Source organism: Pseudomonas neuropathica (assembly GCF_015461835.1).
GTDB classification, from domain to species: domain Bacteria; phylum Pseudomonadota; class Gammaproteobacteria; order Pseudomonadales; family Pseudomonadaceae; genus Aquipseudomonas; species Aquipseudomonas neuropathica.
In genome coordinates this window covers 227,567-285,237 of record NZ_JACOPX010000007.1, presented here as the reverse complement: position 1 = coordinate 285,237, position 57,671 = coordinate 227,567, and the positions used below count along the sequence as shown (strand labels likewise).

The window sequence follows — 57,671 nt, the reverse complement described above, 5'->3', positions numbered from 1 at the left end:
CCGAAAATCTACTACGACCGCAGCCAGGCCCGTGGTCGTCCGTTCTACTACTTTGCCTTCGGCGCGGCGTGCTGCGAAGTGATCGTCGACACCCTGACCGGCGAGTACAAGATGCTGCGCACCGACATTCTTCACGACGTCGGCGCCTCGCTGAACCCGTCCATCGACATCGGTCAGGTAGAAGGTGGCTTCATCCAGGGCATGGGCTGGCTGACCATGGAAGAGCTGGTCTGGAACAACAAAGGCAAGCTGATGACCAACGGCCCGGCCAGCTACAAGATCCCGGCCGTGGCGGACATGCCGCTGGACCTGCGGGTGAAGCTGGTGGAAAACCGCAAGAACCCGGAAGACACGGTGTTCCATTCCAAAGCGGTCGGTGAGCCGCCGTTCATGCTCGGGATTGCCTCGTGGTGTGCGATCAAGGATGCGGTGGCGAGCCTGGGTGATTACCAGCATCAACCGCAGATCGACGCGCCGGCGACACCGGAGCGGGTGTTGTGGGGCTGTGAGCAGATGCGCCAGCTCAAGACCGTGAAAGCGGTCGAAGCTGAGACCGAGCTGGCTCCGCTTTAGAACCGAGGCGCGGCCATTCGCGAGCAAGCTCGCTCCCACAAGGATTTGTGCTGACTGTTGGACTTGTACAAATCCAAATGTGGGAGCGAGCTTGCTCGCGAAGAAGCCCGAACAGACAACGATGTTGTAGGGGTGAATTATGTACAACTGGATCGACGCCCTCGCCGACCTGCAGAACCAGGGCGAGCCCTGTGTGCTGGTGACGATCATCGAAGAACTCGGCTCGACGCCACGCAACGCCGGCTCGAAAATGGTCATCAGCGCTAATCAGAGTTTCGACACCATCGGTGGCGGGCATCTGGAATACAAAGCCATGCAGATCGCCCGCGAGATGCTCGCCAGCGGCAAGCAGGACACTCATCTGGAGCGCTTCAGCCTCGGCGCCAGCCTGGGCCAGTGCTGCGGCGGCGCCACCGTGTTGCTGTTCGAACCGATGGGCCAGGTGCAGGCGCAAATCGCCGTGTTCGGGGCCGGCCATGTCGGCCGCGCCTTGGTGCCGCTGCTCGCCAGCCTGCCCTGCCGGGTGCGCTGGATCGATTCGCGCGAGGCCGAATTCCCCGAACACATCCCCCACGGCGTGCGTAAAATCGTTTCCGAAGAGCCTGTGGATGAAATCGATGACCTGCCCGCCGGCAGTTACTGCATCGTCATGACCCATAACCATCAGCTCGACCTTGAACTCACTGCCGCGATTCTCAAGCGCAACGACTTCGCCTACTTCGGCCTGATCGGTTCGAAGACCAAACGCGCGAAGTTCGAACACCGTTTGCGTGATCGCGGTTTCGACAGCGGCGTCGTGCAACGCATGCGCTGCCCGATGGGCATCGGCGAAGTCAAAGGCAAACTGCCTGTGGAAATCGCCATCTCCATCGCCGGCGAAATCATCGCCACCTACAACGCCAACTTCGGCCAGCAGACTGCCAACGCCGAACCGATTGCCAAACTGCTGCCAGTGTCGCGGCGCAGTCAGGCCACCAAACTCAAAGCCTCAAACTGATTAGAGAACCCTCATGCCTCTGACTCGCAAAGCCTACCGCGCCGCCATCCTGCACAGCATCGCCGACCCCGCCGAAGTCGGGATCGAAGCCTCCTACGAATATTTCGAGGACGGCCTGCTGGTGGTCGATGGCGGCAAGATCAGCGCCCTTGGCCACGCCAGTGATTTGCTGCCGACCCTGCCAGCGGACATCGAAATCGAGCATTACCAAGACGCGTTGATCACCCCGGGCTTCATCGATACCCACATTCACTTTCCGCAAACCGGCATGGTCGGTGCCTACGGCGAGCAATTGCTCGACTGGCTGAACACCTACACCTTCCCGTGCGAAAGCCAGTTCGGCGACAAGGCCCACGCCGACGAAGTCGCTGACATTTTCGTCAAGGAGCTGCTGCGCAACGGCACCACCACCGCACTGGTGTTTGGCAGCGTGCACCCGCAATCGGTGAACTCGTTATTCGAAGCGGCCGAAAAGCTCGACCTGCGCATGATCGCCGGCAAGGTGATGATGGACCGCAACGCCCCGGACTACCTGACCGACACCGCCGAATCGAGCTACGTCGAAAGCAAGGCGCTGATCGAGCGCTGGCACGGCAAGGGCCGCCTGCACTACGCGGTCACCCCACGATTCGCCCCGACCAGCACCCCGGAACAACTGACCCTCGCCGGGCAACTGCTGACCGAATACCCGGATCTGTACATGCAGACCCACATCAGCGAAAACCTCAAGGAAATCGAGTGGGTCAAGGAGCTGTTCCCGGAGCGCAAGGGCTACCTCGACGTTTACGATCACTACAAACTGCTCGGCGAGCGCTCGGTGTTCGCCCACGGCGTGCACCTGTGCGACGACGAATGCGCACGACTGGCGGAAACCGGCTCGGCGATCTCGTTCTGCCCGACCTCGAACTTCTTCTTGGGTAGCGGCCTGTTCAACCTGCCGATGGCCGAGAAGCACAAGCTCAATGTCGGTCTGGGCACTGACGTCGGCGGCGGCACCAGTTTCTCGCTGCTGCAGACGCTGAACGAGGCGTACAAAGTGATGCAACTGCAAGGTGCGCGACTGAGTCCGTTCAAGTCGCTGTACCTGGCGACCTTGGGTGGCGCGCGGGCGCTGCGTCTGGAAGACAAGATCGGCAACCTGCAACCGGGTTCCGACGCCGACTTCCTGGTGCTGGATTATAACGCCACGCCGCTGCTGAGCTACCGCTTGAAGCAGGCCAACAACATTGCCGAGTCGTTGTTTGTGTTGATGACGCTGGGGGATGACCGCACGGTGCAGCAGACGTATGCGGCGGGGGCATTGGTGCATCAGCGCTAAGCTTTCCCAAGGCATAAAAAATCCCCCGGTGGTGTTACCCCGGGGGATTTTTTGTTGCCTGTCAGATCGTCTTCGCGAGCAAGCTCGCTCCCACATGGGAATGCATTTCAAATGTGGGAGCGAGCTTGCTCGCGAAGGGGTCGACTCGGTATCAGCTTAGAGCTTGGCCGCTGGACGCCCCGGCTTCTTGGTCTGCAACAAATGCGAGAACACTGCATGCAGATCATCCGACGCGCCTTCCTCGTCGAGGTTGAGCTTGCTGTCGATGTGATCCATGTGATGCATCATCAGATTCACCGCCAACTCACCGTCGCGCTTCTCGATCGCGTCGATCAACTGGGTGTGTTCGTCGTACGAGCAGTGCGAGCGGTTGCCGCTTTCATACTGGGCAATGATCAGCGACGTCTGCGAAACCAGGCTGCGCTGGAAGCTGATCAACGGAGCGTTCATCGCCGCTTCCGCCAGTTTCAGGTGGAATTCGCCCGACAGACGAATACCGGCGCCGCGATCGCCACGGGAGAAGCTGTCGCGCTCATCGTTGACCATCTGCCGCAGCTCGGCGATCTGCTCGGCGGTGGCGTGTTGCACGGCCAGTTCGGTGATTGCGCGTTCGACCAGACGGCGGGCGAGAAACACCTGACGGGCTTCTTCAACGCTCGGGCTGGCAACCACGGCGCCACGGTTCGGCCGCAACAGCACGACGCCTTCATGGGCCAGACGCGAGAGCGCGCGGCGAATGATGGTGCGGCTGACCCCAAAGATTTCCCCCAGCGCTTCTTCGCTCAACTTGGTGCCGGGCGCCAGACGCTGTTCGAGGATGGCCTCGAAGATATGCGCGTAGACAATATCGTCCTGGGTTCCGCTGCGGCCGGCTTTGCCTGCTCGCGGTTGTTTCTTGAGGGGTTGCAACTGTTCGTTCATGGGCACTCGAGTCGGGAGAACTGCGGCGAATAGACCGTGACTGTAATACGGCACAGTAGGTCGCTGGCAAGTATCGCGTAAAAAACAGCGCGATTGTACACAATGGAAGGTGGCAACACGACTGTACGGCTGTTTGTGACTTCCGCTGTATTGCAACGATCCGTTACGTTTGAGTTTAGGCTTGTTCGCAGAATCCGCCGCCAGAACACCGCCCCCCCTGTAGGAGCTGCCGAAGGCTGCGATCTTTTGACTTTGATTTTAAGAAGCAAGATCAACAGATCGCAGCCTTCGGCAGCTCCTACAAGGGTTTGCGTCATGGCGGACATCTTCATTGGTATAAGGAACACCGCCGTCATGAACGACGCCACGCACACTCAACTGCGCCCACTGGCCGACACATCACCGTCGGCGATCGTCGCGGGATTCATCGCGATGATGACCGGCTACACCAGCTCGCTGGTGCTGATGTTCCAGGCCGGGCAAGCGGCGGGCCTGACCAGCGGGCAGATTTCTTCGTGGATCTGGGCGATCTCGATCGGTATGGCGGTCTGTTCGATTGGTTTGTCGCTGCGTTATCGCACGCCCATCACCATCGCCTGGTCGACCCCCGGCGCAGCGTTGTTGATCACCAGCCTCGGCGGCGTGAGCTATGGCGAGGCCATCGGCGCCTACATCACCTGCGCCGTGCTGGTGACGATCTGCGGCCTGACCGGCAGCTTCGAACGCCTGGTGAAAAAGATCCCCGCGTCACTGGCGGCGGCATTGTTGGCAGGGATTCTGTTCAAGATCGGCAGTGAAATCTTCGTCGCCGCGCAGCACCGCACCGGGCTGGTGCTGGGGATGTTCTTCACTTATCTGCTGATCAAACGCCTGTCGCCGCGTTATGCCGTGCTCGCCGCGCTGCTGATCGGCACCGCGCTGTCAGGCTTTATGGGTCTGCTCGACTTCAGCGGTTTTCATCTGGAAGTGGCGACACCGGTGTGGACCACCCCGCACTTCTCGCTGGCGGCGACCATCAGCATCGGCATTCCCCTGTTCGTGGTCGCGATGACCTCGCAGAACATGCCCGGCATCGCCGTGTTGCGCGCCGACGGTTACAACGTCCCGGCTTCGCCGCTGATCACCACAACCGGCATCGCTTCACTATTGCTGGCGCCGTTCGGCTCCCACGGTATCAACCTCGCAGCGATCAGCGCGGCAATCTGCACCGGGCCGCACGCCCATGAAGATCGCAACAAGCGCTACACCGCTGCGGTGTGGTGCGGGATTTTCTACGGGATTGCCGGGGTGTTCGGCGCCACGTTGGCGGCGTTGTTTGCAGCACTGCCGAAGGAACTGGTGCTGTCGATTGCCGCGCTGGCGCTGTTCGGTTCGATCATCAATGGTTTGAGCATTGCCATGGCCGAGGTGAAGGAACGGGAGGCGGCGCTGATTACCTTTATGGTCACGGCGTCGGGGCTGACGCTGTTTTCCATCGGTTCGGCGTTTTGGGGGATTGTGGCGGGGGTTTTGACGTTGGTGATTTTGAATTGGCGTAAAGCTTAAGGTCAAAAGCCCCTCATCGGAACGCCGCCCGCCTATCCCTCTCCCGGAGGGAGAGGGGACTGACCGAGGTGCTTGGAAGACATACGCCGACGTGGGATACCGAGTCGAACTCAGGCTTTGAAAAGCCCACAAGTCGGCTCCCTCTCCAGGGGGAGAGGGCTGGGCGGGCGGCGTTCCGATGAGGGGTAGATTCACCGCCAAACCAAAGCGAACGCCCTCACGCAGACGAAAAAAAACGGCGACCCGAGGGTCGCCGTTTTTTCAGTATCACTTAGCCGCGTTGATCGGCTTTTCCGGATACCAAACGTCCAGCAGCGGGCTGATTTCAGCCTTGGTCAGCTCGGAACGGTTTTTCAGCCAGGCTTCAACGGCAGCGCGCTGCTCTTCGTTGACCGAGCCACGCTTCTGCAGGCATACCAGACCGAAGTCGTCGCCGCCCACATAACCCAGACCATTGGCTTCCATGGCTTCTTTGATGAAGGCTTCGAGGAAAGCGTCAATGGCTTCTTCGGACAAGTCTTCTTTGAAGTCCAGGTTCAGTTCGAAACCCAGCTCTTGAAATTCATCAACGCACAGTTTTTTGCGCAGACGCTGGGAACGGTTAGTCGCCATTGGAACAATCCTCTTAAGTATTAACGGCCGGCACTTTACCAGTTTAAGCCGCCGATTGCCCGACTCTCTGGCCCCTGAAGCCGACCGCCTGTAAAAAAATAACGTATTGGCCGGCCCGGACAAGGCACAAGCTGTAACACCTTGGGGCATAATGCCGACACTTTCATGACCGCTGAGGGCTTTTTCATCCATGTCCTCGTTATTTTCCCCTCGACTGTAGGGTTTTATTTCATATGATCAAATCGTTGCGTCCTCTGTTTCTAGCCGGCCTTCTTTTGCCCCTGGCCCTGCCTGTTTCCGCTGCCACCATCAATACTTCCCTCACCCCGAATGTCGAAAAAGCCCTCAAGGCGAGCAAATTGCAGCCCAGCGCCCTGTCGCTGGTGATGGTGCCGCTGGACGGCCCGGGCACGCCGACCGTGTTCAACGCCGACGTGTCGGTCAACCCGGCCTCGACCATGAAACTGGTGACCACTTACGCGGCGCTGGAAATGCTCGGCCCCAACCATCAGTGGAAGACCGAGTTCTACACCGATGGCGACCTGAACGGCGGTATCCTCAACGGCAACCTCTACCTCAAGGGCGGCGGCGATCCAAAGCTGAACATGGAAAAGCTCTGGCTGCTGATGCGCGACCTGCGCGCCAACGGTGTGACGCAAATCACCGGTGATCTGATCCTCGACCGCAACTTCTTCGTGCAGCCAGTGCTGCCGGAATTCAACGATGACGGTAATGACGAGAACAAACCGTTCCTGGTCAAACCCGACTCGCTGCTGGTCAACCTCAAGGCTCTGCGTTTTGTTGCCCGTAACGATAACGGCCGGGTGCTGATCTCGGTTGAGCCGCCGATTGCCAGCGTGCGTATCGAAAACACTGTCAAAGCGCTGCCTTCCAAACAATGCACCGGCGGCGTGCGCTACAACCCAGTGCCGCAGGCCGATGGCAGCGTGACCGTGACCGTGGCCGGCCAGTTGGGCGAAGGTTGCAGTTCGCAGACTTATCTGTCGCTGCTCGACCACGCGACCTACACCGCCGGCGCCGTGCGCGCCATCTGGAAAGAACTGGGTGGCAGCATTCAGGGCAAGGATCGTCTGGCCTCGACCCCGAGCAACGCCAAACTGCTCGCGCGTGCCTACTCGCCGGATCTGGCGGAAATCATCCGCGACATTAACAAATACAGTAACAACACCATGGCTCAGCAGTTGTTCCTGAGCCTGGGGCAGAAATTCCGCAATGACGCCGACGGCGACGACGCCAAGGCAGCACAGCGTGTGGTGCGTCAGTGGATGGCGAAAAAGGGCATCACCGCGCCGCATCTGGTGATGGAGAACGGCTCTGGATTGTCGCGCGCCGAACGGGTCAGCGCCCGCGAGATGGCGAGCATGCTGCAAGCCGCCTGGCACAGCCCGTACGCCGCCGAGTACATCAGCTCGCTGCCGATCGCCGGCACCGACGGCACCATGCGTAAACGCCTGAAAACCACGGCGATGCGCGGTGAGGCTCACGTCAAGACCGGCACCCTGAACACCGTGCGCGCGATCGCCGGCTTCAGCCGTGATGTGAATGGCAACACCTGGGCAGTGGTGGCGATCCTCAATGACAAGGCACCGTTTGGGGCATCGTCAGTGCTGGATCAGGTGCTGCTGGATCTGTACAAACAGCCGAAACTGGCGCAGACCGCTTCGGTCCTCTGATCACCGCGCCCCCCTGTAGGAGTGAGCCTGCTCGCGATAGCGTCAGTTCAGGCACATCAAAGTGACTGACACATCGCGATCGCGAGCAGGCTCACTCCTACAAGGGTTTAGCATCGCGGCTTAGCTCATCTGTTCGACACGATCACGCCCGCGCTGCTTCGCCATATACACGCCCGAATCCGCCCGCAACAGCAGCGCATCCGCGCCCTCCCCTGGTCGCCAACTGGCGATACCGAAACTCGCGGTCACCACGCCGACCACATCCACCGGCGCACTGCGCAAACCCTGCCACAACTCAATCGCCAGCGTGTGCGCATGCTCACCGTCGATGTCAGGGCACAGCACCATGAATTCCTCGCCGCCCAAGCGACAGAACACATCGGTGCGCCGCAATCGATGGCCAATGCGCTCGCACACCGCTTGCAGCACCCGGTCGCCCACGGCATGGCCGTACTGGTCGTTGATACGTTTGAAGTGGTCAATATCAAGCATGATCACCGACAGCTCGCCGCCGCCGCGCTCGACCCGGGCCATTTCCGTGGTCAGGCGTTCCTGGAAGTAGCGGCGGTTATGGATGCCGGTCAGCGAATCGGTCACCGACAGCGCGCGCAACTCTTCCTCGACGCGTTTGAGGTCAGAAATATCCGAGATATAGCCGTGCCAGAGTACGCCGCCGCCCGGTAGCTCTTCCGGCGTCGCCTCGCCGCGCACCCAGCGCAGGCCGCGCTCGGGCAGTTGCACGCGGTATTCCTCGCGCCATGGGCTGAGGCTGTCGGCCGAGGCGCGAATGGAAGAGCGCACACGAGTAACGTCCTGTGGATGAATGCGCGTGAAGATCGCTTCGGCGTTGAACAACAGCACGTCCGGCTCCAGTTCGTAGATCTCGCGGATGCCGTCGCTGGCGTAAATCACGCTGAAGCGCCCATCGAATTCCATCCTGAATTGATAAATACCGCCGGGCACGTGCGCGCTGAGTTTCTTCAGCAACACATCCCGCGCCGCCAGCACCTCGTGCACGCGCTTGCGCTCGGTGATGTCGATGCAGATCGCCAGATGCCCGACCCACAACCCTTGTTCATCGAGCACCGGCGTGGCGAGCATGTTCACCGGCAAATGACTGCCATCGCTGCGCACCAGCGTCCACTCGCGGGCCTCATGGCCGCCGACCTCACCGCCCTCGACCAGCATCGCGTGGCAAGTCGGGATGCTTTTCCCGTAGCGCGCACTCAACTCGGCAGCGCGGGCCATCAGCTCACGGGGCAGGTGCAGGTTTTCCAGGGTCATGTGCCCGACGACTTCGGCACTGCTGTAACCGAGCATTTGTTCGGCGCCGGGGTTGAAGGTGTTGATCACCCCGCGCAAGTCGGTGGCGATGATCGCCACCTGCGTCGCCGCATTCAGCACGCCGCGCAACTGACCGTGGGTGCCGCGCAATTCCTGTTCGCTGGCGTGCAACTCCTGCGTGCGAAGTTCGACCATGCGCAGGGCGCGCTGACGTTGACTGACCAACACGTAGAGCAAGGCGCTGAGCAGCAGACTGAGCAAGCCACCCAAGATGATCACACTGCCGACCGACGAATGGTTGGCCTGCGCGAAGGCGTCGCTTGGCAGGATATCGACCTGATAGTCGTGATCGGCCATGCGCAGTAATCGCGTGGCCGACAGGTCGCTCGGCGCTGGCTCATTGGTCGACTCGAACAACACTTCGTGCTGATCATTGGTCGACATGTCGAGAATGCGCACCGACAGATAATCATGGAAGGCATCCGGCAGACCGTCGGCCAGCAACTGGCGCATGCTGATAACCGCCATCACGTAGCCAAACGACTGCCGCTCGCGATTACGACTCACTGGCGCCACCAGCAGCACACCGCGCGCATAGGACGGCTCGATGCTGACCAGGTGCATCGGTTGCGACACCGCCAGCCCGCCGCGTTTGTCGGCACGTTGCAGGGTGTCCCGGCGCAAGGGTTGCGCCAGCAAGTCATACCCCAACGGTGAGCCGAGTCGACTCTGCGTCTGGCTGTAGAGCACCGGCACGTATTCCTCGCGCTCGCCCGCCAGTTGCAGTTCGCCCTGCGCATTCAGCTCACGAATCGTGAAATGGGTCAGGCCTTCGTCACGCACCCGCTGCTCAAACGCAGCGCGCTCGACCCCACTGACCTTGAGGGCAAACGAATAGGCCTGGGTACGCATCAATAAGGGGTGGGTGTAACCGTCGAATTCGGCGCGGGACACCGATTCGGAGTTGGCGAAGAAGCGGCGCAGGCCGTCGAGGCGTTGTTCCTGATCCTGAAAGCGTTCTTCGATGCGGGTGTAACGTTCGTTGGCCAGCAGTTGAAAACGCTGACGGGTCTGTTGCTGGAATTGATTGAGGGTGGCCCAGGCGAGCAGCCCCGTGAGAATCCCGCCGGCGAGCAATACCAGCAGCGCGACCAGCCAGGCCGAGACGTCTTCGCTGATAAAACCCAGAATCTTTGGGCGCACGGGGTGCAACGACATAAAGACAACTCACACTACGCCAGCATTTACGGGAAAACCCCATTGACCGTGTGTGAGTTATAGCTATTAGCCACTAATTTAGCTAGCGCGGGCAGATCCACGGAGCCTTTAAAAATCAAGGCTCTGTGGATCCAATTGCGCAAAGCGTCAACGAGCCGTGATTTTCCAGGCGCGGTGGATCTTGGTGTTGCGGGCGAAATCCGGATCAATGGTCTGCGCGCTGATTTCCTCGACCGCGTAACGCTCGGCGAGGTTTTCTTCCAACTGGAACTTGCGGAAGTTGTTGGAGAAATACAGCACACCGCCGGTTGCCAGACGCGCCATGGCCAGGTCGATCAACTGCACCTGATCACGTTGCACGTCGAAGATGCCTTCCATGCGCTTGGAGTTGGAGAAGGTCGGCGGATCGATGAAGATCAGGTCGTACTCGTCACGGCTGCTTTCCAGCCACGCCATCACATCGCCCTGCTCCAGACGGTTCTTGTCCGAGTAGCCGTTCAACGACAGGTTGCGGCGCGCCCAGTCGAGGTAGGTTTTCGACAGGTCGACGCTGGTGGTGCTGCGCGCCCCGCCCTTGGCCGCGTGTACGCTGGCGGTCGCGGTGTAGCAGAACAGATTGAGGAAGCGCTTGCCGGCGGCCTCTTTCTGAATGCGCATGCGCATCGGGCGGTGGTCGAGGAACAGACCCGTGTCGAGGTAGTCGGTGAGGTTGACCAGCAACTTAACGCCGCCCTCGCTGACTTCATTGAACTTGCCCTGTGCAGCCTGACGCTCGTACTGCTTGGTGCCGCTCTGGCGCTCGCGGCGTTTGACCACCACGCGGCTCTTGTCGACGTTCAGCGCCTGCGGAATGGCCGCCAACGCGTCGAACATACGCGCCGAGGCTTTTTCCGGGTCAATGGATTTTGGCGCGGCGTATTCCTGGACGTGTACCCAATCGTGGTACAGGTCGATGGCCATCGCATATTCAGGCATGTCGGCATCGTAGACGCGGTAGCAATCGATGCCTTCGCGCTTGACCCACTTGCCCATGGCCTTGAGGTTCTTTTGCAGACGGTTGGCAAACATCTGCCCGCCTTCGCTCAAGCGCGGTTGCTCGATCACCGGCGCCGGGGCTGGCGTTGGTTTGATCGGGTTGCCGTTCTTGTTGAACTTGCGTTCTTGCGGCTCGTCCGGGGTCTGATCGTAAGCCGCTTGCTCGCGCTCGGCCTGACGCTGTTCCGGGGTACGCCGCTCGCCGGTGACGAACTGATCCGGCAGCACTTTGATCAACAGCAGTTTGCACGGCAGCGCGCCGTTCCAGAACGAATACTGTTTGTGACTGCGGATGCCCATGCGCTTGCCCAGATCCGGGGCGCCGGTGAACACCGCCGCTTCCCAGTTCAGGCAAGCCTGACGCAGGCGCTCGCCGAGGTTCTGGTAGAGATACAGCAGACTGGCTTCGTCGCCGAGACGCTCGCCGTACGGCGGGTTGCAGATGACCAGACCTTTCTGGTTCTGATCCGGACGCGGCTCGAAGGTCGCGACTTCGCCCTGGTAGATCTTGATCCACTCGCTCAGGCCAGCACGCTCAACGTTGTTGCGGCCCGGCTGAATCAGCCGTGGGTCAGCTTCATAACCACGAATCCACAGCGGTGGCTTGGCCAGACCGGCAGCGGCACGCTCGACGGCTTCTTCGTGGAGTTTTTTCCACAGCGCCGGCACGTGACCAAGCCATGCGGTGAAGCCCCACTGCTCACGGCGCAGGTTCGGCGCCATGTCGGCGGCGATCATCCCCGCTTCGACGAGGAACGTACCGACACCGCACATCGGGTCAGCCAGCGCGCCGCCTTCAGCGGCAATGCGCGGCCAACCGGAACGAATCAGGATCGCCGCCGCGAGGTTTTCCTTCAGCGGTGCAGCGCCCTGCTGCAGACGGTAACCGCGCTGATGCAGGCTGTGGCCGGACAGATCAAGGGAGAGAATCGCTTCGCCGCGATCCAGACGCAGGTGAATGCGCAGGTCCGGGTTGAGCTTGTCGATCGACGGACGGTCGCCCTGCGGGGTGCGCAGTTTGTCGACGATGGCGTCTTTGACTTTCAAGGCACCGAAGTGGGTGTTGTCGATGCCCGAGCCATGGCCACTGAATTCAACAGCCAGGGTGCCATCGCTGAGCATGTGATCCTGCCACTCGATGTCGAGCACGCCGTGGTACAGGTCTTCCGCGTCTTTCATCGGGAAGCGCTTGAGCACCAGCAGCACGCGGTTGGCCAGACGCGACCAGAGGCACAGGCGATAAGCGGTTTCCATGGTCGCCATGCCACGCACGGCGGAGGTGTGCTCGCGCGCTTCTTCAAGGCCAAGCCCGACGGCTTCCTCGATGAGCAGGCCTTCAAGACCTTTAGGGCAAGTGAGGAAGAGTTCGAAACGGTCGGACATGGTATTTCCAGAGCCTTTGGCTAGTGAATCGGCAACGCATTGCCGATCCGGTTTTCAATCAGGCGCTTTTCTAAAAGAACGCCCGCGTGGCACGAAGGTGTGCCGTTCCATCCCCGCTGCTCGGGTTAAAAGAGCTTAGATGCCGGGACAGATAAAAAAGTTGATGAAACAAAAAGTCTTAAAGCGACCCTTCGTCGCTTTATACCCCAGCGCAAACGTGGGTCATTCTCACTAAAGAATTAACCCCATCATGCAGCGCGGGGCCGATCATACCGGGGTTTGCTGAAAAACCGTGCATGAAACCCGTCGTTACTTATGGCTGTAGCACCAATTTCGTTACGTCCTTATGACAAAACGATCATTCCCTCGGTGTGACTCATTGGTTAGAACTGAACACAGGTTGACGTCGCAACGGCGTCAACACCTTGGCTCGCCACGCCGGCAGCGAGCCGCACCATGGCAGGTTTCTTCTGCCAGACCTCGGTTGAGGTCAGCGCGACACAAAACAGTCAACAAGTGAGGGAAACACCCTATGAGAAGACTTAAGCGTGATCCGTTGGAAAGAGCATTTTTGCGCGGATATCAATATGGCGTTGGTGGCAAATCCCGTGAGCTTTGCCCATTTACTCTACCGTCGGTACGTCAAGCCTGGATCAACGGCTGGCGAGAAGGACGCGGCGACAACTGGGACGGTATGACCGGCACTGCGGGAATCCACAGACTCAACGAACTTCACGCCGTCGGCTGACACAGGGCATTAATTCCGACACGACAATCTGATTTTGTAACGACTTACCATGCACGTCCTTCCCGGACGGCGGGCTGCGGCCCAGGGGCTCCTTCGAGGAGCCCTTTTTTATGCCCGAAAACTCGACTGTCACCCACCTTTCGATTGGCGGGCAACTACCCCTGTAGGAGCTGCCGAAGGCTGCGATCTTTTGATCCTGATCTTGATTTTAAAAAACAGAATCAAAAGATCGCAGCCTGCGGCAGCTCCTACAGTGAACGGGTTATTTTCTCAGGGCGGCGATCGCGTCTACCGACTCACGGATCAGCGCGGGGCCTTTATAGATAAAGCCAGAGTAGATCTGCACCAGGCTCGCACCGGCCAGAATCTTCTCAGCCGCATGCTTGCCTTCGGTAATGCCACCAGCAGCAATGATCGGCAAACGCCCCGCCAACTCACCCGCCAGCACCTTCACGGTATTGGTGCTCTTCTCCCGCACTGGCGCACCAGACAAACCGCCCGCCTCGTCGCCATGCTCCATGCCTTCGACGCCAACACGGCTCAGGGTGGTGTTGGTCGCGATTACCGCGTCCATGCCGGTTTCGATCAGTGCCTGGGCAACCTGCGCGGTTTCTTCATCGGTCATGTCGGGCGCGATCTTGATCGCCAGCGGCACATGCTTGCCGTGACGCAACGCCAGTTCGGCGCGACGTGTGGCCAGATCCGCCAGCAACTGCTTGAGCGAATCGCCGAACTGCAGGCTGCGCAGGCCCGGGGTGTTCGGCGAGCTGACGTTGACCGTCACATAGCTCGCATGGGCGTAAACCTTGTCCAGGCAGATCAGGTAATCGTCGACCGCGCGCTCAACCGGCGTATCGAAGTTCTTGCCGATGTTGATGCCCAGTACGCCTTTGTATTTCGCCGCTGCCACCCGTGCCAGCAGGTTATCGACACCGAGGTTGTTGAAACCCATGCGGTTGATGATCGCCTCGGCTTCCGGCAGACGGAAGATCCGTGGTTTCGGGTTGCCCGGCTGCGGGCGTGGGGTCACGGTGCCGATTTCAACAAAACCGAAACCCAGTTGCGCGAAGCCATCAATGGCCGCGCCGTTCTTGTCCAGACCGGCCGCCAGACCCACCGGGTTCGGAAACTCGAGGCCCATGACCGTCACCGGCTTCTTCGCCGGCGCCTTGCACAGCAAGCCGTTGAGGCCCAAACGCCCACCCGCGCCGATCAGATCCAGCGACAGATCGTGGGAGGTTTCCGGGGAAAGTTTGAACAACAGCTGACGGGCCAGGGTGTACATGGGCGGCGATGACTCGGGCGGCGAAAAGAGGCGGCGATTATAGCCGGGCATCGGCCTGCGGCGCGAGGCGCACGCGCAAATCGCTGTCTCTGGCATATGCCTTGCACCCTCCTGACTATCAGCACGCCAGTCAATGACGGCAGGCGGGCACGGACAATGGCGTCGTCTTCGGGGTTTGCCTGTGCAGAGTCCGGGGCGGCGCTTTTTTTTCGAGGTACGTTGGATGAATGAACCTTCGGTAGGGCCACTGGCCTGGGTCAACGGCAGCGATGCCCCGGAAAAAAGTGCGATCAACCTCGGCTTCATGGCCCTGAGCGATTGCGCGTCGGTGGTGGTCGCAGCTACACAGGGCTTCGCCCAGCCTTATGGATTGACGCTGAACCTCAAGCGCCAGAGCTCATGGGCGAATCTGCGCGACAATCTGGTCAGCGGCGAACTCGACGCCGCGCACAGTTTGTACGGACTGATTTACGCGGTGCATCTGGGCATCGGCGGCGTCGCCCCGACCGATATGGCCGTGCTGATGGGCCTGAATCAGAACGGTCAGAGCCTCAACCTCTCGCACGGCCTGCAAAACCTCGGCGTGACCAGTCCTGAAGCACTGGACCGGCATGTGCACCAAAGCCGCGCAAAACTCACCTTCGCGCAGACCTTCCCCACCGGCACTCATGCCATGTGGCTGTATTACTGGCTGGCGAGCCAGGGCATTCATCCATTGCAGGACGTCGACAGCGTGGTGGTGCCACCGCCGCAAATGGTCGCGCACCTGCAAGCCGGGCGTATCGACGGTTTTTGCGTCGGCGAACCGTGGGCCGCCAGTGCAGTGCAGCAGAATCTCGGTTTTACCCTGGCCACCAGCCAGACCATCTGGCCCGATCATCCGGAAAAAGTCCTTGGTTGCACCCGTGAATTTGTCGAGCAGTATCCGAACACCGCACGGGCGTTGGTGATGGCAGTTCTCGAGGCCAGCCGTTTCATCGAAGCCAGCCCGGAAAACCGCCGCAGCACCGCGCAGTTGCTTAGCGCGCCGGAATATCTCGATGCGCCAGTGGCGTGCATCGAACCGCGTTTTCTCGGTGATTACGCCGATGGCCTCGGCAATCGCTGGCAGGATCCGCATGCGCTGCGTTTTCATGGCAACGGTGAAGTGAATTTGCCGTACTTGTCCGATGGCATGTGGTTCATGACCCAGTTCCGCCGCTGGGGTTTGCTGCGCGAAGATCCGGACTACCTCGGCGTCGCCCGCCAGGTTCAGCGGCTGGACGTCTACCGCGACGCCGCCACCGCTGTCGGCATCGCCGCATGGGGCACCGACATGCGCAGCAGCCAGTTGCTCGACGGCAAAATCTGGGATGGTAGCGACCCGGCCGCTTACGCGCGCAGTTTCAAGTTGCACGCGCTGAACGACGACGCCCCCCTTCTCGCCCGCCGCTGACAGGAGACCGCGAACATGTTGCGCATTCTGTTGATCAACGACACAGCGAAAAAAGTCGGCCGCCTGAAAGCTGCGTTGACCGAGGCCGGTTTCGAGGTGATCGACGAGTCCGGCCTGACCATCGACCTGCCCGCACGCGTCGAAACGGTGCGCCCGGACGTGATCCTGATCGATACCGAGTCACCGAGCCGCGATGTCATGGAGCAAGTGGTGCTGGTCAGTCGCGACCAGCCAAGGCCGATCGTGATGTTTACCGACGAGCATGATCCTGGTGTGATGCGCCAGGCGATCAAGTCCGGGGTCAGTGCCTACATTGTCGAAGGCATCCACGCCCAGCGTTTGCAGCCGATTCTCGATGTGGCGATGGCGCGCTTCGAAAGTGATCAGGCCTTGCGCGCGCAGTTGCAGGCGCGTGATCAGCAACTGGCTGAGCGTAAGCGAATCGAGCTGGCCAAGGGGTTGTTAATGAAGATGAAGGACTGCAATGAGGAAGAGGCTTACACGCTGATGCGGCGCCAGGCCATGAGCCGGCAGCAGAAACTGATTCAGGTGGCGGAGCAGATTATTGCGATGAGTGAGTTATTGGGCTGAGGTGTTCTCACCGCTGAAAAGCCCCTCACCCTAGCCCTCTCCCAGAGGGAGAGGGGACTGATTGGGGGATGCTCGGGAAGTACGCCGACCTGTGGTTTTCTGCTGTGAATCCATAATCGACTCGGCTTCTCAGGTCGATGTTTGGCGCCAGACACCTCGGTCAGTCCCCTCGCGAAGTACGCCGACCTGTGGTTTTCTGCTGTGAATCCATAATCGACTCGGCTTCTCAGGTCGATGTTTGGCGCAAGACACCTCGGTCAGTCCCCTCGCGAAGTACGCCGACCTGTGGTTTTCTGCTGTGAATCCATAATCGACTCGGCTTCTCAGGTCGATGTTTGGCGCAAGACACCTCGGTCAGTCCCCTCTCCCTCCGGGAGAGGGCTAGGGTGAGGGGCTTTTGATTTTCCGGCTGTTGGCACAAATCTCGCTACGTAAAACGCACAGGTAACCAACGGCGGTTGCCCCACCTACGACAAAGACGTCGCTCACCCGTTCGCCCAACCGGCGCATCAGGGAGCGGCGTTTTTGCGTTTTGGCCCCACAGACCGGGGCCGGTGGTGCGGCCGTGGCGGCGCCCCACCTGCTGTTGCATGACTCCTTTCGAGACTCTTTTCAGCTGAGGTGCGCGATGAAATCAAGCTTCTGGAAATCCGGCCACACCCCGACATTGTTCGCAGCCTTCCTGTATTTCGACCTGAGCTTCATGGTCTGGTACCTGCTCGGCCCATTGGCGGTGCAAATTGCCGCCGACCTGCAGCTAACCACGCAGCAACGCGGCCTCGTGGTCGCCACGCCGATCCTCGCCGGTGCAGTGCTGCGTTTTGTGATGGGAATGCTCGCCGATCGGCTGTCGCCGAAAACCGCCGGCCTGATTGGCCAGGTCATCGTCATCTGCGCACTGTTCGGCGCCTGGAAAATCGGCATCCACAGTTATGAACAGGCGCTGATACTCGGCCTGTTTCTCGGCATGGCCGGCGCGTCGTTTGCTGTTGCACTGCCGTTGGCGTCGCAGTGGTACCCGCCGCAGCATCAAGGCAAAGCCATGGGCATTGCCGGTGCGGGCAACTCCGGCACCGTGTTTGCCGCGCTGCTCGCGCCGGTACTCGCCGCTGCGTTCGGCTGGAGCAATGTCTTCGGTTTCGCTCTGATCCCGCTGATTCTGACCCTGGTGCTGTTCGCCTGGCTGGCAAAAAACGCCCCTGAGCGGCCGAAAGCCAAAGCCATGGCTGACTACTTCAAAGCCCTGGGCGACCGTGACAGTTGGTGGTTCATGTTTTTTTACAGCGTGACCTTCGGCGGCTTTATCGGCCTGGCCAGCGCCCTGCCCGGCTACTTCAACGATCAGTACGGTTTGAGCCCGGTGACCGCCGGTTACTACACTGCAGCTTGCGTGTTCGGCGGCAGCTTGATGCGGCCGCTGGGTGGTGCACTGGCTGATCGCTTTGGTGGTATTCGCACGTTGCTGGCGATGTACACCGTCGCCGCCGTGTGCATTGCTGCCGTGGGGTTCAACCTGCCAAGTTCCTACGCTGCTCTGGCGCTTTTCGTCTGCACCATGCTCGGTTTAGGGGCAGGCAACGGCGCAGTTTTCCAACTGGTACCGCAGCGTTTTCGTCTGGAGATCGGCGTGATGACCGGGCTGATTGGCATGGCCGGCGGCATCGGCGGTTTTGCCTTGGCCGCCGGTATGGGCGCGATCAAGCAGAGCACCGGCAGCTATCAATTGGCGTTGTGGTTGTTCGCCAGCCTTGGCGTGCTGGCGTGGTTTGGCCTGCACGGCGTCAAGCGTCGCTGGAGAACCACCTGGGGTTCGGCGGCAGTGACGGCGGCGCGGGTCTGAAGCATCGATGGCCCTGAAACTGAGTTTTGCCGAAGCCAGCGCCACCGGCCCGCGCGCGGAGAATCAGGACGCTTTGCGTCTGGTCACGCCCGCGCCGGCGCTGGCGGCGAGCAAGGGTTATCTGTTCGCTATCGCCGATGGCGTCAGCCAGTGTGCCGATGGCGGACTGGCCGCGCGCTCGACCTTGCAGGCGCTGGCGCTCGACTACTACGCCACGCCGGAAACCTGGAGCGTGGCCCAGGCACTGGATCGCCTGCTGCTCGCGCAAAACCGCTGGTTGCAGGCCAACGGTGGTGGGCAACCGTTGCTCACCACAGTCAGTGCTCTGATCCTGCGCGGCCGGCGCTTTACCCTCGCCCACGTCGGCGATTGCCGGGTGTATCGCTGGCACGCAGACAGCTTGCAGCGAATCAGCGAAGACCACGTCTGGGATCAGCCGGGCATGCAGCATGTGCTCAAGCGTGCGCTGGGCCTGGATCAGCATCTGGTGCTGGATTTTCTCGACGGTGAACTGCGCGAGGGTGAGTGTTTCGTACTGCTCAGCGACGGGGTCTGGTCGACACTCGGAGATACCGCGATTGCGGCGACTCTGCGTGATCAGCCGGATCTGCACATTGCCGCGCAGACGCTGGTCAACGCCGCGCATCTGGCGGGAAGCCAGGACAATGCCAGTGCGTTGCTGGTGCGCGTCGATGCGGTCGGTGAGGCGAGTATTGGCGATGCGCTGATTCATCTGCAGCAATGGCCCCTGCCGCCAACGCTGAAACCCGGCCAGGCATTCGAGGGCTGGCAGGTGCATGGCATTGTCAGTCAGAGCCAGCAATCGCTGCTGTATCGGGTTCTCGATGGCCAAGGTCAGACGTGGTTGCTGAAAACCCTGCCTTCGCGTAACGCCGATGACCCTCGCGCCGGGCAGGCGCTGCTGTCCGAGGAGTGGTTCCTGAAACGCGTGGCCGGCCGCCACTTTCCCGAAGTCCATGCCTGCCAGCAGCGTCAGCATTTGTACTACGTGATGCGCGAATATTCGGGGACGACACTGGCGCAGCTGTTCCAGCAATCCGGTCCATTGCCGCTGGCGCAGTGGCAGGACACCGCCGAGCGCCTGTTGCGCGCGGTCGGGCTGCTGCATCGGCGACAGATTCTGCACCGGGACATCAAACCGGAAAATCTGCACCTGGGCGACGACGGCGAATTGCGCCTGCTGGACTTTGGCCTGGCGTATTGCCCGGGATTGTCCGAAGACGCGCCATCGACGCTGCCCGGGACACCCAGTTACATCGCCCCGGAAGCGTTTCGCGGTGATCCGCCGAGTGCGCAGCAGGATTTGTATGCACTGGGCGTGACCCTGTATTTCCTGCTCACCGGGCATTTTCCTTATGGCGAGATCGAAGCGTTTCAGCGTCCGCGCTTTGGTCTGCCGGTGAGCGCCAGTCGCTATCGGCCGGATCTGCCGGAATGGCTGGCACAGAGTCTGGAGCGTGGCGTGGCGGCTGATCCGCAGCAACGGTTTGAAACGGCTGAAGAGTGGTTGTTGGTGTTAGAACAGGGCGAGAGGCAGAGTTTGAGTGTGCGGCCCAGACCTTTATTGGAGCGTGAGCCTTTGAAGGTGTGGCGGACGATGGCGTTGCTGGCTCTGTTGGGGAATCTGGTGTTGCTGGTTTTGTTGTTTCATCACTGACACCGCGTCGCGGCCATCGCGAGCAGGCTCACTCCTACAATTCGAAACGCGTTCCCCTGTAGGAGTGAGCCTGCTCGCGATGACGTCAGCCCAATCACCACAAATCCATCTACCTGAGCGCCCCACGAACGAGCAACCCGCCTCGATTCAGTGCAAAAAATCACCCTCAGAACCTGCCAAACCCCAATAAACCCGCCACCGCCCCCACTTGGCACAACCACTGCATTACCTCTCCCAACACACACATAAAGCCCAACCTTCAACGACGAAGGCTGCGCTTCCCGAGAGCACGGGACCAGGACAAAGGCGTCCTCGCTAGGCAACTAGCGGGACGCCTTTTTTTGTTTGCGCAAAATTTCTCGAGCAAGGCCTGACTGCCCACAAGAGGCCAGCCGCAGCTCCCCGGAGAACCTGATGAAAAAACTCAAACTGGTGATGATCGGCAATGGCATGGCCGGGGTCCGCACCCTCGAAGAACTGCTCAAGCTGAGCAACGAGCTGTACGACATCACGGTCTTCGGCGCCGAACCGCACACCAACTACAACCGCATCCTGCTATCGCCGGTGCTGGCCGGTGAGCAGACCTTCGAAGAAATCGTCCTCAACGATCTCGACTGGTACCTGGAAAACCACATCAAGCTGTTGCTCAACCGCAAAGTGGTGGAGATCGACCGGGTCAAACGTCGGGTGATCGCCGAGGACGGCACCGAAGCCGAATACGATCGCCTGCTGATCGCCACCGGCTCGACGCCGTTTATCCTGCCGATCCCCGGCAACACCCTGCAGGGCGTGATCGGCTATCGCGACATCGCCGACACCCAAGCCATGATCGACACCGCCAAAACCCACAAGCACGCGGTGGTCATCGGTGGCGGTCTGCTCGGTCTCGAAGCCGCCAATGGCCTGATGCTGCGCGGCATGCACGTCACCGTGGTGCACATCGGTGAGTGGTTGCTGGAACGACAACTGGACAAGACCAGTGGCCAACTGCTGCAAAGCGCCCTCGAATCCCGTGGCCTGCACTTCCGTCTGTGCGAACAGACTCAGGCGCTGCACGATGCGGGCAATGGCCGGGTCGGCTCGGTGCAGTTCAAGAACGGCGAGATTATCCCGGCTGATCTGGTGGTCATGGCTGCCGGTATTCGTCCCAACACCGAACTCGCGGAAAAGGCCGGCATCCCGTGCAATCGCGGGATTCTGGTCAACGACACCCTGCAAACCTACGACCCGCGTATTTATGCCATCGGTGAATGCGCCAGCCATCGCGGCATTGCCTACGGTCTGGTCGCGCCGTTGTTCGAACAGGCCAAGGTCTGCGCCAACCACCTCGCACAACTGGGTTTCGCCCGTTATCAGGGTTCGGTGACCTCGACAAAATTGAAAGTCACCGGCATCGACCTGTTTTCCGCCGGCGATTTCATGGGCGGCGAAGGTACGGAAACCATCACCCTCTCCGACCCGATTGGCGGCGTGTACAAAAAACTGGTGATCAAGGATGACGTGCTGGTCGGCGCCTGTCTGTACGGCGATACGGCAGATGGCGGTTGGTATTTCCGGCAGATTCGTGAGAATCACGCCATCGGCGAGATCCGTGATCACCTCATGTTCGGAGAAAACGCACTCGGAGACGTAGGACATCAGGGCCAGGACAAAGCCATGGTCATGGCCGACAGCGCCGAAGTCTGCGGTTGCAACGGCGTATGCAAAGGCACCATCGTCAAAGCCATTCAGGAACACGGCCTGTTCAGCGTCGATGAGGTGAAGAAACACACCAAGGCTGCCAGCTCCTGCGGTTCGTGCGCCGGGTTGGTCGAGCAGATCCTCATCAACACCGTCGGCGGCGCGGCCGACGTCAAACCGAAAAGCGAAAAAGCCATCTGCGGATGCAGCGATCTCAACCACGGGCAGATTCGCCAAGCGATTCGCGAACAGCATCTGCTGACCATCGCCGGGACCATGAGTTACCTCAACTGGCGCACGCCTAACGGTTGCGCGACCTGCCGGCCAGCCCTCAACTATTACCTGATTTCCACCTGGCCCGGCGAAGCCAAGGACGATCCGCAATCACGCCTGATCAACGAACGCGCCCACGCCAACATCCAGAAGGACGGCACCTATTCGGTGGTGCCACGGATGTGGGGCGGTGTGACCAATCCTTCGGAACTGCGGCGGATTGCCGACGTGGCCGACAAGTACAACGTGCCGATGGTCAAGGTCACCGGCGGTCAGCGCATCGATTTGCTCGGCATCAAGAAGCAGGACTTGCCCGGCGTCTGGAAAGACCTCGACATGCCCTCCGGCCATGCTTACGGCAAATCCATCCGTACTGTGAAAACCTGCGTCGGTAGCGAGTTCTGCCGCTTTGGCACGCAGAACTCGACGCAACTGGGCATCGAGCTGGAGCATGATCTGTTCAACATGTGGTCGCCGCACAAAGTGAAACTCGCCGTCTCCGGTTGCCCACGCAACTGCTCGGAAGCGGGGATCAAAGACGTAGGAATTATCGGTGTCGACTCCGGTTGGGAGATGTACATCGGCGGTAACGGCGGGATCAAAACCGAGGTCGCTGAGTTTTTCGTCAAGCTGAAAACCGCCGAGGAAGTCCGCGAATACAACGGCGCGTTCCTGCAGCTCTACCGCGAAGAAGCCTTCTACCTCGAACGCACCGTGCACTACCTGCAACGGGTCGGCATGGAGCACATCAAGAAAGCCGTACTCGAAGACCCCGAGCGTCGCAAGGCCCTGAACGAGCGCCTGCAATTCTCTCTGTCGTTCGAGCAAGACCCTTGGAAAGAGCGTCTGGCGCAGCCGCAACTGAAGAAAGAATTCGATGTGATCCCTGTGAAAAATCTGGAGGTGCCGGCATGAACTGGCTCGATATCTGCGCTCTCGACGAGATCAATGCCCTCGGTTCGCGAATCATTGCCGGGCCAAGAGGTGACATCGCGATTTTTCGTACAAGCGACGATGAGGTTTTCGCCCTCGACGATCGCTGCCCGCACAAGGGCGGGCCATTGTCGCAAGGTTTGATCTACGGCAAACGTGTGGCCTGCCCGTTGCACAATTGGCAAATCGACCTCGAATCTGGCGAAGCGCAGGCGCCGGACATCGGTTGTGCCCACCATCACCCGGCGCGGGTCGAAAACGGCCGTGTGCAACTGGCCCTGCGGGACGCCATCTGATGAGCCGCCAGACGACCGCCTCGACCTGCTGTTATTGCGGGGTCGGCTGCGGCGTGCTGATCGAGCATGACGGCGAGCGCATCCTCGGCGTCAGCGGCGATCCGGCGCACCCGGCCAACTTCGGCAAACTGTGCAGCAAAGGCTCGACCCTGCACCTGACCGGCGACCTTGCCGCTCGCGCGCTGTACCCGGAACTGCGTCTGGGCAAAGGCCTGGCGCGCAGCCGAACGGATTGGGATACGGCACTGGAACACGCTGCCAACGTGTTCGCCGAGACCATTGCCGAGCACGGCCCGGACAGTGTGGCGTTCTATATTTCCGGGCAGTTGCTGACCGAGGACTATTACGCCTTCAACAAACTGGCGCGGGCGTTGGTCGCGACCAACAACATCGACAGCAATTCGCGCCTGTGCATGTCTTCAGCAGTGGTCGGCTACAAGCGCAGCCTCGGCGCCGATGCCCCTCCGTGCAGTTATGAAGACCTGGAGTTCAGCGATTGCGTGATGATCGTCGGCAGTAACATGGCCTACGCCCATCCGGTACTTTTCCGTCGGCTGGAGGAGGCAAAATCCCGCCGCCCACAGATGAAAGTCATCGTCATTGACCCACGGCGTACCGACACCTGCGACCTCGCGGATCTGCACTTGGCGATTCTACCGGGCACCGATGTCGCGTTGTTCCATGGGATTCTTCATCTGTTGTTGTGGGAAGACTGGATCGACCGCGACTTCGTCAAAGCGCACACCGATGGCCTCGCCGAACTGAAGAATCTGGTGCGCGATTACACCCCGCAAATGGTGTCGCAACTATGCGGAGTCAGTGTCGAGCAACTGCAGCAGTGCGCTGAATGGGTCGGCACCTCGCCGAGTTTTCTGTCGCTGTGGTGCATGGGGCTGAACCAGTCCACCGCTGGCAGCGCGAAGAACAGCGCGCTGATCAATCTGCACTTGGCCACCGGACAAATCGGCCGTCCGGGTGCAGGACCTTTCTCCCTTACCGGTCAGCCAAATGCCATGGGCGGGCGCGAAACGGGCAGTTTGTCGAATCTGTTGCCGGGCCATCGAGACTCGGCCAACCCTGAACACCGTGCCGAAGTGGCGGCTTATTGGGGCGTTGATCGGTTGCCGGAAAATACTGGTCTCAGTGCCATCGAACTGTTCGAGCAAATGCGCAACGGCAAGATCAAGGCGTTGTGGATTGCCTGCACCAACCCTGCGCAATCGATGCCGGACCAACATGCTGTGCGAGCAGCGCTTGAGACCTGCCCGTTTGTGGTTCTGCAAGAAGCCTTTCGCACCACCGAAACCGCAGCATTCGCCGATCTTCTGCTGCCTGCCGCCAGTTGGGGCGAGAAGGAAGGCTCGGTGACCAACTCCGAGCGACGCATTTCCCACGTACGCAAAGCCATCCTCCCACCGGGGGAAGCGCGGCCGGACTGGGCGATCACAGTGGATTTCGCACAGCGTCTGGAGACACGTCTGCGCCCCGCTGAACCGAGCCTGTTTGCGTTTACTCAGCCCGCGCAGTTGTTCGATGAATTCAAAGGACTGACGCGTGGGCGGGATCTGGATATGTCCGGGATCAGTCACGCGCTGATCGACGAGATCGGACCGCAGCAATGGCCCTTCCCTGTCGGAGCGCGGCAAGGAACGCCACGACTGTACGAGGACGGGATTTTTCCGACCGCCAACGGCCGCGCGCAATTCATAGCCGACCCGTATCGCGGCGCTAAAGAGCAGCGCGATGCTCGCTTTCCACTGACGTTGATCACTGGCCGCTTGCGCGATCAATGGCACGGTATGAGCCGCACTGGCACGGCAGCGCAATTGTTCGGGCATGTCAGCGAAGCGGTGTTGAGCCTGCACCCGGACGAAATGCGCCGGCATCGTTTGCAGCCGGGCGATCTGGTCAACCTTAAAAGTCGTCGCGGCGCAGTAATCGTCGCGGTTGGCAGCGATGACAGCGTACGCCCGGGGCAAGCGTTTCTGCCGATGCACTGGGGCGACCGTTTTCTCAAGGGCGGTGTGAACAGCCTGACCCTGCCGGCCTTTGATCCACTGTCGAAACAACCGGAGCTGAAACACAGCGGCGTGCGCCTGGAACCGGTCAATCTGCCGTGGCAGCTTTTCGCACTGATCGAGGGTGATGTTCAGCGGCATTTCGAGGCCCTACGACCGCTCTGTGAGGCATTTTCCTACGTGAGTCTCAGCCTTGTCGGACGTGAACGATCTGCATTGCTGATACGCGCGGCTAGCAGCGAAGCTCCGAACGCGCAATTGCTCGGTGAAATCGACCAATGCCTGTCACTGATCGACGGCCCGGTATTGGCCTATGACGATCCTCGCCGCGCCATTGGCAAACGCGTGCGCATTGAAAACGGCCGGATCACTGCGATCCGGTTAGCCGGTGAAACCCTCGCGCAGCATTGGCTGGAAGGGTTGTGGCTGGAAGGCCGTGCGGATGAGCAACTGCGGCGCTGGCTATTGGCGCCAATGAGTGCGCCGCCGGGCAGTGTCGGGGCGCAAATCGCTGTGGATAAAACCCTGTGCAACTGCAAGAACGTCAGCCTCAACACGGTCTGCGCCGGCATTCGCCAAGGCCTGGATCTGCAGGGTTTGAAAAACCAACTGGGCTGCGGCACGCAATGCGGCTCGTGCGTCCCGGAAATAAAACGCTTACTGGCTGCCGATGTGCAGCCAGCCGCCGTCATCTGATGAGGAAAACACCATGAACGCAAAAGTCTGGCTGGTCGGCGCAGGGCCGGGTGATCCGGAACTGCTGACCCTCAAAGCAGTGCGCGCCCTGCGCGAGGCCGATGTGGTGCTGATCGATGATCTGGTCAACGACGCGGTGCTGGAACACTGCCCTGACGCCCGCATTATTGCGGTGGGTAAACGCGGTGGATGCCGTTCGACGCCGCAGGCATTTATCCATCGGTTGATGCTGCGCTATGCCCGCCATGGCAAGTGTGTGGTGCGGCTCAAGGGCGGCGATCCGTGCATCTTCGGCCGTGGCGGTGAAGAGGCGCAGTGGCTGCGGGAGCGCGGCGTCGAAGTGGAGTTGGTCAATGGCATCACCGCCGGGCTGGCCGGGGCGACGCAGTGCGATATTCCGCTGACGTTACGCGGTGTGGCGCGCGGGGTGACGCTGGTGACTGCACACACCCAGGACGACAGCCAGTTGAACTGGCAGGCGCTGGCACAGGGTGGTACTACGCTGGTGGTCTATATGGGAGTGGCCAAGCTGGGGGAGATTCGCGATCAACTGCTGGCAGGCGGGATGGCGGCGGATACGCCGGTGGCGATGATCGAGAATGCATCGTTGCCAGAGCAGCGCGAATGCCGGAGTGATCTGGCGAGCATGAGTGATGATGCCTTCAGATTTGGGCTGAAAAGCCCGGCGATTCTGGTGATTGGTGCGGTGGCTGCCATTGTTGAAGAGCAAAAGATCGCAGCCTTCGGCAACTCCTACATGACCTATGCAGATCCAATGCAGGAGCTGCCGCAGGCTGCGATCTTTTAAAGCTGCAAAGCCAAATCGCAGGCAAAGAAAAGCCCGGCCTAAGCCGGGCTTTTCTTAGAGCGGCAGCTAATTACTTAGCTTGAGCTTCAACCTGCGCTTCTACGCGACGGTTTACAGCGCGGCCAGCTTCAGTTTTGTTGTCAGCAACTGGGCGGGATTCGCCGTAGCCAACAGACTGAACGCGGGACGATTCAACACCGTACTGGTTGGTCAGAACTTGCTTAACGGCGTTTGCACGACGCTCGGACAGTTTCTGGTTGTAAGCGTCAGGACCGACGGAGTCAGTGTGACCTTCAACAGTAGTGGTGGTGGATGGGTACTGCTTCATGAAGTCAGCCAGGTTTTTGATGTCGCCGTAGCTGTTTGGCTTCACAACCGACTTGTCGAAGTCGAACTTGACGTCCAGCTCAACACGAACAACTTCAGCAACTGCTGGGCAGCCGTCAGCGTCAACAGTTACGTTGGCTGGGGTGTCCGGGCACTTGTCAACGTTGTCGCAAACGCCATCGTTGTCGCTGTCGGAGCAGACTTCAGCTGGTGCTGGAACTGGAGCAGCAGCAGGCTTGGAGCCGCCACCGAAGTTCACACCGATACCGACGCTAGGAGCCCACTCGGTGTCGCCCTGGTCGATGTTGTACTGAGCTTCAACGCCAGCACGGGCGTAGAAGTTGTCGGTGAAGTACAGCTTGGCACCAGCGCCAACGTTGGCGAAGGTGGAGCGGTCACGACCGCCGGAACCGTTCTGACCGATGCTCTGATCGGAGAAACCAGCCGATACGTATGGACGCAGCATGTCGCCTGGGTTGTTGAAGTGGTACAGAGCGTCCAGAGCGGTGTTAGCGCCCTTGATGTTACGACCGTCGTCGGAACGCACGTTGTGCACTTCGTCGTAGCCCAGACGCAGTTCAACGTCGTCGGTCAGGAAGTAACCGATCGAGCCGCCGAACAGGTTGCCGTTGTTCTTGAAGTTACGAGCGCTGTCGAATTGTTCTTTCTTTGCGAAGCCTTCGATTTCAACTGCGCCTTGGCCTTGTGCCAGAGCGCCGAACGAAGTGGCGGCAATCAGAGAACCAATGGCCAAGCCCAAGGTGTTTTTCAGTTTCATCCGTTAAATCCCCATCTGGTGATTGTGAAGCAGTCCCGCAAACCGGGGGACAACTCGGCGGCAAGTCTATCAGAACTTGCCTACACGTAAGAGATATTTGCGCTGAACTAAGTTTCAGCAATGCCTGCAAATTTCTCACGCAATTTATCTAGAGCACGTTTGTAACGCATTTTTGTCGCACTCAAACCCATGTGCATGATGTCTGCGATCTCCTGAAATTCCAGCTCTGCGACAAATCGAAGCACCAGAATTTCACGGTCAATCGGGTTCACATACACCAGCCAGCGATCAAGCCCGCCCTTCTCCTCGGGTTTCGGCGCCTTTTCTTCGGACGCTTCCTCGAGGGGGTCAAGACTCAATGCGTCCATCAAGCGACGCTTTCGCCGTTCCTTCCGATACTGCGTAATACATTCGTTGTACGTGATGCTGTAGAGCCACGTTTTGAACTTCGATTTCCCCTCGAAGTTCTTCAGGCCATACAGCACCTTCAACATGACTTCCTGACAGACATCGTCTGCGTCGCGATCGTTCCCAAGATATCTCGCACAAACGTTAAATAATGTTCGCTGGTAACGCCGCATCAGTTCTTCATAGGCGCGCGTTACGTGAAAAAGCTCGGTATGCGAGCGCGCGACCAACTCCTCATCAGAGAGCTCGCGGGGGTCGTAGCGCGTGGATAGCGTTTGGGCTTTATTCAAAACAAGTCGTGCCGACAGTCAGGTCAATGTCCGCCGCAACCAGCATCAGCTGGCATTTTGCGGCGGCATACATTAGCAGGGTTTGCCGGATTAGCGGCTACTCACATGCTGTTCCAGCAGGATCCGATTGGAAAGAGAGACTAGCTCACCCTCATCGGTCAGCAATGTGGTTTTAACCGTGCCGATCTCCTCGATCTGGCCTTCGACCTCGCCAACACGCACTTGTTGCCCAACCTGATACAACTCACGCACATAGATTCCCGCGAGAATCTGACCGGCAATTTCCCGGCTTCCCAAACCCATGGCCAGCGCTACGGCCAGACCAACGGTAATCAAAACGATGACGATCACATGGTTCAGCAGGTCAGTCTTGACCTCAAGCTGACTGATCGCGACCGAGATGCTGATGATGATCACCAGCCCTTGCGCAATTCGCCCCAGCCCCGAAGCGTAGTCCAGGCCCACGCCTTCTGCCGCCCCGCGAACCAGCCCGTTGGCCAGTTGGGCGAGCAAAACACCTACCAGCAACACCAGCGCCGCGCCGAATACTTTCGGCAAATAGAGCGCCAACATATCCAGCGTAGCCGAAACTCGCTCAAGGCCAAGGGATTCTGCTGCAGAAACCAGAAAAATCAGCAGAACGAACCAATAAACGATCTTGCCGATCAGGGTCGAGATCGGAACTTGCAACCCTGCGCGCGACATCAATTTGGTCAGCCCGGTGCCGCCCATCAGGCGATCAAGACCGAGCTTGGCGAGCAGTTTGGACAGCAGGGTATCGAGCAGCTTGGCCACGACGAAACCCAACAGCAGCACAACCAGTGCGCCGAACAGGTTCGGGATGAAGTTGGCGACTTTGGTCCACAACGCAGTCATTGCCGTGACGAGGCTCTGAGTCCAGAGATCAAGTTCCATATTCAATCAGCCTTATCAGCAGTGCGAGCGGTAGGTTTGCGAAGACGGGAAACCGGCGAGACATGCGCCGATCCATTATTCAGGGCGATCATCAGCGCGGGCAGCCAACGGCCCAGCAGGCTGAACAGATCACCGGCGCCAACCTGGCGGTTGGCGGTTTTGAGTACGCGGCCCAGGCACGCATCGTCGTCGCGGCTGGACGGCGAAGCGTTGAGCATGTCGCGCAAAGACTGTTCAAACGGATCGTGCATACGCACCTCTCGTGATGTCTGTGAAAGACGCGGGCAGATTTGGTCGGGTCACATGCGCCATCTTCATACCCAGCGCAAACGACGGAATAACCACCACTGACCAAAGGCCAGGGCGAGCACCGTCAAACAGGCAATCAGGAAACCATACGGGCTGCTGGAGAACGGAATTCCGCCGACGTTTATACCCAGCAGACCGGTGATAAAACTCATCGGCAAAAAGATGCAGGTGATGATCCCGAAGCGGTACATCGTGCGATTCATACGCTCGCTCAAGCGCCGGTCTTCGGCCTCCAGCACAAGCCCCACGCGCTCTCGGGTCAATTCGAGCTCTTCGAGATAGCGGGTCAGACTGTTGTTCAGTTCGTTCCAGTAATCGGCATCGTCATCGACAAACCACGGCAGTTTTATCCGCGTCAGTTGTCCGAAAATATCCCGCTGCGGCGCGAGAAATCGCTTTAGTCCGGCCGCCCGGCGACGGATGTGCAAAATGGCGCCATGCTCGGGAGTATACCGTTCGTCGGCATCCATCTTTTCTTCTTCCTCATCGGCGATTTCCGAGAGGCAAGTGACCAGATCCTGCACCTTGTTGGTGAGGAACTGCGCCAGATAAAGGATCAGTTCGGAGGAGGTTTTCGGGCCGTTGCCGTCGGCCAATTGCGCCAGCAGCTCATCGGTGGCGCGCAACGGGCGCAAACGCAGGGAAATCACCCGTTGGGCAGAAGCGAAAATCCGCACCGAGACCATGTCTTCAGGCTCGGCGCCCGGGTTGAGATTGACCCCGCGCAGAAACAGCAACAGTTCGGCATCCGGCAGCGGCAGCAGACGCGGCCGGGTATTCTCTTCCAGCAGCAGATCGCAGGTGAATTCATTGAGCCCGCTGGATTTGCGCAGCCAGGTCTGGGTCTGCGGATGGCTGCGATCCCAATGCAGCCACAGGCTTTCATGGGCCTGCAGTTGCAAATCGTCGAGCTCAGTCCGGGCTATCGAACGCGCACCGCCTTTTCCGTCCAGCACCAGGGCATGCACCAGCCCCCACTGCGCGTTTTCTTCCTCGAACATCCGCATCCCTTTGTCGAAAAGCTTATTCAGGCATCTTCAGCGGACTCGGCGAGATGATCACGCCGTTGTTGTCCGCATAAATGTAGTGGCCCGGGTGGAACGTCACACCGGCGAAAGTCACCGGGACGTTGAGGTCGCCGATACCACGTTTTTCAGTTTTCATCGGATGGCTGGCCAGCGCCTGCACGCCCAGATCGGTCTGGGCGATGACGTCAACGTCACGGATGCAGCCGTAGATCACCAGCCCTTCCCAGCCGTTTTTCGCAGCCTTCTCGGCGATCATGTCGCCCAGCAGCGCACGGCGCAGCGAACCGCCGCCATCGACCACCAGCACCTTGCCGCTGCCCTTGAGTTCAGCCTGTTCCTTGACCAGCGAGTTGTCTTCGAAGCATTTGATGGTCACGATTTCGCCGCCGAACGAATCACGGCCGCCGAAATTGCTGAACATCGGTTCCAGCACCTGTACCAGCTCCGGATAGGCGTCGCACAGATCAGGCGTAAGGTAATGGTTCATCGAAAAACTCCTGTAAAAAGGAAAACGATCAAGGATGCTGCGTTCTGAGGAGACGAGTTTCGGTGGTCGTTGTTTACCTTAGTCCATCCCATGGTCGCTGAACGAACCTGAACAAACCCTGAAACGTAATAGCTAAACCGCCACCAAAAATGACCAGATCCGCACATTGCGTCATATCTTAGCCGCAAGCCAACCTGAACGAAATCCCTTCAAGGCCTTCGCACTCACACGGCAGCGGCCAGATCCGGCTTCTCGCCCAGCAATGGCGTGTGCTGATCGTTCAACCAGCGCGCCACCAATGGCCAGACCTCGGTCTGCGCTGCTTTGCTCACCAACATCTCGACATGGCCGAAATTATCGTTGAAGCCCTGCTCGCGCCCCAGATTGATGAACTGCTTGTGCTCGGAGCCGATCTGCTCGAACAATTTGCGACAGGCCCAGGCCGGATCCTGATGATCCCCTGCTGCGGTCACCGCCAGCACTGGCACTTGAACATCGGCCAGCCCCGCCCACCAATCCTTGTCCTTGTCGCCAAAACGTCCGAACAAGCCGTACCAGCGCATGCTTTCCAGCGCCAGACCGATCGGCTCATCTTCCGGGCCACGTTTGAGACGCGAACCCGACAATTGCGCAAAACGCTTGAGGATAAAGCGCCCACTCCACTCTACTGGCGGGATTTTCAGCGGCCAGTAGGTGCGGCTGACCTGGGTGCCGAAAAACGCCGCCGAGGCCACTGCCGGCTCGCCCAGGTATTCGCCACCGAGCGCCGCCGCCAGGGTGATGCCGCCCAGCGAATGACCAATCCAGTGCGGCACTTGCCCGCTCTGCTCACGCACGAACGCGGCAATCGCCGGCAGGTCGTAGCGGGCATAGTCGGCCACGCGATTGCGCCGGTATTCTTCGTTGCGCTGCGACAGGCCGTGGCCGCGCATCTCCGGAATCCACACGTCGAACCCCAGGCGCGTCAGATATGCGCCCAAGCCCAGGCCTTTGGGTGAGAACCAGAAGCGCCGATTGGAAAAACTGCCGTGCAGCAGAATCACCGGCACACCGCGAGGGGTCGAGTCATCGGCCATGCCCAAACGGGTCACAGCGATTTCCACGGACCAGTCGGGACTGTTGCCGGGTTTCAAGCGATACACGTCTTCGCTCAGATCACCACGCCGTTCGGCGCTGATCAGGGCGACAGGAAATAAGTTGCTGCTGCTTTGCATAATGCTCTTGCACAAAAAAGGGCGGCATCTACAGGAGCCCGCCCTACTTGAATCTCAAGGCCCGCCCCTGAGAGGGAACGGGCCGTTCACATATTGATCAGGCCTGCGCCTGGCCTTCGGCGAGGAAGAACCAGGTTTCCAGCACGGAGTCCGGGTTCAGCGACACGCTTTCGATGCCCTGCTCCATCAGCCACTTGGCCAGATCCGGGTGGTCCGAAGGACCCTGACCGCAGATACCGATGTACTTGCCGGCCTTGTTGCATGCCGCAATCGCGTTGGCCAACAGCTTCTTGACCGCCGGATTACGCTCGTCGAACAGGTGCGCGATGATACCGGAATCGCGGTCCAGACCCAGGGTCAGCTGAGTCAGGTCGTTGGAACCGATCGAGAAACCGTCGAAGAATTCGAGGAATTCTTCAGCAAGGATCGCGTTGGATGGCAGTTCGCACATCATGATCACGCGCAGACCGTTCTCGCCGCGCTTCAAGCCGTTCTCGGCGAGCAGATCAACAACCTGGCTGGCTTCGCCCAGAGTACGGACAAACGGCACCATGATTTCGACGTTGGTCAGGCCCATCTCGTTGCGCACACGTTTCAGCGCGCGGCATTCGAGTTCGAAGCAGTCACGGAACGATTCGCTGATGTAACGCGAAGCGCCACGGAAGCCCAGCATCGGGTTTTCTTCTTCCGGCTCGTAGAGCTTGCCGCCGATCAGGTTGGCGTATTCGTTGGACTTGAAGTCCGACAGACGCACGATGACTTTCTTCGGTGCAAACGCAGCCGCGAGGGTGCTGATGCCTTCAACCAGTTTCTCGACGTAGAAGCCGACCGGGTCGTTGTAACCGGCGATGCGCTTGTCGACGCTGTCCTTGATTTCCTGCGGCAGACCGTCGTAGTTCAACAGCGCTTTCGGGTGGACGCCGATCATGCGGTTGATGATGAATTCCAGACGGGCCAGGCCCACACCGGCGTTCGGCAGCTGCGCGAAGTCGAAGGCGCGGTCCGGGTTGCCGACGTTCATCATGATCTTGAACGGCAGCTCCGGCATGGCGTCGACGGAGTTCTTCTTGATGTCGAAGCCCAGTTCGCCTTCGAAGATGTAACCGGTGTCGCCTTCGGCGCAGGACACGGTCACGCCCTGGCCATCCTTCAGCAGTTGGGTGGCGTTGCCGCAACCGACCACTGCCGGGATACCCAGCTCACGGGCGATGATCGCCGCGTGGCAAGTACGGCCGCCACGGTTGGTGACGATCGCGCTGGCGCGCTTCATGACCGGTTCCCAGTCCGGGTCGGTCATATCGGAAACCAGTACGTCGCCCGGCTGGACCTTGTCCATCTCGGACACGTCTTTGATGATGCGTACCTTACCGGCGCCGATGCGCTGGCCAATCGCACGACCTTCCACCAGCACGGTGCCGGTTTCTTTCAGCAGGTAACGTTCCATGACGTTGGCCTGGGTGCGGCTTTTCACGGTTTCCGGACGGGCCTGCACGATGTACAGCTTGCCGTCGTCACCGTCCTTGGCCCACTCGATGTCCATCGGGCAGCCGTAGTGCTTTTCGATGATCATCGCTTGCTTGGCCAGTTCGCTGACTTCAGCGTCGCTCAGGCAGAAACGCGCGCGCTCAGCCTTGTCGACATCGATGGTCTTGACCGAACGACCGGCCTTGGCCTCGTCGCCGTAGATCATTTTGATGGCTTTGCTGCCCAGGTTGCGACGCAGGATCGCCGGACGACCGGCCTCCAGCGTGCCCTTGTGCACGTAGAACTCATCCGGGTTGACCGCGCCTTGTACGACGGTTTCGCCCAGGCCGTAGGCGCCGGTGATGAACACTACGTCACGGAAACCCGATTCGGTATCGAGGGTGAACATCACGCCAGCGGTACCGGTTTCCGAACGCACCATGCGCTGCACGCCAGCCGACAGGGCGACCAGTTTATGGTCGAAGCCCTGGTGCACGCGGTAGGAAATCGCACGGTCGTTGAACAGCGAAGCGAACACCTCTTTGGCGGCGCGGATAACGTTTTCCACACCACGGATGTTCAGGAAGGTTTCCTGCTGACCGGCGAACGAGGCGTCCGGCAAGTCTTCGGCGGTGGCGGAAGAACGCACGGCCACGGCCACATCAGGGTTGCCGGCCGACAGCGCGGCGAACGCGGTGCGGATCTCGGCATTCAGTTTTTCGGGGAATTCGGCTTCCATGATCCATTGACGGATCTGTGCGCCGGTCTTGGCCAGGGCGTTGACGTCATCAACGTCGAGCGCGTCGAGGGCCTGGTGGATCTGGTCGTTGAGGCCGCTCAGTTCGAGGAAATCACGATAGGCCTGGGCCGTCGTGGCGAAGCCGCCGGGGACCGAAACACCGGCGCCTGCCAGGTTACTGATCATCTCGCCCAGGGATGCGTTCTTGCCCCCCACATGCTCAACATCGTGTTTGCCGAGCTTATCGAGGGAAACTACGTACTCTACCAAGGTGATCTCTCCACTAACTGTGTTGGAAAAGCTCAGAAACCGGCGGCCCGGGGGAGCCTTGGCCGGTTGTATGGCCTGGACCTGGAAAATAAGTGAGAATGCTGGCCAATGGCGGCCAGCAAATCGCGCCTATCATATCCAAGATTCGTCACTAGCTTAAGGCCCAAGGTGCAAATGAAACGATCTGCTTTCTTCATCTCCGATGGCACCGGCATCACAGCCGAAACCCTGGGTCAAAGCCTTCTGGCGCAGTTCGAAAACATTACCTTCAGCAAATTCACGCGACCGTACATCGACAGCGTTGAAAAAGCGCGGGCCATGGTACAACAAATCAACAAAGCCGCTGAAACCGACGGCTTCCGTCCGATCATCTTCGACACCATCGTCAATCAGGACATCCGTGAGATTCTCGCAACGTCCAATGGTTTCATGATCGACATTTTCTCGACCTTTCTTGCCCCGCTGGAGCAGGAACTGACCGAGCACTCTTCCTACACGGTCGGCAAGTCGCACTCGATCGGGCACAACTCCAATTACATGGAGCGTATCGAGGCGGTTAACTTTGCCCTCGACAACGACGACGGCGCGCGCACGCACTATTACGACAAAGCCGATTTGATACTAGTGGGCGTGTCGCGATGCGGCAAAACGCCGACGTGTCTGTACATGGCCATGCAGTTCGGCATTCGCGCGGCCAACTATCCGCTGACCGAAGACGACATGGAACGCCTGACCCTGCCGACGGCCCTGCGCGCTCATCAGCACAAGCTGTTCGGCCTGACCATCGACCCGGACCGCCTCACCGCGATTCGCAACGAGCGCAAGCCCAACAGCCGCTATTCGAGCTACGCCCAGTGCGAGTTCGAAGTGCGCGAAGTGGAAAACCTGTTTCGCCGCGAGAACATCCCCAACATCAACTCCACGCATTTTTCGGTGGAAGAGATTTCGGCGAAGATTCTGGTGGAGAAAGGTGTGGAACGGCGGTTCAAGTAGAGTTGTAGTGTCTGGGCTGACGCCTTCGCGAGCAAGCTCGCTCCCACAGGGGGAATGCATTCCAACTGAAAGAATGCGGTCCACTGTGGGAGCGAGCTTGCTCGCGAAGAACGATTACACGGTGTCTGTTAATGCCTTGGCCAGAGCCTCAAAGCCTGCCAGCAACAACCGATCATCGCCCACCGCATTACACACACTCCCCCGAATAAATTGCGGCACTGCTGCGTGACCCACCGCAAACGCCTCAGCGGTCGCCACCAGATAATTGTTCTCCTTCAACTCCGCCGCAATCTGCGACGCCCGCCACAACTCAGGCACTTCCACCCAGAAGTGCGGGCTATAAGGGTGAGTCTTGTAATTCAAACCCTGCAGAACAGGCGCCACCAACGCTTTGCGCCGAGCGATCTCGCTGATCTGCTCGTCCAGTAAACGCTCGGCCATGCCGCTTTCAATCCACAGGCTGGCGACTTCCATCGATAACGGATTGGCCATCCAGCACGTTGCGCGGATGGCGGCACTCAAACGTCCGGTCAACGCTTGCGGCGCATGCAGATAACCGACGCGCAGCCCCGCCGAAACAGCCTTGCTCAGACTGCCAATCAACACCGATCGCTCCGGCGCAAAATAGCTGAGCGGCAATGGGCGCTGGCGATCCAGAACGGCATGGGCCTCGTCTTCGATAATCAGCAGATTGTGTTGACGACAGAGGTCGGCAATCGCCTCGCGCCGTGGGATCAACATTACAGCGGCCGTAGGATTCTGGATCGTCGGGGTGCAATACAGTGCTGAAACACGATGCTGACGACAAATGTCCTCCAGCGCCGACGGTAAAAGCCCTTCGTCATCCATTGCCGCGCCAATGAGTTTTATCCCGAGCTGGCGTGCGACACCGATCAATCCCGGGTAGGACAAATGCTCGGTCACAACGGTGTCGCCGGCCTTGAGCAAGCCCATCAACGTGCACAACAGACCATGCTGGCCACCGTTGACGCACAACACCTGATCGGCATGCGGGACATACGCCGCATGCTGCAACCACACCGCCCCCGCCACACGATGCCGCGCCAACCCGGCTTCAGCGGTGTACCCGGTCAACTGTTGCAGCACCCGAGGATCGCTGGCCAGTTCCTGCAGACTCTGACTCATGAACGCCGCTTCCTGCGCCGGAATCGGCTGGTTGCGGCTCATGTCGAAGCAGGCTGACGGCTCATCGCTGACATTACGAAAGCCTTTGTCCCGCGGCCGTTCCATCCCGCGCTGACACACATAAGTGCCATCTCCGACGCGGGCGACGACCAATCCCACGCGCTCCAATTCGCCATAGGCACGGCTGATCGTACCGATGGTCACTCCGAGACTGTCGGCCAACAACCGGTGCGGCGGCAGTTTGCTACCGGCATCGATAATGCCTTCATCGATGGCCTGCGCGACGGCATTCGCCAGGCGTTTGTACTTCACGCCCACGCCATTGGCGAGTCCATCACGGATGATTGACACCATGGCAATACTTACTTTGACAGTCATTCTCGCCCCGAATAGCGTGCTTAAAAAGGTTCAATCAGAAATAGACCGTTTCCGCGATCAGGTCAATTCCACCGTTCGGAGTACGCCGCATGTCGACCGCCGTCAGCACACCGATGCACATCAGCAAACCCTGGCTCGCCGGATTGATCACCAGCACGCTGTTTCTGATCGTCTGTCTGAGTTGGGGCACGACGTGGCTGGGGATCAAGATTGCGGTGGAAAGCGTGCCGCCGCTGACGGCCGCCGGGCTGCGTTTTCTGATTGCTTTTCCGCTGTTCCTGAGCTTCGCGCTGTTGCGCAAGGAACCGCTGTTGTTTCCCCGACAAAGCCGCTGGTTCTTTGTGTTCGTCACGCTGTCGTATTTCAGCCTGCCTTACTACCTGCTCAACTACGGTGAGATGCACGTATCGTCGGGTCTGACTGCATTACTGTTCAGTTGCATGCCGGTATTTATCCTGTTGTTTTCCGCGCTGTTTCTGCGCGAGAGAATCTACCCGTCACAAATGCTCGGTATCGCGATCGGTTTCGGCAGTCTGTTCATGATTATTCGCAGCCAGGGTCTGCATCTGGATCAGGCCGAATGGCTTGGCGTGTTGGCGATTCTGTGTGCGGCGGTGATGCATGCGCTGTGTTACGTGGTGACGAAAAAACATGGCAGCGCGATCAGCGTGATTACCTACAACACGCTGCCGATCGGCATTGCCGGAGCGATGTTATTTATTGTCGGATTGAGCGTCGAAACGCCGGTGTTTGCGCAAGTGACAACACGCTCGTGGGCCGCCCTGTTCTATCTCGGGCTGGTGGCCTCGGTCGGCGGATTCATCGTTTACTTTTTGCTGCTTAAACGCCTAAGCCCAATCATCCTGTCGTTCGTGTTTATCATTTTCCCGGTATTCGCCGTGATCATCGGCGCCTGGTACGAGGGACAAACCCTGTCCCGGGAGCTGATGATCTATTCGGCGATTTTGTTGAGCGGGTTTGCGATCACCAAATTGCCCATCGAAAAATGGCGTACGCGGTCCGTGTAGGAGCTGCCGAAGGCTGCGATCTTTTGATCTTGTTTTTTACAATCAAAGTCAAAAGATCGCAGCCTGCGGCAGCTCCTACAGGTTTTTCGTCAGATCACAAGTAGGTCGACGAAACGGTTTACCGGGGTGGACTCCAGCTGCGTCTGATCCTTGCACAACGCAAAGATTTCGCCGCTGCGCTGGCCGGTGAAACGTGTGGCCAGGTTGGCCTTGAACTTGTCTTCGAGTAATGGAATGCCCTCGACACGGCGGCGACGATGACCGATCGGGTATTCCACCACGACGTTTTCAGTGCTGCTGCCATCCTTGAAAAACACCTGCACGGCGTTGGCAATCGAGCGCTTGTCAGCCTCCAGATATTCGCGGGTGAAACGTGGATCTTCGATGATGACCATTTTTTCGCGCAGCACATCGATGATCGGATGCGCCCGGTGGAAATCGTCTTCGTATTGCTCGGCGACCAGATTGCCGAAGGCCAGTGGCACGGCGGTCATGTACTGGATGCAGTGGTCGCGGTCGGCAGCGTTGGCCAACGGTCCGACCTTGGAAATGATGCGGATCGCCGACTCGTGGGTGGTGATGACGATTTTGTCGATTTCGTGCAGACGATTGCGCACTTGCGGATGCAACGTCACCGCCGCTTCACAGGCGGTTTGCGCGTGGAATTCGGCGGGGAAACTGATCTTGAACAGCACGTTTTCCATCACGTAACTGCCGAACGAGCGCGAGAAACTGAAGGCGCGTTTATTCTCCGGTTTCAGCGCCAGATCGCTATTGGTGTGGCTGAACAGCACGTCATAAAAGCCCCATTGCCTGGCAGTGAGAACGCCGGGAATACCCATCTCGCCGCGCATGGCGATGTCGGCCAGACGCACACCACGACTCGTCGCATCCCCCGCCGCCCAGGATTTTCGTGAACCGGCATTCGGTGCATGGCGATAAGTGCGCAGCGCCTGACCATCAGCGAATGCATGGGACAACGCCGACAGCAATTGCTCGCGATTAGCACCCATGAGTTTGGCGGTAACAGCGGTTGAAGCGACTTTCACCAGAATGACGTGATCGAGTCCTACGCGATTGAAGGAGTTTTCGAGGGCAATCACGCCTTGAATCTCGTGGGCCATGATCATCGCTTCGAGCACATCGCGCATCGTCAGCGGCGACTCACCGTTGGCCAGGCGTTTTTGCGAGAGGTGATCGGCCACCGCAAGAATGCCGCCGAGGTTGTCCGACGGGTGCCCCCACTCGGCGGCGAGCCAGGTGTCGTTGTAGTCGAGCCAACGGACGATGCAGCCGATGTCCCATGCGGCTTTGACCGGGTCGAGACGATAGGACGTGCCCGGGACTCGCGCGCCAAACGGCACGACGGTGCCTTCGACCATCGGGCCAAGGTGTTTGGTGCATTCGGGGAAGCGCAGGGCCAGCAGGCCGCAGCCCAGCGTGTCCATCAGGCAGTTGCGGGCGGTGTCGAAGGCTTCGGCAGAGGTGACTTTGAAGGTGAGGACGTAATCGGCGATGTCCTGCAGGACACGGTCGTAGTCGGGGCGGTTGTTCAGGTCGACGTTGGCGCTCATGTTCGATTCACTCTTGAAGTGGTTCGTTGATGGGACCTCGGTTCAGGGCTAACTTTTTTCTTATAGGTTAAATGCGATCCACTGCAGGAGCTGCCGAAGGCTGCGATCTTTTGATCTTGTTTTTGAAGATCAAGATCAAAAGATCGCAGCCTTCGGCAGCTCCTACGAGGGGGTTGTGTACTGGGTCAGAAGGAATCTCCGGGGATGCGTACGTAGCCTTCCATCAGGACACGCGCACTGCGGCTCATGATGGCTTTCTTCACCACCCACTCGCCGTTTTCCAGGCTGGCTTCGGCGCCAACGCGCAACGTCCCGGACGGATGCCCGAAGCGCACGGCATTACGTTCAACGCCACCGGCCGCGAGGTTTACCAGGGTGCCGGAGATTGCTGCAGCGGTGCCGATGGCCACGGCCGCCGTGCCCATCATCGCGTGGTGCAATTTGCCCATCGACAAGGCGCGCACCAGTAAATCCACGTCGCCGGCGCCAATCGCTTTACCACTGGATGCGATGTAATCCGCAGGCTTGGCAACAAACGCGACTTTCGGCGTGTGCTGACGTTTGGCCGCTTCGTCCAGATTGGCAATCAGCCCCATGCGCAACGCGCCATAAGCCCGAATCGTCTCGAACATCTGCAGCGCTTGCGGATCGCTGTTGATCGCACCTTGCAACTCGGTACCGGTGTAACCGATGTCTTCAGCATTGACGAAAATCGTCGGAATGCCAGCATTGATCATGGTCGCCTTGAACGTGCCGACACCCGGTACTTCCAGCTCATCGATGAGGTTGCCGGTGGGAAACATCGAACCACCGCCGCCCTCTTCTTCCGCTGCCGGGTCCATGAATTCGACTTGCACTTCGGCCGCCGGAAAGGTCACGCCGTCGAGTTCGAAATCACCGGTTTCCTGCACTTCGCCGTTGGTGATCGGCACATGGGCAATAATGGTTTTGCCGATGTTGGCCTGCCACACGCGCACCACGGCGACACCGTTGTGCGGAATGCGGCTGGCGTCGACCAGACCGTTGCTGATGGCGAACGAACCGACCGCTGCCGAGAGGTTGCCGCAATTGCCGCTCCAGTCCACGAACGGCTTGTCGATGGAGACCTGACCGAACAGGTAGTCGACGTCGTGATCGGCCTTGATGCTTTTCGACAGGATCACGGTTTTGCTAGTGCTGGACGTGGCGCCGCCCATGCCATCAATTTGTTTGTCGTACGGGTCGGGGCTGCCGATCACGCGCAGCAGCAAAGCGTCGCGGGTCGGGCCGGGAATCTGGGCCGCTTCGGGCAGATCCTTGAGGCTGAAGAACACGCCTTTGCTGGTACCGCCGCGCATGTAGGTCGCAGGGATTTTGATTTGTGGTGCGTGAGCCATGGTGCTCCTTAACCACAGGCGTGAGACCCAAGCCTCACGCCTGCATCAGTAGATTTAAACGGCAACCGCCGACTCTTCGAGGAAGTCCTGAGCGAAGCGCTGCAACACGCCGCCAGCCTCATAGATCGACACTTCTTCAGCGGTATCCAGACGGCAGGTCACCGGCACGTCAACGCGCTCGCCATTCTTGCGATGGATCACCAGCGTCAGGTCCGCACGCGGTTTGCGCTCGCCTACCACGTCGTAGGTTTCGCTGCCGTCGATGGCCAGGGTGTGACGGTCAGTGCCCGGCTTGAACTCCAGCGGCAACACGCCCATGCCCACCAGGTTGGTGCGGTGAATGCGCTCGAAACCTTCTGCGGCAATCGCCTCGACACCGGCCAGACGCACGCCTTTCGCCGCCCAGTCGCGGGATGAACCTTGACCGTAATCGGCGCCGGCAATGATGATCAGCGGCTGCTTGCGCTCCATGTAGGTTTCGATGGCTTCCCACATGCGCATGACCTTGCCTTCCGGCTCGACACGCGCTAGCGAACCCTGTTTGACCTTGCCGTTTTCCACGACCATTTCATTGAACAGTTTCGGGTTGGCAAACGTCGCGCGCTGTGCGGTCAAGTGGTCGCCACGGTGGGTGGCGTAAGAGTTGAAGTCCTCTTCCGGCAAGCCCATTTTCGCCAGGTATTCGCCGGCGGCGCTGTCGAGCATGATCGCGTTCGAAGGCGACAGGTGATCGGTGGTGATGTTGTCCGGCAGCACCGCCAGCGGGCGCATGCCCTTAAGCGGACGTGCGCCGGCCAGCGCGCCTTCCCAGTACGGTGGACGGCGAATGTAGGTGCTCATTTCGCGCCAGTCGTACAGCGGCGTGACTTTCGGGCCGGTGTCTTCATGGACAGCGAACATCGGAATGTAGACCTGACGGAACTGCTCAGGCTTGACCGAAGATTTCACCACGGCGTCGATTTCTTCGTCGCTCGGCCAGATGTCCTTCAGGCGGATTTCCTTGCCGTCGAACACGCCCAACACATCTTTTTCGATATCGAAACGGATGGTCCCGGCAATGGCGTAAGCCACCACCAGTGGCGGCGAAGCGAGGAACGCTTGCTTGGCATACGGGTGAATGCGGCCGTCAAAGTTGCGGTTGCCGGAAAGCACGGCGGTGGCGTACAGATCGCGGTCGATGATCTCTTGCTGGATCACCGGATCGAGCGCGCCGGACATGCCGTTGCAGGTGGTGCAAGCGAAGGCGACAACACCGAAACCGAGCTGCTCCAGTTCAGTGGTCAGCCCCGCTTCGTCGAGGTACAGCGCCACGGTTTTCGAACCCGGCGCCAGCGAGGATTTCACCCACGGCTTGCGGGTCAGGCCAAGCTTGTTGGCGTTGCGCGCCAGCAGTCCGGCGGCAATTACGTTGCGCGGGTTACTGGTGTTGGTGCAACTGGTGATGGCGGCGATGATCACCGCGCCGTCGGGCATTTGCCCGGGCACGTCCTCCCACTGCCCGGAGATGCCTTTAGCCGCCAGATCCGCCACCGCAACGCGGGCGTGCGGGTTGCTCGGGCCGGCCATGTTGCGCACTACCGAGGACAGATCGAAAGTCAGGCCGCGCTCGTATTGCGCGCCTTTCAGGCTGTCGGCCCACAGTCCGGTAAGCCTGGCGTACTGCTCTACGAGCTGCACTTGCTGGTCTTCACGACCGGTCAGTTTCAGGTAATCGATAGTCTGTTGGTCAATGTAGAACATCGCCGCGGTGGCGCCGTATTCCGGGGCCATGTTGGAGATGGTTGCGCGGTCGCCGAGGGTCAGCGCCGCTGCGCCTTCGCCGAAAAACTCCAGCCACGCGCCGACGACTTTCTGTTTGCGCAAGTATTCGGTCAGCGCCAGCACCATGTCGGTGGCGGTGATGCCCGGTTGCAGCTTGCCGGTCAGTTCGACGCCGACGCTTTCCGGCAGGCGCATCCACGACGCGCGACCAAGCATCACGCTCTCGGCTTCGAGGCCGCCGACGCCAATGGCGATCACGCCCAGCGCATCGACGTGCGGGGTGTGGCTGTCGGTGCCGACGCAAGTGTCGGGGAACGCGACGCCCTCACGCACCTGGATCACCGGAGACATTTTCTCCAGGTTGATCTGATGCATGATGCCGTTGCCCGGCGGGATCACATCAACGTTCTTGAAGGCTTTTTTGGTCCAGTTGATGAAGTGGAAACGGTCTTCGTTACGACGGTCTTCGATGGCGCGGTTTTTCTCGAACGCCTGCTTGTCGAAACCGCCCGCTTCGACCGCCAACGAGTGGTCGACGATCAATTGCGTCGGCACTACCGGGTTGACTTGCGCTGGGTCGCCGCCCTGCAACGCAATCGCGTCGCGCAGGCCGGCGAGGTCGACCAATGCGGTCTGGCCGAGAATATCGTGGCAGACCACACGCGCCGGGAACCACGGGAAGTCGAGGTCGCGTTTGCGCTCGATCAGTTGCTTGAGGGAATCGGTGAGCGTGGCCGGGTCGCAGCGACGCACGAGGTTTTCCGCCAGCACGCGGGAGGTGTACGGCAGGGTGTCGTAACTGCCGGGCTGAATCGCCTCGACCGCCGCGCGGGCGTCGAAATAATCCAGAGGACTGCCGGGCAGGGTTTTACGGAATTCTGTGTTCATCGGGTCAGGACTCGGGTCACGGTAGTTTCAAAGGGTGGGCAGACGCCAGACTCAAGATTCACACCGTCCCTTGTAGGAGTGAGCCTGCTCGCGATAGCGGTAGATCAGTCGACATCGATGGTGAATGTCAGTCCGTCATCGCGAGCAGGCTCACTCCTACAGGGATTTGCGGTGGCTTCAAGGATCGGGTCAGCTCACCATTTCAGCGACGTTCGATTGGCACGAACTTGCGCTGTTCAACGCCGATATATTCGGCGCTCGGACGGATGATGCGGTTGTTGGCGCGCTGCTCGAACACGTGCGCGGCCCAGCCGGTCAGGCGCGAGCAGACGAAGATCGGCGTGAACAGCTTGGTCGGAATGCCCATGAAGTGGTACGCCGAGGCATGGTAGAAATCGGCGTTGGGGAACAGTTTTTTCTGCTCCCACATGGTCTTGTCGATGGCTTCGGAAACCGCGAACAACACCTTGTCGCCGACCTCGTCCGCGAGTTTTTTCGACCAGCCCTTGATCACCTCGTTGCGCGGATCGCTGTCCTTATAGATCGCGTGACCGAAGCCCATGATCTTGTCCTTGCGCTCGAGCATGCCGAGGGTGCCCTTGATCGCCTCTTCCGGCGACGAGAAGCGCTCGATCATTTCCATTGCCGCTTCGTTGGCGCCGCCGTGCAGCGGGCCGCGCAGCGAACCGATGGCCGCTGTTACGCAGGAATACAGGTCAGACAAGGTCGACGCACAAACGCGCGCGGTGAAGGTCGAGGCGTTGAATTCATGCTCGGCATAAAGAATCAGCGAAACGTTCATCACTTTGACGTGCAGTTCGCTTGGCTTCTTGTCGTGCAGCAGGTGCAGGAAGTGACCGCCGATGGTCGGCTCGTCACTGACGCAGTTGATGCGTTTGCCGTCGTGGCTGAAGCGATACCAGTAGCACATGATCGCCGGGAACGCGGCCAGCAAGCGGTCAGTCTTGTCGCGCTGCTCGGAGAAGTCTTGCTCCGGCTCGAGGTTGCCGAGTAACGAGCAACCGGTGCGCATCACGTCCATCGGGTGGGCGTCGGCGGGGATGCGTTCGAGCACTTCTTTGAGTGCTTGCGGCAGGTCGCGCAGTTTGCTCAGTTTGCCTTGGTATTCGTCGAGTTGCGCCTTCGTCGGCAGCTCGCCGTAGAGCAGCAGGTACGCGACTTCTTCAAATTGCGCATCGGCAGCGAGTTCGCGTACGTCGTAGCCGCGATAGGTCAGCCCGGCACCGGCCTGGCCCACGGTGGACAGTGCGGTTTGCCCGGCAACCTGGCCACGGAGCCCGGCACCACTGAGTACTTTTGCTTCGGCCATTTCTATCTCCAATCTTGAATTTGTTAGGGAGTGTGGCGAAAAGATCGCAGCCTCGTTGCACTCGACAGCTCCTACAGGGGAATGCGGTTCATGTAGGAGCTGCCGCAGGCTGCGATCTTTTGATCTTCATTTTTTCGCGGCAAACAACGCATCGAGCTTCTGCTCGAACGTGTGGTAATCGATGCGATCGTAAAGCTCCATGCGAGTCTGCATGGTGTCGATGACATTCTGCTGCGTGCCATCGCGGCGGATCGCGGTGTAAACGTTTTCTGCTGCCTTGTTCATCGCGCGGAACGCCGACAGCGGATACAGCACCAGCGACACGTCGGCGCCGGCCAGTTGCTCGGTGGTGTACAGCGGCGTCGCGCCGAACTCGGTGATATTGGCCAGGATCGGCGCTTTTACGCGGTTGGCGAACAGCTTGTACATTTCCAGTTCAGTGATGGCTTCCGGGAAGATCATGTCGGCGCCAGCCTCGATGCATGCGGCTGCGCGATCGAGTGCCGACTCCAGACCTTCCACCGCCAGTGCATCGGTTCGCGCCATGATCACAAAGCTGTCATCGGTACGCGCATCCACCGCAGCCTTGATGCGATCAACCATTTCCTGCTGGCTGACAATCTCTTTATTAGGACGGTGGCCACAACGCTTGGCGCCAACCTGGTCCTCGATGTGAATCGCCGCCGCGCCGAACTTGATCATCGACTTGACCGTGCGCGCCACATTGAACGCCGACGAGCCGAAACCGGTGTCCACATCGACCAGCAGCGGCAGATCGCAGACGTCGGTGATGCGCCGCACGTCAGTCAGCACGTCGTCCAGACCGGTGATGCCCAGATCCGGCACGCCGAGGGAACCTGCGGCCACGCCGCCGCCGGACAGGTAGATCGCCTTGAAACCGGCGCGCTTGGCCAGCAGCGCGTGGTTGGCGTTGATCGCGCCGACCACTTGCAATGGATGCTCGCTGGCGACCGCATCGCGGAAACGCTGGCCTGGAGTGTTCAGGTTGGAACTCATGACTCACCTCGTTCAGTGGCTGTCTTGTTGTGGGCGCCGTCCTGGTAATGACGGGCGATGTTGCGTTTCGAAGCGCCGATGTGACGGCGCATCAACAATTCCGCGAGTTCGCCGTCACGGTCGGCGATGGCATCGAGAATCCGGTGGTGTTCGGCAAAGGCCTGGTGCGGGCGGTTCGGCGTGGTCGAGAACTGGATGCGGTACATGCGCACCAGTTGATACAGCTCGCCGCAGAGCATCTGCGTCAGCGTGCGGTTGCCGCTGCCCTGGATGATCCGGTAGTGGAAGTCGAAATCGCCTTCCTGCTGGTAATAGCCAACGCCGGCCTGAAACGCCGCGTCGCGCTCGTGGGTTTCCAGCACCCGGCGCAGTTCGTCGATTTCTTCGACGCTCATGCGTTCGGCCGCCAGACGGCAGGCCATGCCTTCGAGGGATTCGCGAATTTCGTAGAGTTCAAGCAATTCGGCATGGCTGAGCGACACCACCCGCGCACCGACGTGCGGTACGCGCACCAGCAGGCGCTGGCCTTCCAGGCGATGAATCGCCTCACGCAACGGCCCGCGACTGATGCCGTAGGTGCGCGCCAGCTCCGGCTCGGAGATCTTGCTGCCCGGGGCGATCTCGCCTTTGACGATGGCTGCCTGAATACGCCGGAAGACGTTTTCCGAAAGCGTCTCGGAATCATCGCCGCTGATGACCGGGGGATCGAGTTGATCCAGCATGATTGTCGACACCTTTAAATCCAATGCGGCAAAAACTAGCCAATTCGCCCGCATCAGTCAAAGGATAAATAGACATTGTCGACAATCGTCTAATAACCTTAAAAGATCGCAGCCTTCGGCAGCTCCTACAGGGCGCACGCAAATCCAATGTAGGAGCTGCCGAAGGCTGCGATCTTTTGATCTTTTATAGACCCGCCCAAGCGCTGGCGCCATAAACCCACCGTGCTAGAATGCCGCCCGCATTTGCTGGCCATTTGTACGGCTTGTCATAAAAAGCTGCCAGGCACACGAAGGGCCTTGCGCAAGTTTTGCCAAGGACCTGAACCGAAAACGGAACGCTGCGCACCAGGATTTATGAGACTCAAGCCCTTCCCCACATTCTTTGCCCTGTTTTGCCTGCCCGGCCTCGCCGCCGCGGGGGAAAAAACCGTGTACGGCCTCAACGAATACGCTTCGCTTGACGGCATCAACCTGGAAGTTGCGGCCAAACTCGACACCGGTGCGAAAACCGCATCGCTGAGTGCCCGCGACATCAAACGCTTTAAACGCAACGGTGAGTCCTGGGTACGTTTCTACCTGGCCATCGACGCCGCGCATTCGCACCCGATCGAACGGCCGCTGGCGCGGGTCAGCAAGATCAAGCGCCGCGCCGGCGATTACGACCCGGAGGAAGGCAAGAAGTACACCGCCCGTCCGGTGATCGAGCTGGATATCTGCATGGGCACGGCGATGCGCAGCATCGAAGTGAACCTGACCGACCGAAGTGCGTTCCAATACCCGCTTTTGATTGGCTCCGAAGCGCTGAAACGCTTTGATGCGCTGGTCGATCCAAGCCTTAAATACGCTGCCGGCAAACCCGCCTGCACCATCGCCGCTCATACCGCCGAGTAATTTCCATGCGTTCTCTAACCTTCCACCTGAAAATCCTGATCACCATTCTGGTGCTCCTGGGCGTTTCGGTTACGGCCTATCAGATTTTCGTGCTCGGCATCCCGGTGACCGAAGACGCCACCGACGACTTGTGGAACATCGACGCCAAGGTCGAGTTCGTCGCCAGCACCAAGGATCCGGTGAAGATCCAGATGTTCGTGCCACCGTTGAGCCGCGATTACGTCAGCCTCAACGAGAGTTTTATCTCCAATAACTACGGCGTCGCCGTGAACCGCGTCGACGGCAACCGCAAGGTCACCTGGTCGGCCCGTCGCGCCAAAGGCAACCAGACGCTGTATTACCGTCTGGTGCTGACCAAGCGTTACACCGCCGAAAAATCCAAGATCAAAGGCCCGACCTTCCGCGACAGCATCGCCATCGAAGGTCCTGAGAAAATCGCCGCCGAAGCCCTGCTCGCGCCGATCCGCCAGCATTCCGCCGACGTCGAAACTTTTATTGGCGAGGCGATCAAACGCGTCAACAACGTCAACGACGACAACGTGAAACTGCTGCTGGCCGGCGATCCGTCGACTGCGCACAAAGCCAAAATCGTTGAACTGCTATTGTCCATCGCCCACGTCCCGGTGGAAAAAGTCCACACCATCCGCCTCGTCGCCGACCAGCCGCAAACCCCTGAACTGTGGCTGCGCAGCTTCAATGGCAACGACTGGCTGTACTTCAACCCGGAAACCGGCGAACAAGGCCTGCCGACCGACCGCCTGCTGTGGTGGACCGGCGATGAAAACCTGATCACCGTCGACGGCGGCAAGAAAGCCAACGTGACCTTCAGCCTGAACAACAGCGAGATGAACGCGATTCGTCTGGCCAAGCTGACCGACGAAAACACCGACGCCAACTTCCTCGAATACTCGCTGTACGGCCTGCCGCTGCAAACTCAGCAGACGTTCATGATCATGGTGATGATCCCGATCGGCGTGCTGGTGATCCTGATTCTGCGCAACCTGATCGGCCTGCAGACACTCGGCACGTTCACCCCGGTGCTGATCGCCCTCGCCTTCCGCGAAACGCAACTGGGCTTCGGCATTCTGCTGTTTACCGTGATCACGGCGCTGGGCCTGTCGTTACGTTCGTATCTGGAACACCTGAAGCTGCAAATGCTGCCGCGACTCTCGGTGGTATTGACCTTTGTCGTGGTGCTGATTGCAGCGATCAGCCTGTTCAGCCATAAGCTCGGCCTGGAACGCGGGCTATCGGTGGCGCTGTTCCCGATGGTGATTCTGACCATGACCATCGAACGTCTGTCGATCACCTGGGAAGAACGCGGCGCCAGCCATGCGATGAAAGTCGCGATCGGCACACTGTTCGCGGCGTCACTCGCGCACCTGATCATGACCGTGCCAGAGCTGGTCTACTTCGTGTTCACCTTCCCGGCGATCCTGCTGATTCTGGTCGGTTTCATGCTGGCGATGGGTCGTTATCGCGGCTACCGCCTGACTGAGCTGGTGCGTTTCAAGGCTTTCCTGAAGAAGGCTGACGCCTGATGTTCGGTTTCTGGAAGACCTGGAAGGCCCTCGAGGCGCGGGGCATCATGGGCATCAATCGGCGTAACGCCGACTACGTGCTCAAGTACAACAAGCGCAGCCTGTACCCGATCGTCGATGACAAGATCATCACCAAGGAGCGCGCCATCGAGGCCGGCATTCACGTGCCGGAGCTGTACGGCGTGATCTCCACCGAGAAGGAAATCGACAAGCTCGACGAGATCATCGGTGGGCGCAACGACTTCGTGATCAAACCGGCCCAAGGCGCTGGCGGTGACGGCATCATCGTGATTGCCGACCGCTTCGAGGGCCGCTATCGCACGGTGTCAGGCAAGATCCTCGCTCATGAAGAGCTGGAGCATCACATCTCGAGCATCCTCACTGGCCTGTATTCGCTCGGCGGCCACCGTGATCGGGCGCTGATCGAATACCGCGTGACCCCGGATCAGATCTTCAAGAGCATCAGCTACGAAGGCGTGCCGGACATCCGCATCATCGTGCTGATGGGCTACCCGGTGATGGCCATGCTGCGCTTGCCGACCCGGCAGTCCGGCGGCAAGGCCAACCTGCACCAAGGCGCCATCGGTGTCGGTGTTGACCTGGCCACGGGTCTGACGCTGCGCGGCACCTGGCTGAACAACATCATTACCAAACACCCCGACACCACCAACGCGGTGGACGGCGTGCAACTGCCCTACTGGGACGGTTTCATGAAACTCGCCGCTGGCTGTTATGAGCTGTGCGGGTTGGGCTATATCGGTGTTGATATGGTGCTTGATCAAGAGAAAGGCCCACTGATTCTCGAGCTGAATGCGCGGCCTGGGCTGAATATTCAGATTGCCAATGATTGTGGGCTGACGTTGCGTACCCATGCCGTCGAGGCGCGCCTGGAAGAGCTGAAGGCGCGTGGGGTGACGGAGACGGTTGAAGAGCGCGTTGCGTTTACTCAGGAAATGTTTGGGCATATTCCTGCTGTGGAAGGCTAAAAGCAGAAGAGCCCCTCAATGATCGTTCCCACGCTCTGCGTGGGAATGCATCCCGTGACGCTCCGCGTCACAGTGGACGCAGAGCGTCCATGGCGGCGTTACCACGCAGAGCGTGGGAACGATCACTCATATCAAGCCGAACCCAAGTTTTGAAAAGCCCCCAATCTGCTCCCTTTCCCCTCGCCCCCTTGGGGGAGAGGGTTGGGGTGAGGGGGGGGTGGCTTTTGACTTTGATCTGGCATCGGAGAGGACTACAATCCCCACCCCGCCTCCACGGCCGATCTGCCCCGCCCATGTTGACCTGTTCCGTACACCCGCTGCCCTACCGTGCCAATCCCGCCGACTACTTCGCGGCCATCCGCAACGCGCCCGGCGCCGTGCTGCTCGACAGTGGCCGGCCGAGTGCCGACCGTGGTCGTTATGACCTGCTCAGCGCCTGGCCGCTGGAACATCTGGCGGTGTTGCCCGACGAAAGCGGCGGCGTATTCCTTCAACGCCTGCGGGATAATCTGACCCGTCTGGGCACGGCTGATTTGCCAAAGGGTTTCGATCTGCCATTCGCTGGCGGTTTGATCGGCTACCTGAGCTACGATTTCGGTCGGCATCTGGAAAACCTGCCGAGCCAGGCGCTGGATGATCTGCAATTGCCGGATGCCCGCTTTGGCCTGTACGACTGGGCGCTGATCAGCGATCACCAGACGTCCAGCAGCCAACTGGTGTTTCATCCATCCGTGATCGATAGCGAGAAACAGCGGCTGATCGCGCTGTTCAGCCAGCCGCTTGTCGAGTCGATGGCGCCGTTCAAACTGAACCAGTCAATGACCGCAGACCTCTCGGCCGACAATTATCGTCAGGCCTTCGAGCGCATCCAGCATTACATTCAGGCAGGCGACTGCTATCAGGTCAACTTCGCTCAGCGCTTTCGCGCTTCATGCCAAGGCGATCCGTGGCTGGCTTATTGCGCATTGCGCGAAGCCTGCCCGACGCCGTTCTCCGGTTTCCAGAGCCTGCCTGATGGCGGTGCCGTTTTGAGTCTGTCGCCAGAGCGCTTCATCAAAGTCAGCGACCGTCAGGTGGAAACCCGGCCGATCAAAGGCACCCGTCCGCGTGGCATGACCCCGACTGAAGATGCCGCGAACGCCGCCGAACTGCTGGCCAGCCCCAAGGATCGTGCAGAAAACCTGATGATCGTCGACCTGCTGCGCAACGACCTCGGGCGCACCTGCCGCATCGGTTCGGTGCGAGTGCCGGAGCTGTTCAGTCTGGAAAGCTACCCGAACGTGCATCACTTGGTCAGTAGCGTCACCGGCGAACTGGCGGATGATCGTGACGCGCTGGATTTGATTGCCGGCAGTTTCCCCGGTGGCTCGATTACCGGCGCGCCGAAGATTCGCGCGATGCAAATCATTGATGAACTGGAGCCGACGCGACGCGGCTTGTATTGCGGGTCGTTGCTGTATCTGGACGTGCGCGGCGAGATGGACAGTTCCATCGCGATTCGCAGTCTGTTGGTCAAGGATGGGCAGGTGTGCTGCTGGGGCGGTGGCGGAATTGTGGCCGATTCGGATTGGCAGGCTGAATATCAGGAGTCGATTACCAAAGTGAAGGTTCTGCTCGAAACCCTGCAGAACCTTTAAAAGCTATCGCGAGCAGGCTCACTCCTACATTTGGAATACGTTCCCTTGTAGGAGTGAGCCTGCTCGCGATGGCGTCTTTTCAGACGACTACAAACTCAAATCTCTGTTAGAAGCCTTAAGGAATTCCTGCTTCAACTCGGCAAAGGTATGCACCGCAGGAAACTGCGGGAACTCACGAATCACATTCTCCGGCGCATGAAACAGAATCCCGGCGTCCGCCTCGCCCAGCATCGTCGTGTCGTTATACGAATCCCCCGCCGCAATCACCCGGTAATACAGGCTCTTGAACGCCAGTACCGACTGGCGCTTCGGATCTTTCTGACGCAACTGATAACTCGTCACCCGCCCGGTTTCGTCAGTAATCAGGCGATGGCAAAGCAAGGTCGGAAAGCCCAGCTGCCGCATCAGCGGCTGCGAGAACTCGTAAAACGTATCCGACAGAATCACCACCTGAAAGCGTTCACGCAGCCAGTTGACGAACTCCACCGCGCCGTCCAGCGGCTTCAGTGTGGCGATCACTTCCTGAATGTCCGACAGCTTCAAACCGTGCTCATCAAGGATGCGCAGGCGCTGCTTCATCAGCACGTCGTAATCGGGAATGTCCCGGGTGGTGGCCTTGAGGGATTCGATTCCGGTTTTTTCAGCGAAGGCGATCCAGATTTCCGGCACCAGTACCCCTTCAAGATCCAGGCAAGCAATTTCCACAAGACACTCCCGTTTGTATTGATTATTTGAGTCGAGCGAGGCCGAACTCTAGCGACTCACATGCAGACGCGCAACGCACAGCACGCCCCCGAGCCGTGCAGCTTTTTGTTACCATCAGCGCCATATAGAGCGCCCAGCGCCACCGACCTGTAGGAAGCCGCCCTGATGAGTGCAACGTTCGACGTCGTGGAACTCGCCACGACCTATGCCAACAAATCCGCGCAAGACATCCTCAAACTCGCGTTCGCCGAGTTCGGCGATGACTTGTGGATATCTTTCAGCGGCGCCGAGGATGTGGTGCTGGTGGACATGGCCTGGAAGCTCAACAAGAACGTCAAGGTGTTCAGCCTCGACACCGGCCGTCTGCACCCGGAGACCTACCGCTTCATCGATCAGGTGCGCGAGCACTACAAGATCGACATCGAACTGGTGTCGCCGGATTACACGAAACTCGAACCGTTCGTGAAGGAAAAAGGCCTGTTCAGTTTCTACAAGGACGGCCACGGCGAATGCTGCGGTATCCGCAAGATCGAGCCGCTGCGCCGAAAATTGTCCACCGTCAAAGCCTGGGCCACCGGCCAGCGCCGCGACCAGAGCCCGGGTACCCGGAGCGCTGTGGCGGTGATGGAAATCGATACCGCGTTCTCCACTCCCGAGCGCACCCTGTACAAGTTCAACCCGTTGGCGCAGATGACCAGCGAAGAGATCTGGGGTTACATCCGCATGCTGGAGCTGCCGTACAACAGCCTGCATGAGCGCGGCTTTATCAGCATCGGCTGCGAACCATGCACCCGCCCTGTCCTGCCGAATCAGCACGAGCGCGAAGGCCGTTGGTGGTGGGAAGAGGCGACGCAGAAAGAGTGCGGGTTGCATGCCGGGAATATCATCAGTAAGTCCAACAGCTAAAAGATCGCAGCCTGCGGCAGCTCCTACAGGTGAGCGCATTCCCGTGTAGGAGCTGCCGCAGGCTGCGATCTTTTGATCTTGAAAAAATGTGTACACACGAATGTCACCATCGGTGCCATTTATGTGTGCACTTTTTTGTTTCCGCGCCCTGAAAAGTTACATCCCTGCCAAAAACGCCTCGCCTCCGCCCGCTATCAAAATCCCCCGCCAAAAATAAATACCTGTTCAATCGGTCAATTTTTAACCAATTATTTTCAGACACTTAGCGCTCATCGATAACTTTTCGAAATGAGCACGGCTGCGCATAGATCAACGACTGGCACAGATCTGGCTTAGGTGCATACATGTTTTGTATACAAAACCGCAAAACATAAAATCACTTTCGATCCGCAAGCCTGAAGCGCCCTATCCCGTACAGGCTGCAGATGCCCCGTAACCAGTGATGCTTTCACTGCCGCGACGAAGATTTGTCGAGCCTGACGGCTCATGCACAGTCATCGCGGCCCTGAACATCAGGAGCCTGCCGGAATGCGTACAAGTCTCTCCAACAACATCGCGCTGAATCTGCCCGCCGCTGCTCTCGATCAACCGTTGCCGAACGACGGCCTGATCGAGCCGTTACAACTCAGTCCCCGTTTGCACAACAGCGATCTGGCGCCAACCAAGGCCGAAGGTCGACGCTGGGGCAAATACAGCATCTTTGCCCTGTGGACCAACGATGTGCACAACATCGCCAACTACTCGTTCGCCATCGGTCTGTACGCCTTGGGCCTGGGGGGCTGGCAAATTCTGCTGTCGCTGGGGATCGGCGCGGCGCTGGTGTATGTCTTCATGAACCTGTCCGGTTACATGGGGCAGAAAACCGGGGTACCGTTTCCGGTGATCAGCCGGATCAGTTTCGGCATCCATGGCGCGCAAATTCCTGCACTGATCCGCGCGGTTATCGCCATCGCCTGGTTCGGCATTCAGACGTACCTGGCGTCAGTGGTGTTTCGCGTATTGCTCACTGCAATCCATCCCGGATTCGCTGAATACGACCACGACTCGATTCTTGGTCTGTCGTCGCTGGGTTGGGTGTGCTTCGTGGCGATCTGGTTCGTACAACTGGCGATCCTCGCCTACGGCATGGAAATGGTCCGCCGTTACGAAGCGTTTGCCGGGCCAGTGATTCTGCTGACCGTTGCCGCCCTCGCCGCGTGGATGTACTTCCAGGCCAACGCGACCATTGCCTGGTCGATCCGCGAACCGCTGACCGGTGGCGAGATGTGGCGCAACATCTTTGCCGGCGGCGCACTGTGGCTGGCGATCTACGGCACGTTGATTCTCAATTTCTGCGACTTCGCCCGCTCATCACCGTGCCGCAAGACCATCAAGGTCGGAAACTTCTGGGGCTTGCCGGTGAATATTCTGGTGTTCGCGGCGATCACCGTGCTGCTGTGCGGTGCGCAATTCCAGATCAATGGCCGGATCATTGAAAGCCCGACCGAGATCATCGCTTCGATTCCCAACACCTTTTTCCTGGTGCTCGGTTGCCTGGCATTCCTGATCGTTACCGTCGCGGTGAACATCATGGCCAACTTCGTCGCCCCGGCCTTCGTGTTGAGCAACCTGGCGCCGAAGTACCTGACCTTCCGCCGCGCCGGACTGATCAGCGCGACCATCGCCGTGTTGATCCTGCCGTGGAATCTCTACAACAGCCCGCTGGTGATCGTGTACTTCCTGTCTGGCCTCGGCGCCCTGCTCGGCCCGCTGTACGGGGTGATCATGGTCGACTATTGGCTGATCCGCAAAGGCCGGATCAACGTCCCGCAGCTCTACAGCGAAGATCCCGACGGCGCTTATTACTACAGCCGTGGGGTGAATTTACGTGCGGTGGCGGCGTTTATTCCTGCGGCACTGATCGCCATCGTCCTGGCGCTCGTGCCGGGTTTCCACAGCGTCTCGCCGTTCTCCTGGCTGATCGGCGCCGGGATCGCCGGAATGCTCTACCTGATCATTGCCAAACGCCAAGCGCACTACGCCGACATCAGCGGCGAATCGATCGCTGTCGACAACGTCTGCCATTAATTCCCTCGCGGCCCGGACTTCGGGCCGCCGAACTGCCCGCTATAAGGATTTCCCCATGCGTATTCTCGTGGTCAACGTCAACACCACCGAATCCATCACCGAGGCCATTGCCCGCTCGGCGCAGGCTGTCGCCTCGCCCGGCACTGAAATCGTCGGTTTGACCCCGTACTTCGGTGCCGACTCGATTGAAGGCAATTTCGAAAGCTATCTGGCGGCCATCGCGGTGATGGATCGGGTGATGTCCTACGATCAGCCGTTCGACGCGGTGATTCAGGCCGGTTACGGCGAGCATGGCCGCGAAGGCCTGCAGGAATTGCTCAATGTGCCGGTGGTGGATATCACCGATGCGGCGGCGAGCACGGCGATGTTTCTCGGCCACGCCTATTCGGTGGTGACCACGCTGGATCGCACCGTACCGCTGATCGAAGATCGGCTGAAACTCTCCGGCCTGTGGGATCGTTGTGCGTCGGTACGGGCCAGTGGTCTGGCCGTTCTGGAGCTGGAACACGAGCCACAGCGAGCCTTGGAAGCCATCGTGCATCAGGCAGAACTGGCGGTGACGCAGGACAAAGCCGAGGTGATCTGCCTGGGTTGCGGCGGCATGGCCGGGCTGGATGAGCAGATTCGTCGGCGCACTGGCGTGCCGGTGGTGGATGGCGTGACGGCGGCGGTAACGATTGCGGAATCACTGGTGCGCTTGCGCTTGTCGACGTCGAAAGTGCGAACGTATGCAACACCCCGACCGAAGAACATCATTGGCTGGCCAGGGCGGTTTGCCCGCTAAGCTCATCATCGGAAATCGAGTCGCCCCATTCGCGAGCAAGCTCGCTCCCACATTTGGAATGCATTTCCCTGTGGGAGCGAGCCTGCTCGCGAAGGCCTTCACCTTGTTCCCAGGCCTTGCTCAAATCGCACTAAAGCGCCGCGCCAATCCCTGTTCCGCAAATTGTTCAATCACATAATCGACAAACGCCCGCGTCTTGCCCGGCAACAATTTGTGTTCGGCGTAATAGATGGAGATGTTGCCATCATCGACGAACCAGTCCGGCAATACCCGCTGCAACGTACCCGCCTGCAGATACCCCACCGCAAACGGCATGCTCACCAGCGCAATCCCCAAGCCCTGCGCTGCTGTCGCACACGCGGCGTCGGAATCGCTCATGGTCATCCGGACCTTGAGCATCAACTGACTGTGCTGCTGATCGCGGTGCGTCAATTGCCATGAACGCACACGCCCGGTTTGCGGTGAGCGAATCAGAATTCCGTCGTGCTGCTTGAGATCGTCCGGATGAGTGATCGCAGGATTGCCGTTCAGATAATCCTGCGAAGCGACCAACACCCGATGCGCTGGCGTCAATCTGCGCGCCACCACACCTTGTGGCAGCTCAAAGCCGCCGCCAATCGCCGCATCAAAGCCCTGCCCGATCAGATCGACCTGACGATTATCGAAATGCCAGTCCGGATTGATCGCCGGGAAGCGCCGCAGAAACTCGCCGAGCAACGGCACTATATAAAGGCGCCCGAATACCGTGCCCATGCTGACTTTCAAGGTGCCGATCGGCTGCCCTTCGGCACTGGCCAGATTGGCCACGGCATTCTGGATCGTGGTCAGACTGGCACTGACTTCACTCAAAA

Annotated in this window: 45 protein-coding genes (2 of these 45 running past the window's edge); 23 read left to right on the top strand and 22 right to left on the bottom strand. The window is 59.6% G+C overall.

Going from position 1 to position 57,671, the window contains the following annotated elements:
- The 3 genes from xdhB to guaD form a co-directional block, all read left to right on the top strand.
- Positions 1-573, top strand: partial view of a xanthine dehydrogenase molybdopterin binding subunit gene (gene xdhB / locus H8F23_RS12470; protein WP_194934554.1) — the end only. The gene continues 1,827 nt to the left of window position 1, outside the view; 573 of the gene's 2,400 nt are visible here — the last part of the coding sequence; its start codon lies off the left edge, out of view; its stop codon occupies positions 571-573.
- Positions 574-712: 139 nt separating this feature from the next.
- On the top strand, positions 713-1,570 hold the full coding sequence (gene xdhC / locus H8F23_RS12465; RefSeq protein ID WP_194934553.1) for a xanthine dehydrogenase accessory protein XdhC: 858 nt from the start codon (positions 713-715) through the stop codon (positions 1,568-1,570).
- A gap of 13 nt (positions 1,571-1,583) precedes the next feature.
- Positions 1,584-2,888 (top strand): guanine deaminase, encoded by a 1,305-nt coding sequence (gene guaD / locus H8F23_RS12460; protein ID WP_194934552.1) that lies wholly within the window; start codon positions 1,584-1,586, stop codon positions 2,886-2,888.
- Positions 2,889-3,044: 156 nt separating this feature from the next.
- Here guaD and H8F23_RS12455 read toward each other — a convergent pair whose 3' ends face one another.
- Complete coding sequence (locus H8F23_RS12455) at positions 3,045-3,809, bottom strand: GntR family transcriptional regulator (protein ID WP_007918375.1); 765 nt, start codon at positions 3,807-3,809, stop codon at positions 3,045-3,047.
- Between the two features lie 354 nt (positions 3,810-4,163).
- Between H8F23_RS12455 and H8F23_RS12450 the strand changes: the two genes are divergently transcribed.
- Positions 4,164-5,354, top strand: a complete 1,191-nt coding sequence (locus H8F23_RS12450) for a benzoate/H(+) symporter BenE family transporter (RefSeq protein ID WP_194934551.1) — start codon at positions 4,164-4,166, stop codon at positions 5,352-5,354.
- Positions 5,355-5,621: 267 nt separating this feature from the next.
- Here H8F23_RS12450 and H8F23_RS12445 read toward each other — a convergent pair whose 3' ends face one another.
- Positions 5,622-5,966 carry a YggL family protein gene (locus H8F23_RS12445; RefSeq protein WP_095189455.1) on the bottom strand — a complete coding sequence of 115 codons (345 nt, stop codon included), beginning with the start codon at positions 5,964-5,966 and terminating at the stop codon, positions 5,622-5,624.
- 233 nt (positions 5,967-6,199) lie between these two features.
- Between H8F23_RS12445 and dacB the strand changes: the two genes are divergently transcribed.
- Positions 6,200-7,660 carry a D-alanyl-D-alanine carboxypeptidase/D-alanyl-D-alanine endopeptidase gene (dacB, locus tag H8F23_RS12440; protein WP_194934550.1) on the top strand — a complete coding sequence of 487 codons (1,461 nt, stop codon included), beginning with the start codon at positions 6,200-6,202 and terminating at the stop codon, positions 7,658-7,660.
- A 120-nt stretch (positions 7,661-7,780) separates the two neighbouring features.
- Here dacB and H8F23_RS12435 read toward each other — a convergent pair whose 3' ends face one another.
- Positions 7,781-10,162, bottom strand: coding sequence for a sensor domain-containing diguanylate cyclase (locus tag H8F23_RS12435; protein ID WP_194934549.1), 2,382 nt, complete (start codon positions 10,160-10,162; stop codon positions 7,781-7,783).
- 147 nt (positions 10,163-10,309) lie between these two features.
- Positions 10,310-12,580, bottom strand: a complete 2,271-nt coding sequence (gene rlmKL / locus H8F23_RS12430; protein WP_095047738.1) for a bifunctional 23S rRNA (guanine(2069)-N(7))-methyltransferase RlmK/23S rRNA (guanine(2445)-N(2))-methyltransferase RlmL — start codon at positions 12,578-12,580, stop codon at positions 10,310-10,312.
- Positions 12,581-13,112: 532 nt separating this feature from the next.
- On the opposite strand from rlmKL, the gene rmf reads away from it, so the two are divergent.
- Positions 13,113-13,328 carry a ribosome modulation factor gene (gene rmf / locus H8F23_RS12425; RefSeq protein WP_003223300.1) on the top strand — a complete coding sequence of 72 codons (216 nt, stop codon included), beginning with the start codon at positions 13,113-13,115 and terminating at the stop codon, positions 13,326-13,328.
- Between the two features lie 262 nt (positions 13,329-13,590).
- On the opposite strand, the gene H8F23_RS12420 is transcribed toward rmf, so the two are convergent.
- On the bottom strand, positions 13,591-14,613 hold the full coding sequence (locus tag H8F23_RS12420) for a quinone-dependent dihydroorotate dehydrogenase (RefSeq protein WP_194934548.1): 1,023 nt from the start codon (positions 14,611-14,613) through the stop codon (positions 13,591-13,593).
- 223 nt (positions 14,614-14,836) lie between these two features.
- Between H8F23_RS12420 and H8F23_RS12415 the strand changes: the two genes are divergently transcribed.
- The 8 genes from H8F23_RS12415 (at position 14,837) to cobA (ending at position 26,861) form a co-directional block, all read left to right on the top strand.
- The gene (locus H8F23_RS12415; RefSeq protein ID WP_194934547.1) at positions 14,837-16,048 is read left to right on the top strand and encodes a CmpA/NrtA family ABC transporter substrate-binding protein; all 1,212 of its coding nucleotides are present in this window, start codon (positions 14,837-14,839) and stop codon (positions 16,046-16,048) included.
- 15 nt (positions 16,049-16,063) lie between these two features.
- Positions 16,064-16,639 carry an ANTAR domain-containing response regulator gene (locus H8F23_RS12410; RefSeq protein ID WP_007916390.1) on the top strand — a complete coding sequence of 192 codons (576 nt, stop codon included), beginning with the start codon at positions 16,064-16,066 and terminating at the stop codon, positions 16,637-16,639.
- 628 nt (positions 16,640-17,267) lie between these two features.
- Positions 17,268-18,479, top strand: coding sequence for a nitrate/nitrite transporter (locus H8F23_RS12405; protein WP_194934546.1), 1,212 nt, complete (start codon positions 17,268-17,270; stop codon positions 18,477-18,479).
- A gap of 7 nt (positions 18,480-18,486) precedes the next feature.
- Positions 18,487-20,157, top strand: a complete 1,671-nt coding sequence (locus tag H8F23_RS12400; RefSeq protein ID WP_194934545.1) for a bifunctional protein-serine/threonine kinase/phosphatase — start codon at positions 18,487-18,489, stop codon at positions 20,155-20,157.
- A 414-nt stretch (positions 20,158-20,571) separates the two neighbouring features.
- A complete protein-coding gene (gene nirB, locus H8F23_RS12395; protein ID WP_194934544.1) occupies positions 20,572-23,025 on the top strand; it encodes a nitrite reductase large subunit NirB in 2,454 nt (817 codons plus the stop codon).
- On the top strand, positions 23,022-23,339 hold the full coding sequence (gene nirD / locus H8F23_RS12390) for a nitrite reductase small subunit NirD (protein ID WP_175554899.1): 318 nt from the start codon (positions 23,022-23,024) through the stop codon (positions 23,337-23,339). The genes nirB and nirD overlap by 4 nt, the downstream gene beginning before the upstream one ends.
- Complete coding sequence (locus H8F23_RS12385; RefSeq protein WP_194934543.1) at positions 23,339-26,053, top strand: nitrate reductase; 2,715 nt, start codon at positions 23,339-23,341, stop codon at positions 26,051-26,053. The genes nirD and H8F23_RS12385 overlap by 1 nt, the downstream gene beginning before the upstream one ends.
- 13 nt (positions 26,054-26,066) lie before the next feature.
- A complete protein-coding gene (gene cobA, locus H8F23_RS12380) occupies positions 26,067-26,861 on the top strand; it encodes a uroporphyrinogen-III C-methyltransferase (RefSeq protein WP_194934542.1) in 795 nt (264 codons plus the stop codon).
- 70 nt (positions 26,862-26,931) lie between these two features.
- On the opposite strand, the gene H8F23_RS12375 is transcribed toward cobA, so the two are convergent.
- From H8F23_RS12375 to ppsA, 8 genes are all read right to left on the bottom strand, one after another.
- Entirely contained in the window at positions 26,932-27,966 is a 1,035-nt protein-coding gene (locus H8F23_RS12375; protein ID WP_034152869.1) for an OmpA family protein, read from the bottom strand.
- 107 nt (positions 27,967-28,073) lie between these two features.
- Positions 28,074-28,664 carry an RNA polymerase sigma factor SigX gene (sigX, locus tag H8F23_RS12370; RefSeq protein WP_011333251.1) on the bottom strand — a complete coding sequence of 197 codons (591 nt, stop codon included), beginning with the start codon at positions 28,662-28,664 and terminating at the stop codon, positions 28,074-28,076.
- 90 nt (positions 28,665-28,754) lie between these two features.
- Complete coding sequence (locus H8F23_RS12365; protein WP_007916401.1) at positions 28,755-29,579, bottom strand: mechanosensitive ion channel family protein; 825 nt, start codon at positions 29,577-29,579, stop codon at positions 28,755-28,757.
- Between the two features lie 2 nt (positions 29,580-29,581).
- Complete coding sequence (locus tag H8F23_RS12360; protein WP_008076827.1) at positions 29,582-29,830, bottom strand: hypothetical protein; 249 nt, start codon at positions 29,828-29,830, stop codon at positions 29,582-29,584.
- 63 nt (positions 29,831-29,893) lie between these two features.
- Positions 29,894-30,889 carry a zinc transporter ZntB gene (locus tag H8F23_RS12355; RefSeq protein WP_093431779.1) on the bottom strand — a complete coding sequence of 332 codons (996 nt, stop codon included), beginning with the start codon at positions 30,887-30,889 and terminating at the stop codon, positions 29,894-29,896.
- Between the two features lie 22 nt (positions 30,890-30,911).
- Positions 30,912-31,403, bottom strand: coding sequence for a ribonuclease E activity regulator RraA (rraA, locus tag H8F23_RS12350; RefSeq protein ID WP_093431777.1), 492 nt, complete (start codon positions 31,401-31,403; stop codon positions 30,912-30,914).
- Between the two features lie 224 nt (positions 31,404-31,627).
- Positions 31,628-32,617: an alpha/beta fold hydrolase gene (locus H8F23_RS12345; protein ID WP_099758459.1), complete on the bottom strand. Its 990-nt coding sequence runs from the start codon at positions 32,615-32,617 to the stop codon at positions 31,628-31,630.
- A 97-nt stretch (positions 32,618-32,714) separates the two neighbouring features.
- A complete protein-coding gene (gene ppsA, locus H8F23_RS12340) occupies positions 32,715-35,090 on the bottom strand; it encodes a phosphoenolpyruvate synthase (protein WP_194934541.1) in 2,376 nt (791 codons plus the stop codon).
- Positions 35,091-35,264: 174 nt separating this feature from the next.
- Between ppsA and ppsR the strand changes: the two genes are divergently transcribed.
- Complete coding sequence (ppsR, locus tag H8F23_RS12335) at positions 35,265-36,083, top strand: posphoenolpyruvate synthetase regulatory kinase/phosphorylase PpsR (protein WP_034152875.1); 819 nt, start codon at positions 35,265-35,267, stop codon at positions 36,081-36,083.
- Positions 36,084-36,197: 114 nt separating this feature from the next.
- Here the strand turns inward: ppsR and H8F23_RS12330 are convergent, their stop codons facing one another.
- On the bottom strand, positions 36,198-37,607 hold the full coding sequence (locus H8F23_RS12330; RefSeq protein ID WP_194934540.1) for an aminotransferase-like domain-containing protein: 1,410 nt from the start codon (positions 37,605-37,607) through the stop codon (positions 36,198-36,200).
- A 113-nt stretch (positions 37,608-37,720) separates the two neighbouring features.
- Between H8F23_RS12330 and H8F23_RS12325 the strand changes: the two genes are divergently transcribed.
- Entirely contained in the window at positions 37,721-38,635 is a 915-nt protein-coding gene (locus H8F23_RS12325; protein WP_194934595.1) for a DMT family transporter, read from the top strand.
- 89 nt (positions 38,636-38,724) lie between these two features.
- On the opposite strand, the gene prpD is transcribed toward H8F23_RS12325, so the two are convergent.
- The 6 genes from prpD to H8F23_RS12295 all read right to left on the bottom strand — a co-directional run bounded on the left by prpD (position 38,725) and on the right by H8F23_RS12295 (position 47,300).
- A complete protein-coding gene (gene prpD / locus H8F23_RS12320; protein WP_194934539.1) occupies positions 38,725-40,209 on the bottom strand; it encodes a 2-methylcitrate dehydratase in 1,485 nt (494 codons plus the stop codon).
- 185 nt (positions 40,210-40,394) lie between these two features.
- Positions 40,395-41,585: a 2-methylaconitate cis-trans isomerase PrpF gene (gene prpF / locus H8F23_RS12315; RefSeq protein ID WP_194934538.1), complete on the bottom strand. Its 1,191-nt coding sequence runs from the start codon at positions 41,583-41,585 to the stop codon at positions 40,395-40,397.
- A 54-nt stretch (positions 41,586-41,639) separates the two neighbouring features.
- Positions 41,640-44,234 carry a Fe/S-dependent 2-methylisocitrate dehydratase AcnD gene (acnD, locus tag H8F23_RS12310; protein WP_194934537.1) on the bottom strand — a complete coding sequence of 865 codons (2,595 nt, stop codon included), beginning with the start codon at positions 44,232-44,234 and terminating at the stop codon, positions 41,640-41,642.
- A gap of 202 nt (positions 44,235-44,436) precedes the next feature.
- The gene (prpC, locus tag H8F23_RS12305) at positions 44,437-45,564 is read right to left on the bottom strand and encodes a bifunctional 2-methylcitrate synthase/citrate synthase (RefSeq protein WP_194934536.1); all 1,128 of its coding nucleotides are present in this window, start codon (positions 45,562-45,564) and stop codon (positions 44,437-44,439) included.
- 126 nt (positions 45,565-45,690) lie between these two features.
- Positions 45,691-46,581 (bottom strand): methylisocitrate lyase, encoded by an 891-nt coding sequence (gene prpB, locus H8F23_RS12300; RefSeq protein ID WP_095047757.1) that lies wholly within the window; start codon positions 46,579-46,581, stop codon positions 45,691-45,693.
- Complete coding sequence (locus H8F23_RS12295) at positions 46,578-47,300, bottom strand: GntR family transcriptional regulator (protein ID WP_194934594.1); 723 nt, start codon at positions 47,298-47,300, stop codon at positions 46,578-46,580. Before H8F23_RS12295 ends, prpB begins: the two co-directional genes overlap by 4 nt.
- A gap of 357 nt (positions 47,301-47,657) precedes the next feature.
- Between H8F23_RS12295 and rloA the strand changes: the two genes are divergently transcribed.
- The 4 genes from rloA to pabB all read left to right on the top strand — a co-directional run bounded on the left by rloA (position 47,658) and on the right by pabB (position 52,358).
- A complete protein-coding gene (rloA, locus tag H8F23_RS12290) occupies positions 47,658-48,194 on the top strand; it encodes a retropepsin-like aspartic peptidase RloA (protein WP_053116866.1) in 537 nt (178 codons plus the stop codon).
- A gap of 5 nt (positions 48,195-48,199) precedes the next feature.
- The gene (gene rloB / locus H8F23_RS12285; RefSeq protein WP_194934535.1) at positions 48,200-49,735 is read left to right on the top strand and encodes an osmotic stress tolerance membrane protein RloB; all 1,536 of its coding nucleotides are present in this window, start codon (positions 48,200-48,202) and stop codon (positions 49,733-49,735) included.
- Positions 49,735-50,721 (top strand): alpha-L-glutamate ligase-like protein, encoded by a 987-nt coding sequence (locus H8F23_RS12280; RefSeq protein WP_160057043.1) that lies wholly within the window; start codon positions 49,735-49,737, stop codon positions 50,719-50,721. Before rloB ends, H8F23_RS12280 begins: the two co-directional genes overlap by 1 nt.
- A gap of 293 nt (positions 50,722-51,014) precedes the next feature.
- Positions 51,015-52,358, top strand: coding sequence for an aminodeoxychorismate synthase component I (gene pabB, locus H8F23_RS12275; protein ID WP_194934534.1), 1,344 nt, complete (start codon positions 51,015-51,017; stop codon positions 52,356-52,358).
- A gap of 87 nt (positions 52,359-52,445) precedes the next feature.
- On the opposite strand, the gene thrH is transcribed toward pabB, so the two are convergent.
- Positions 52,446-53,063 (bottom strand): bifunctional phosphoserine phosphatase/homoserine phosphotransferase ThrH, encoded by a 618-nt coding sequence (thrH, locus tag H8F23_RS12270; protein WP_007916444.1) that lies wholly within the window; start codon positions 53,061-53,063, stop codon positions 52,446-52,448.
- Positions 53,064-53,228: 165 nt separating this feature from the next.
- On the opposite strand from thrH, the gene H8F23_RS12265 reads away from it, so the two are divergent.
- The 3 genes from H8F23_RS12265 to H8F23_RS12255 all read left to right on the top strand — a co-directional run bounded on the left by H8F23_RS12265 (position 53,229) and on the right by H8F23_RS12255 (position 56,820).
- Positions 53,229-53,969: a phosphoadenylyl-sulfate reductase gene (locus H8F23_RS12265; RefSeq protein WP_194934533.1), complete on the top strand. Its 741-nt coding sequence runs from the start codon at positions 53,229-53,231 to the stop codon at positions 53,967-53,969.
- Between the two features lie 528 nt (positions 53,970-54,497).
- Positions 54,498-56,036 (top strand): NCS1 family nucleobase:cation symporter-1, encoded by a 1,539-nt coding sequence (locus tag H8F23_RS12260; RefSeq protein ID WP_194934532.1) that lies wholly within the window; start codon positions 54,498-54,500, stop codon positions 56,034-56,036.
- Positions 56,037-56,091: 55 nt separating this feature from the next.
- Complete coding sequence (locus H8F23_RS12255; protein ID WP_007916448.1) at positions 56,092-56,820, top strand: aspartate/glutamate racemase family protein; 729 nt, start codon at positions 56,092-56,094, stop codon at positions 56,818-56,820.
- Between the two features lie 120 nt (positions 56,821-56,940).
- Here H8F23_RS12255 and H8F23_RS12250 read toward each other — a convergent pair whose 3' ends face one another.
- On the bottom strand, positions 56,941-57,671 hold the 3' portion of the coding sequence (locus tag H8F23_RS12250) for a LysR family transcriptional regulator (protein ID WP_194934531.1). The gene runs 193 nt beyond the window's last position; 731 of the gene's 924 nt are visible here — the last part of the coding sequence; its start codon lies off the right edge, out of view; its stop codon occupies positions 56,941-56,943.

Bases quoted from the DNA above. Each gene is read 5' to 3' on its own strand.
- xdhC (WP_194934553.1), top strand. From the start codon at position 713: ATGTACAACTGGATCGACGCCCTCGCCGACCTGCAGAACCAGGGCGAG.
- guaD (WP_194934552.1), top strand. From the start codon at position 1,584: ATGCCTCTGACTCGCAAAGCCTACCGCGCCGCCATCCTGCACAGCATC.
- H8F23_RS12455 (WP_007918375.1), bottom strand. From the start codon at position 3,809: ATGAACGAACAGTTGCAACCCCTCAAGAAACAACCGCGAGCAGGCAAA.
- H8F23_RS12450 (WP_194934551.1), top strand. From the start codon at position 4,164: ATGAACGACGCCACGCACACTCAACTGCGCCCACTGGCCGACACATCA.
- H8F23_RS12445 (WP_095189455.1), bottom strand. From the start codon at position 5,966: ATGGCGACTAACCGTTCCCAGCGTCTGCGCAAAAAACTGTGCGTTGAT.
- dacB (WP_194934550.1), top strand. From the start codon at position 6,200: ATGATCAAATCGTTGCGTCCTCTGTTTCTAGCCGGCCTTCTTTTGCCC.
- H8F23_RS12435 (WP_194934549.1), bottom strand. From the start codon at position 10,162: ATGTCGTTGCACCCCGTGCGCCCAAAGATTCTGGGTTTTATCAGCGAA.
- rlmKL (WP_095047738.1), bottom strand. From the start codon at position 12,580: ATGTCCGACCGTTTCGAACTCTTCCTCACTTGCCCTAAAGGTCTTGAA.
- rmf (WP_003223300.1), top strand. From the start codon at position 13,113: ATGAGAAGACTTAAGCGTGATCCGTTGGAAAGAGCATTTTTGCGCGGA.
- H8F23_RS12420 (WP_194934548.1), bottom strand. From the start codon at position 14,613: ATGTACACCCTGGCCCGTCAGCTGTTGTTCAAACTTTCCCCGGAAACC.
- H8F23_RS12415 (WP_194934547.1), top strand. From the start codon at position 14,837: ATGAATGAACCTTCGGTAGGGCCACTGGCCTGGGTCAACGGCAGCGAT.
- H8F23_RS12410 (WP_007916390.1), top strand. From the start codon at position 16,064: ATGTTGCGCATTCTGTTGATCAACGACACAGCGAAAAAAGTCGGCCGC.
- H8F23_RS12405 (WP_194934546.1), top strand. From the start codon at position 17,268: ATGAAATCAAGCTTCTGGAAATCCGGCCACACCCCGACATTGTTCGCA.
- H8F23_RS12400 (WP_194934545.1), top strand. From the start codon at position 18,487: ATGGCCCTGAAACTGAGTTTTGCCGAAGCCAGCGCCACCGGCCCGCGC.
- nirB (WP_194934544.1), top strand. From the start codon at position 20,572: ATGAAAAAACTCAAACTGGTGATGATCGGCAATGGCATGGCCGGGGTC.
- nirD (WP_175554899.1), top strand. From the start codon at position 23,022: ATGAACTGGCTCGATATCTGCGCTCTCGACGAGATCAATGCCCTCGGT.
- H8F23_RS12385 (WP_194934543.1), top strand. From the start codon at position 23,339: ATGAGCCGCCAGACGACCGCCTCGACCTGCTGTTATTGCGGGGTCGGC.
- cobA (WP_194934542.1), top strand. From the start codon at position 26,067: ATGAACGCAAAAGTCTGGCTGGTCGGCGCAGGGCCGGGTGATCCGGAA.
- H8F23_RS12375 (WP_034152869.1), bottom strand. From the start codon at position 27,966: ATGAAACTGAAAAACACCTTGGGCTTGGCCATTGGTTCTCTGATTGCC.
- H8F23_RS12365 (WP_007916401.1), bottom strand. From the start codon at position 29,579: ATGGAACTTGATCTCTGGACTCAGAGCCTCGTCACGGCAATGACTGCG.
- H8F23_RS12360 (WP_008076827.1), bottom strand. From the start codon at position 29,830: ATGCACGATCCGTTTGAACAGTCTTTGCGCGACATGCTCAACGCTTCG.
- H8F23_RS12355 (WP_093431779.1), bottom strand. From the start codon at position 30,889: ATGTTCGAGGAAGAAAACGCGCAGTGGGGGCTGGTGCATGCCCTGGTG.
- rraA (WP_093431777.1), bottom strand. From the start codon at position 31,403: ATGAACCATTACCTTACGCCTGATCTGTGCGACGCCTATCCGGAGCTG.
- H8F23_RS12345 (WP_099758459.1), bottom strand. From the start codon at position 32,617: ATGCAAAGCAGCAGCAACTTATTTCCTGTCGCCCTGATCAGCGCCGAA.
- ppsR (WP_034152875.1), top strand. From the start codon at position 35,265: ATGAAACGATCTGCTTTCTTCATCTCCGATGGCACCGGCATCACAGCC.
- H8F23_RS12330 (WP_194934540.1), bottom strand. From the start codon at position 37,607: ATGACTGTCAAAGTAAGTATTGCCATGGTGTCAATCATCCGTGATGGA.
- H8F23_RS12325 (WP_194934595.1), top strand. From the start codon at position 37,721: ATGCACATCAGCAAACCCTGGCTCGCCGGATTGATCACCAGCACGCTG.
- prpD (WP_194934539.1), bottom strand. From the start codon at position 40,209: ATGAGCGCCAACGTCGACCTGAACAACCGCCCCGACTACGACCGTGTC.
- prpF (WP_194934538.1), bottom strand. From the start codon at position 41,585: ATGGCTCACGCACCACAAATCAAAATCCCTGCGACCTACATGCGCGGC.
- acnD (WP_194934537.1), bottom strand. From the start codon at position 44,234: ATGAACACAGAATTCCGTAAAACCCTGCCCGGCAGTCCTCTGGATTAT.
- prpC (WP_194934536.1), bottom strand. From the start codon at position 45,564: ATGGCCGAAGCAAAAGTACTCAGTGGTGCCGGGCTCCGTGGCCAGGTT.
- prpB (WP_095047757.1), bottom strand. From the start codon at position 46,581: ATGAGTTCCAACCTGAACACTCCAGGCCAGCGTTTCCGCGATGCGGTC.
- rloA (WP_053116866.1), top strand. From the start codon at position 47,658: ATGAGACTCAAGCCCTTCCCCACATTCTTTGCCCTGTTTTGCCTGCCC.
- rloB (WP_194934535.1), top strand. From the start codon at position 48,200: ATGCGTTCTCTAACCTTCCACCTGAAAATCCTGATCACCATTCTGGTG.
- H8F23_RS12280 (WP_160057043.1), top strand. From the start codon at position 49,735: ATGTTCGGTTTCTGGAAGACCTGGAAGGCCCTCGAGGCGCGGGGCATC.
- pabB (WP_194934534.1), top strand. From the start codon at position 51,015: ATGTTGACCTGTTCCGTACACCCGCTGCCCTACCGTGCCAATCCCGCC.
- H8F23_RS12265 (WP_194934533.1), top strand. From the start codon at position 53,229: ATGAGTGCAACGTTCGACGTCGTGGAACTCGCCACGACCTATGCCAAC.
- H8F23_RS12260 (WP_194934532.1), top strand. From the start codon at position 54,498: ATGCGTACAAGTCTCTCCAACAACATCGCGCTGAATCTGCCCGCCGCT.
- H8F23_RS12255 (WP_007916448.1), top strand. From the start codon at position 56,092: ATGCGTATTCTCGTGGTCAACGTCAACACCACCGAATCCATCACCGAG.